Origin of the sequence: Streptosporangium sp. NPDC049248 (genome assembly GCF_040678965.1) — a bacterium.
Classification (GTDB): Bacteria; Actinomycetota; Actinomycetes; order Streptosporangiales; family Streptosporangiaceae; genus Streptosporangium; species Streptosporangium fukuiense.
The window spans coordinates 1-57,671 of sequence record NZ_JBFAQY010000035.1; the positions used below are offsets into that span (position 1 = coordinate 1).

At 70.2% G+C, this 57,671-nt stretch carries 49 protein-coding genes (1 of these 49 running past the window's edge); 8 read left to right on the top strand and 41 right to left on the bottom strand.

Translation table 11 applies throughout. The annotated features are described in order from the left end of the window. Positions 1-599: 599 nt before the first annotated feature. The 10 genes from tyrS to argC all read right to left on the bottom strand — a co-directional run bounded on the left by tyrS (position 600) and on the right by argC (position 11,155). Positions 600-1,868: a tyrosine--tRNA ligase gene (gene tyrS / locus AB0K21_RS39115; protein WP_343966334.1), complete on the bottom strand. Its 1,269-nt coding sequence runs from the start codon at positions 1,866-1,868 to the stop codon at positions 600-602. Positions 1,869-1,995: 127 nt separating this feature from the next. Beyond that, positions 1,996-2,646, bottom strand: coding sequence for a DNA-3-methyladenine glycosylase (locus AB0K21_RS39120; RefSeq protein ID WP_364157370.1), 651 nt, complete (start codon positions 2,644-2,646; stop codon positions 1,996-1,998). After that, positions 2,646-4,064: an argininosuccinate lyase gene (gene argH / locus AB0K21_RS39125; RefSeq protein WP_343966340.1), complete on the bottom strand. Its 1,419-nt coding sequence runs from the start codon at positions 4,062-4,064 to the stop codon at positions 2,646-2,648. Before argH ends, AB0K21_RS39120 begins: the two co-directional genes overlap by 1 nt. A gap of 41 nt (positions 4,065-4,105) precedes the next feature. After that, complete coding sequence (locus AB0K21_RS39130; RefSeq protein ID WP_343966342.1) at positions 4,106-5,305, bottom strand: argininosuccinate synthase; 1,200 nt, start codon at positions 5,303-5,305, stop codon at positions 4,106-4,108. 36 nt (positions 5,306-5,341) lie between these two features. Next, positions 5,342-5,869 carry an arginine repressor gene (locus AB0K21_RS39135; protein WP_343966430.1) on the bottom strand — a complete coding sequence of 176 codons (528 nt, stop codon included), beginning with the start codon at positions 5,867-5,869 and terminating at the stop codon, positions 5,342-5,344. Positions 5,870-5,877: 8 nt separating this feature from the next. Then, positions 5,878-6,858 (bottom strand): ornithine carbamoyltransferase, encoded by a 981-nt coding sequence (argF, locus tag AB0K21_RS39140; protein WP_343966344.1) that lies wholly within the window; start codon positions 6,856-6,858, stop codon positions 5,878-5,880. Beyond that, positions 6,848-7,999 carry an acetylornithine transaminase gene (locus AB0K21_RS39145; RefSeq protein ID WP_343966432.1) on the bottom strand — a complete coding sequence of 384 codons (1,152 nt, stop codon included), beginning with the start codon at positions 7,997-7,999 and terminating at the stop codon, positions 6,848-6,850. The genes argF and AB0K21_RS39145 overlap by 11 nt, the downstream gene beginning before the upstream one ends. Before the next feature lie 56 nt (positions 8,000-8,055). Next, complete coding sequence (gene argB / locus AB0K21_RS39150; protein ID WP_343966346.1) at positions 8,056-8,985, bottom strand: acetylglutamate kinase; 930 nt, start codon at positions 8,983-8,985, stop codon at positions 8,056-8,058. After that, on the bottom strand, positions 8,982-10,136 hold the full coding sequence (gene argJ, locus AB0K21_RS39155; RefSeq protein ID WP_364157376.1) for a bifunctional glutamate N-acetyltransferase/amino-acid acetyltransferase ArgJ: 1,155 nt from the start codon (positions 10,134-10,136) through the stop codon (positions 8,982-8,984). The genes argB and argJ overlap by 4 nt, the downstream gene beginning before the upstream one ends. Continuing rightward, the gene (argC, locus tag AB0K21_RS39160) at positions 10,133-11,155 is read right to left on the bottom strand and encodes an N-acetyl-gamma-glutamyl-phosphate reductase (protein ID WP_343966352.1); all 1,023 of its coding nucleotides are present in this window, start codon (positions 11,153-11,155) and stop codon (positions 10,133-10,135) included. Before argC ends, argJ begins: the two co-directional genes overlap by 4 nt. A 270-nt stretch (positions 11,156-11,425) precedes the next feature. Here argC and AB0K21_RS39165 point away from each other — a divergent pair, with 270 nt between their 5' ends. The 4 genes from AB0K21_RS39165 (at position 11,426) to AB0K21_RS39180 (ending at position 16,811) form a co-directional block, all read left to right on the top strand. Next, positions 11,426-13,087 (top strand): class I adenylate-forming enzyme family protein, encoded by a 1,662-nt coding sequence (locus AB0K21_RS39165; protein WP_343966354.1) that lies wholly within the window; start codon positions 11,426-11,428, stop codon positions 13,085-13,087. Between the two features lie 81 nt (positions 13,088-13,168). Further along, positions 13,169-14,479: an MFS transporter gene (locus AB0K21_RS39170; RefSeq protein WP_343966356.1), complete on the top strand. Its 1,311-nt coding sequence runs from the start codon at positions 13,169-13,171 to the stop codon at positions 14,477-14,479. Positions 14,480-14,877: 398 nt separating this feature from the next. Next, entirely contained in the window at positions 14,878-16,236 is a 1,359-nt protein-coding gene (gene iscB, locus AB0K21_RS39175) for an RNA-guided endonuclease IscB (RefSeq protein ID WP_343966359.1), read from the top strand. After that, positions 16,233-16,811: a Uma2 family endonuclease gene (locus AB0K21_RS39180; RefSeq protein ID WP_364157381.1), complete on the top strand. Its 579-nt coding sequence runs from the start codon at positions 16,233-16,235 to the stop codon at positions 16,809-16,811. Before iscB ends, AB0K21_RS39180 begins: the two co-directional genes overlap by 4 nt. A 50-nt stretch (positions 16,812-16,861) precedes the next feature. On the opposite strand, the gene AB0K21_RS39185 is transcribed toward AB0K21_RS39180, so the two are convergent. From AB0K21_RS39185 to AB0K21_RS39265, 17 genes are all read right to left on the bottom strand, one after another. Beyond that, positions 16,862-17,107, bottom strand: coding sequence for a hypothetical protein (locus AB0K21_RS39185; RefSeq protein WP_343966363.1), 246 nt, complete (start codon positions 17,105-17,107; stop codon positions 16,862-16,864). A gap of 129 nt (positions 17,108-17,236) precedes the next feature. Next, a complete protein-coding gene (gene pheT / locus AB0K21_RS39190; RefSeq protein ID WP_364157384.1) occupies positions 17,237-19,774 on the bottom strand; it encodes a phenylalanine--tRNA ligase subunit beta in 2,538 nt (845 codons plus the stop codon). Beyond that, entirely contained in the window at positions 19,774-20,823 is a 1,050-nt protein-coding gene (pheS, locus tag AB0K21_RS39195) for a phenylalanine--tRNA ligase subunit alpha (protein ID WP_343966434.1), read from the bottom strand. Before pheS ends, pheT begins: the two co-directional genes overlap by 1 nt. Before the next feature lie 121 nt (positions 20,824-20,944). Continuing rightward, positions 20,945-22,027 carry an ATP-binding protein gene (locus AB0K21_RS39200; protein ID WP_343966367.1) on the bottom strand — a complete coding sequence of 361 codons (1,083 nt, stop codon included), beginning with the start codon at positions 22,025-22,027 and terminating at the stop codon, positions 20,945-20,947. 77 nt (positions 22,028-22,104) lie between these two features. Further along, positions 22,105-22,920, bottom strand: a complete 816-nt coding sequence (locus tag AB0K21_RS39205) for an RNA methyltransferase (RefSeq protein ID WP_343966369.1) — start codon at positions 22,918-22,920, stop codon at positions 22,105-22,107. A gap of 72 nt (positions 22,921-22,992) precedes the next feature. Then, positions 22,993-23,376 carry a 50S ribosomal protein L20 gene (rplT, locus tag AB0K21_RS39210; RefSeq protein WP_012892552.1) on the bottom strand — a complete coding sequence of 128 codons (384 nt, stop codon included), beginning with the start codon at positions 23,374-23,376 and terminating at the stop codon, positions 22,993-22,995. A 24-nt stretch (positions 23,377-23,400) separates the two neighbouring features. Then, positions 23,401-23,595 (bottom strand): 50S ribosomal protein L35, encoded by a 195-nt coding sequence (rpmI, locus tag AB0K21_RS39215; RefSeq protein WP_030920046.1) that lies wholly within the window; start codon positions 23,593-23,595, stop codon positions 23,401-23,403. Between the two features lie 130 nt (positions 23,596-23,725). Continuing rightward, positions 23,726-24,430, bottom strand: a complete 705-nt coding sequence (gene infC / locus AB0K21_RS39220; protein ID WP_343966380.1) for a translation initiation factor IF-3 — start codon at positions 24,428-24,430, stop codon at positions 23,726-23,728. 260 nt (positions 24,431-24,690) lie between these two features. Further along, positions 24,691-25,518, bottom strand: a complete 828-nt coding sequence (locus tag AB0K21_RS39225; protein WP_343966382.1) for a shikimate dehydrogenase — start codon at positions 25,516-25,518, stop codon at positions 24,691-24,693. Further along, entirely contained in the window at positions 25,512-26,687 is a 1,176-nt protein-coding gene (mltG, locus tag AB0K21_RS39230; protein ID WP_343966384.1) for an endolytic transglycosylase MltG, read from the bottom strand. The genes AB0K21_RS39225 and mltG (AB0K21_RS39230) overlap by 7 nt, the downstream gene beginning before the upstream one ends. A gap of 163 nt (positions 26,688-26,850) precedes the next feature. Continuing rightward, positions 26,851-27,891: an endolytic transglycosylase MltG gene (gene mltG, locus AB0K21_RS39235; RefSeq protein WP_364157391.1), complete on the bottom strand. Its 1,041-nt coding sequence runs from the start codon at positions 27,889-27,891 to the stop codon at positions 26,851-26,853. Continuing rightward, on the bottom strand, positions 27,888-28,397 hold the full coding sequence (gene ruvX, locus AB0K21_RS39240; protein ID WP_364157470.1) for a Holliday junction resolvase RuvX: 510 nt from the start codon (positions 28,395-28,397) through the stop codon (positions 27,888-27,890). Before ruvX ends, mltG (AB0K21_RS39235) begins: the two co-directional genes overlap by 4 nt. Positions 28,398-28,449: 52 nt before the next feature. Next, positions 28,450-31,122: an alanine--tRNA ligase gene (alaS, locus tag AB0K21_RS39245; RefSeq protein WP_364157394.1), complete on the bottom strand. Its 2,673-nt coding sequence runs from the start codon at positions 31,120-31,122 to the stop codon at positions 28,450-28,452. A gap of 1 nt (position 31,123) precedes the next feature. After that, positions 31,124-31,378, bottom strand: coding sequence for a hypothetical protein (locus AB0K21_RS39250; RefSeq protein ID WP_343966392.1), 255 nt, complete (start codon positions 31,376-31,378; stop codon positions 31,124-31,126). Next, positions 31,375-31,767 (bottom strand): DUF948 domain-containing protein, encoded by a 393-nt coding sequence (locus tag AB0K21_RS39255; RefSeq protein ID WP_343966394.1) that lies wholly within the window; start codon positions 31,765-31,767, stop codon positions 31,375-31,377. The genes AB0K21_RS39250 and AB0K21_RS39255 overlap by 4 nt, the downstream gene beginning before the upstream one ends. Before the next feature lie 207 nt (positions 31,768-31,974). Further along, complete coding sequence (locus AB0K21_RS39260) at positions 31,975-33,285, bottom strand: replication-associated recombination protein A (protein WP_343966396.1); 1,311 nt, start codon at positions 33,283-33,285, stop codon at positions 31,975-31,977. A gap of 31 nt (positions 33,286-33,316) precedes the next feature. Beyond that, on the bottom strand, positions 33,317-33,778 hold the full coding sequence (locus AB0K21_RS39265) for a hypothetical protein (RefSeq protein WP_343966398.1): 462 nt from the start codon (positions 33,776-33,778) through the stop codon (positions 33,317-33,319). A gap of 202 nt (positions 33,779-33,980) precedes the next feature. On the opposite strand from AB0K21_RS39265, the gene AB0K21_RS39270 reads away from it, so the two are divergent. Further along, complete coding sequence (locus AB0K21_RS39270; RefSeq protein ID WP_343966400.1) at positions 33,981-34,871, top strand: peptidylprolyl isomerase; 891 nt, start codon at positions 33,981-33,983, stop codon at positions 34,869-34,871. Positions 34,872-34,966: 95 nt separating this feature from the next. On the opposite strand, the gene AB0K21_RS39275 is transcribed toward AB0K21_RS39270, so the two are convergent. From AB0K21_RS39275 to AB0K21_RS39335, 13 genes are all read right to left on the bottom strand, one after another. Beyond that, on the bottom strand, positions 34,967-36,928 hold the full coding sequence (locus AB0K21_RS39275) for a hypothetical protein (protein WP_364157401.1): 1,962 nt from the start codon (positions 36,926-36,928) through the stop codon (positions 34,967-34,969). Then, positions 36,928-38,151 carry a glycosyltransferase gene (locus AB0K21_RS39280; protein WP_364157404.1) on the bottom strand — a complete coding sequence of 408 codons (1,224 nt, stop codon included), beginning with the start codon at positions 38,149-38,151 and terminating at the stop codon, positions 36,928-36,930. The genes AB0K21_RS39275 and AB0K21_RS39280 overlap by 1 nt, the downstream gene beginning before the upstream one ends. Further along, on the bottom strand, positions 38,144-39,172 hold the full coding sequence (locus tag AB0K21_RS39285; RefSeq protein WP_343966407.1) for an ABC transporter substrate-binding protein: 1,029 nt from the start codon (positions 39,170-39,172) through the stop codon (positions 38,144-38,146). The genes AB0K21_RS39280 and AB0K21_RS39285 overlap by 8 nt, the downstream gene beginning before the upstream one ends. Positions 39,173-39,225: 53 nt before the next feature. After that, complete coding sequence (locus AB0K21_RS39290; protein WP_343966409.1) at positions 39,226-39,990, bottom strand: ABC transporter permease subunit; 765 nt, start codon at positions 39,988-39,990, stop codon at positions 39,226-39,228. After that, positions 39,987-40,754 carry an ABC transporter permease subunit gene (locus AB0K21_RS39295; RefSeq protein ID WP_364157408.1) on the bottom strand — a complete coding sequence of 256 codons (768 nt, stop codon included), beginning with the start codon at positions 40,752-40,754 and terminating at the stop codon, positions 39,987-39,989. The genes AB0K21_RS39290 and AB0K21_RS39295 overlap by 4 nt, the downstream gene beginning before the upstream one ends. Beyond that, positions 40,747-41,532, bottom strand: coding sequence for an ABC transporter ATP-binding protein (locus AB0K21_RS39300; RefSeq protein ID WP_343966413.1), 786 nt, complete (start codon positions 41,530-41,532; stop codon positions 40,747-40,749). Before AB0K21_RS39300 ends, AB0K21_RS39295 begins: the two co-directional genes overlap by 8 nt. Further along, complete coding sequence (locus AB0K21_RS39305; RefSeq protein WP_343966415.1) at positions 41,519-42,628, bottom strand: Rieske (2Fe-2S) protein; 1,110 nt, start codon at positions 42,626-42,628, stop codon at positions 41,519-41,521. Before AB0K21_RS39305 ends, AB0K21_RS39300 begins: the two co-directional genes overlap by 14 nt. Next, positions 42,625-43,626: a Gfo/Idh/MocA family oxidoreductase gene (locus tag AB0K21_RS39310; protein ID WP_364157412.1), complete on the bottom strand. Its 1,002-nt coding sequence runs from the start codon at positions 43,624-43,626 to the stop codon at positions 42,625-42,627. Before AB0K21_RS39310 ends, AB0K21_RS39305 begins: the two co-directional genes overlap by 4 nt. A 1-nt stretch (position 43,627) precedes the next feature. After that, a complete protein-coding gene (locus AB0K21_RS39315) occupies positions 43,628-44,527 on the bottom strand; it encodes a TauD/TfdA family dioxygenase (RefSeq protein WP_343966420.1) in 900 nt (299 codons plus the stop codon). Further along, positions 44,520-45,635, bottom strand: a complete 1,116-nt coding sequence (locus tag AB0K21_RS39320) for a hypothetical protein (protein ID WP_343966422.1) — start codon at positions 45,633-45,635, stop codon at positions 44,520-44,522. The genes AB0K21_RS39315 and AB0K21_RS39320 overlap by 8 nt, the downstream gene beginning before the upstream one ends. Positions 45,636-45,677: 42 nt before the next feature. After that, a complete protein-coding gene (locus AB0K21_RS39325; protein WP_364157416.1) occupies positions 45,678-46,820 on the bottom strand; it encodes an amidohydrolase family protein in 1,143 nt (380 codons plus the stop codon). Between the two features lie 38 nt (positions 46,821-46,858). Further along, positions 46,859-47,899 carry a TauD/TfdA family dioxygenase gene (locus tag AB0K21_RS39330; RefSeq protein WP_364157419.1) on the bottom strand — a complete coding sequence of 347 codons (1,041 nt, stop codon included), beginning with the start codon at positions 47,897-47,899 and terminating at the stop codon, positions 46,859-46,861. Positions 47,900-48,167: 268 nt separating this feature from the next. Next, the gene (locus tag AB0K21_RS39335; RefSeq protein WP_364157422.1) at positions 48,168-50,906 is read right to left on the bottom strand and encodes a LuxR family transcriptional regulator; all 2,739 of its coding nucleotides are present in this window, start codon (positions 50,904-50,906) and stop codon (positions 48,168-48,170) included. A gap of 311 nt (positions 50,907-51,217) precedes the next feature. On the opposite strand from AB0K21_RS39335, the gene AB0K21_RS39340 reads away from it, so the two are divergent. After that, positions 51,218-53,020 (top strand): ABC transporter ATP-binding protein/permease, encoded by a 1,803-nt coding sequence (locus AB0K21_RS39340; RefSeq protein WP_343965084.1) that lies wholly within the window; start codon positions 51,218-51,220, stop codon positions 53,018-53,020. 53 nt (positions 53,021-53,073) lie between these two features. Here AB0K21_RS39340 and aspS read toward each other — a convergent pair whose 3' ends face one another. Further along, positions 53,074-54,372, bottom strand: a complete 1,299-nt coding sequence (gene aspS / locus AB0K21_RS39345; protein WP_343965086.1) for an aspartate--tRNA(Asn) ligase — start codon at positions 54,370-54,372, stop codon at positions 53,074-53,076. 333 nt (positions 54,373-54,705) lie between these two features. On the opposite strand from aspS, the gene AB0K21_RS39350 reads away from it, so the two are divergent. Together AB0K21_RS39350 and AB0K21_RS39355 are read left to right on the top strand one after the other, a co-directional pair. Next, entirely contained in the window at positions 54,706-56,565 is a 1,860-nt protein-coding gene (locus AB0K21_RS39350; RefSeq protein WP_343965088.1) for an ABC transporter ATP-binding protein, read from the top strand. Further along, positions 56,562-57,671: the 5' portion of an ABC transporter ATP-binding protein gene (locus AB0K21_RS39355; protein WP_343965090.1), read on the top strand. 669 nt of this gene lie beyond the right edge of the window; the window shows 1,110 of its 1,779 coding nt (coding positions 1-1,110); the start codon lies at positions 56,562-56,564; the stop codon falls past the right edge of the window. The genes AB0K21_RS39350 and AB0K21_RS39355 overlap by 4 nt, the downstream gene beginning before the upstream one ends.

Genomic DNA, 57,671 nt, shown 5'->3' on the forward strand with positions numbered 1-57,671 from the left:
GCAAAGGAGGCAGGTTGGACAGGGTTGTGCTTCATGCACTGGCTTTTAACACACTGTTGAGTTCTCAAGAAACGGACGCGTACACCGTCGTCCCGATCAGCACTTGATCGGAGAGCCAGGGGCGCTCTGCTTCATACTTAAATCCTACAGCTTGTCAAGACTGTGTCAAATTGCTAGCTCTCAGCCATTTGTCACAAACCCTGCAGACTTACTAGGATTCTCTTTGCCCCGCTTCCGGAGCAGCTCCCTGAACATACCGTGTCATCCGGGCCACGGCGAATCAACCGGTTTTCCGGTGATCTACGCGGAGTCCGAACTCTCAAGTTCGTTCAGTGGAGTGTCCCTGGGGCCCGTCCGCCAGCTCAGGCGTCCGGCTCGCTCCCGGGGCATTAAAAGATTATGCCCCTCCCGGAACATCGTCAAATCAGCCATGCTTGGTAAAACCGCAGGTCAGAGGGGTTGCTTAGAGAACCGAGGGAGGTTCGCTACCGGAATGTTACGCGTCGGGGCAGCGAACGCCCCGGCCTAAGCCGGGGCGTCCATCCCTCGTAATCATCGCCTTTACCTGGCGGGAGAGCAGGTCGGCAGCGCGGGAGGGGTCAGGCCTCGACGATCTCGACGCCACCGACCGAACGCTTGCCCCGGCGCAGCACCAGGAAGCGTCCGTGGAGCAGATCATCGGCCGACGGCACGTACGCCTCATCGGTGACCTTGGTGTTGTTGAGGTAGGCGCCGCCCTCCTTGACGGTGCGACGCGCCTCGGACTTCGACTTGACCAGGCCGCTCTCGGCGAGCAGGTCGACGAAGGACGCTCCCAGCGTGGGAACCTCGGCACGCGGAACCTCGGCGAGAGCCTCTCCGAGCGTGCGCGCGGGCAGTTCCTCCAGGGAACCCTGACCGAACAGGGCCGCCGAGGCGGCGATCACCGCGGCGCACTCGTCGGCACCGTGCAGCAGCGTGGTGAACTCCTCCGCGAGCGCCCGCTGGGCCTCACGCGCGGCGGGCCGCGCGGCGGCGGCCTTCTCCAGTTCCTCGATCTCCTCACGGGACCTGAAGCTGTAGATCTTGAGGAACTTCACCACGTCCCTGTCATCCGAGTTCAGCCAGAACTGGTAGAAGGCGTACGGCGAGGTCATCTCAGGGTTGAGCCAGACCGCGCCGCCGGCGGTCTTGCCGAACTTGGTCCCGTCCGCCTTGGTGATCAACGGCACGGTGAGGGCGTGTACATGTCCGCCCGTCACCCGGCGGATGAGGTCGGTGCCCGCGGTGATGTTGCCCCACTGGTCGCTGCCGCCGATCTGGAGCGTGCAGCCGTAGCGCCGGTTCAGCTCCAGGTAGTCGTTGGCCTGCAGGATCTGGTAGCTGAACTCGGTGTAGCTGAGCCCTTCTCCCCCCAACCTGGCGGAGACCGACTCGCGGGCGAGCATCCGGTTGACCGGGAAGTGCTTGCCGACGTCACGCAGGAAGTCGATCGCCGACATGCCCTCGGTCCAGTCGAGGTTGCTGACGAGGATCCCGCCCGTCTCCTCCGAGAAGTCGAGGAACTTCTCCAGCTGGACCCGGATCCGCGCCACCCATTCGGCCACGACCTCGGACGAGTTCAGCGAACGCTCGGTGCTCCGACCGCTGGGGTCGCCGATCAGGCCGGTCGCGCCGCCCACCAGGCCGACGACCCGGTGACCCGCCCGCTGCAGGCGGGTGAGGGTCAGCAACGGGACCAGGTTGCCGACGTGCAGCGAGGGTGCGGTCGGGTCGAAGCCGCAATAGACCGTGATCGGACCCTCGGCCATCGCCCCGCGCAGGGCATCGATGTCGGTGGACTGCGCGATCAGGCCGCGCCAGGCGAGGTCATCCAGAATGTCGGTCACGATCCTTGCTTTCCAATGCTCGAAGGGACATTTAGCGCTCTCGTACACCCTGCCCGATCGCGGCACCGTCGCGCCACTCGAAAGCGCGAGTGGACCAGCGGGGAAGCCAGGAGGAGCGCAGGGTGGCCTACCGGCGGCGCGGCACGTGCGGGCGATGGGGCGAGACGGTGGGGTCGCCGTCGATCCAGAAACGCCAGGGCGTCTCCTTCCCCGACGAGACCCCGGTACGTGGCCCCGACCGGACGGACGCGGCCACGACGGGGTCACCCTCGGTCACGAAGAGCGACCCCGGGACGCAGACATCGAGTCCGTTGTGCTCCAGGGTGAAGCCGAGCGCCACGGCCAGACGTGCCGGCCCCCTGGCCAGATCGACTTCCCGGACGGCACGGGCGCTTCCCGCTCTCCGGCGGGCCATGGCGGTCCCGGCACCGGAGATCACCTCTCCGGCCCTGAGCAGTATCCCGGATCCTGTCCCCTCGGGAAGGCAGGTGAGATTGACGCAAAAATGCATGCCGTAGGTGAAATAGACGTACAGGTGGCCCGGTGGGCCGAACATCACCGCGTTGCGCGGCGTCCGGCCCCGATAGGTGTGCGACGCGGGATCCTCACCCGGCACGCCGTACGCCTCGACCTCGGTGAGACGCAGCGCGACCGGCCCGTGCACGAGCACTCGCCCCAGCAGATCCGGAGCGATCTCGTGGGCGGGCCGGTCGAAGAAGTCGCGCGCCAGCGGCGCGGGCGCGGCGAGCGAGTGCCCGTCGTGCTCTTCGACGGGCATCAGTTCCCGATCGCCCAGGCCGCCTGGGCGTCGACGACCTCGCGGAGCGCGACGAGCTGGTCGCGGACCCGGTCCGGCGCCGTACCGCCGTGCGCCTTGCGGGCGGCCAGCGCGCCCGGCACCGAGAGGACCTCGCGGGAGTCAGGCGTGAAGTGCGGCGAGACCTTGGCCAGTTCGTCGTCGGTGAGCTCGCCGAAATCCTTGTCGTTGACCTGGCACCAGACGACCAGGTGCCCGACCGCCTCGTGGGCCTCGCGGAAGGCGACGCCCCTGCGGACCAGCAGTTCGGCCAGGTCGGTGGCCAGCGCGAACCCGTCGGGGGCCGAGGCCTCCAGCTTGGCGGTGTTGACGCGCATGGTCGCGACGAGCCCGGCCATGGCGGGAAGGACGAGCAGCAGGCTGTCGACGGAGTCGAACACCGGCTCCTTGTCCTCCTGCAGGTCCCGGTTGTAGGTCAGCGGCAGGCCCTTGAGGGTGGTCAGCAGCGACATCAGGTTGCCGATGAGGCGGCCGCTCTTGCCCCGGGCGAGCTCGGCCACGTCGGGGTTCTTCTTCTGCGGCATGATCGACGAGCCGGTGGAGTAGGCGTCGTCCATCTCGATCCAGCGGAACTCCTGCGAGGCCCACAGGACGATCTCCTCGCCCAGCCGGGACAGATGCACGCCGATCATCGCCGCGTCGAACAGGAACTCGGCGGCGAAGTCACGGTCGGCGACCGCGTCCATCGAGTTGGGCGCTGCAGAGTCGAAGCCCAGTTCCCTGGCCACGGCCTGCGGGTCGAGCGGCAGGGAGGACCCGGCCAGCGCCCCGGAGCCGAGCGGGGAGACGGCCGCGCGCCGGTCCCAGTCGCGCAGCCGCTCGATGTCGCGAGCGAAGGCGTGTACGTGCGCCAGGAGCTGGTGGCCGAATGAGACCGGCTGGGCGTGCTGCAGGTGGGTCATGCCGGGGGCCGCCGTCTCGGCGTGCTCCTCGGCCTGACTCATCAGCGCGGTCTCCAGCTCCACCAGCCGGGACACGATGTGCCTGACGTGATCGCGGAGGTAGAGCCGCAGATCAGTGGCAACCTGGTCGTTGCGGCTGCGACCTGCTCTGAGCTTGCCGCCGAGCGTGCCGAGGCGTTCCAGCAGGCCGCGCTCCAGCGCGGTGTGGACGTCCTCGTCGGCGACGGTCGGTCGGAACTCACCCTCCTTGCAGGCTCGCTCCAGGTCGTCCAGGGCACCGAGCATGCGTGCCAGTTCGTCGTCGGTCAGCAGGTTCGCGCGGTGCAGCACCCGGGCGTGCGCGCGCGAGGCCAGCAGATCGTACGGCACCAGCCGCCAGTCGAAGTGCACGCTCACAGAGAGCCTGGTCAGCGCGTCGGCCGGACCTCCTTCGAACCGGCCGCCCCACAGCCGCATCGGCTTGCCACCATCAGTCACCGTTGTTCTCCCTCCCCATTCAATCCGCGACCTTAGCCCACTCAGCCCAGCCGGGCGTCCCGGGCCGAGGCAATCTTGGAGGGAAGGCTCCACAGCTCGACGAAGCCCTTGGCGAGAGACTGGTCGAAGGTGTCGCCGGTGTCGTAGGTGGCGAGGTTGAAATCGTACAACGACGCCTCCGAGCGCCGGCCGGTGACCGTGGCCCGGCCGCCGTGCAGGGTCATCCGGATCTCGCCGGTGACGTGCTCCTGGGCCTCGGCGATGAAGACGTCCAGGGCCTTCTTGAGGGGGGAGAACCAGAGACCGTCGTAGACGAGCTCGCCCCAGCGCTGGTCCACGGACCGCTTGAACCTGGCCAGGTCGCGCTCGACCGTGACGTTCTCCAGCTCCATGTGCGCGGTGATCAGGGCGATGGCGCCCGGCGCCTCGTAGACCTCGCGGGACTTGATGCCGACGAGCCGGTCCTCGACCATGTCGAGACGGCCGACCCCCTGGGCGCCCGCGCGCCGGTTCAGCTCGGCGATGATCTGGAACGGGGTCAGGTGCCGCCCGTCCAACGCCACCGGGACGCCCTTGACGAAGCTGATGATGACCTCGTCCGCCTCGCGCGGCTGGGCGGGGTCGGCGGTGTAGGAGTAGACGTCCTCGACGGGGCCGTTCCAGATGTCCTCAAGGAAGCCCGTCTCGACGGCCCGGCCCCAGATGTTCTGGTCGATCGAGTAGGGGTTCTTCTTGGTGGTCTCGATCGGCAGGCTCTTCTCCTCGGCGTAGGCGATCGCCTTGTCCCGGGTCCACGCGTAGTCGCGGGCCGGAGCGATGACCTTGAGCTCGGGGAAGAGCGCGGCCAGGCCGGCCTCGAACCGGACCTGGTCGTTGCCCTTGCCGGTGCAGCCATGCGAGACGTGGGTGCCGCCGAACTCCTTGGCCGCGGCGGCCAGGTGCTTGACGATCAGTGGCCGCGACAGGGCGGAGACCAGCGGGTAGCGGTCCATGTAGAGGGCGTTGGCCTGCAGGGCGGGCACGCAGAAGTCGGTGGCGAACTCCTCGCGGGCGTCCACGACGACGGACTCCACGGCGCCGCAGTCGATGGCCCGCTTGCGGATGATCTCCATGTCCTCGCCGCCCTGGCCGACGTCGACGGCGACCGCGATCACCTCGGCGCCGGTCTTCTCGGCGAGGAAGGGGATGGCCACGGAGGTGTCGAGGCCGCCGGAGAAGGCGAGCACGACCCGGTCAGTCATAATTGATCACTCCAAGTAATTCATTCGTCACAGGTCTCAGATGGTGCCAGGGTCGCCCGCCTGAGCGGGCTGAACACGTCGGTCCGCGTGCCTGAGCAACCCCTCGGCGACCGCTGCCCCGCCCACCGGGTCACGGCTGATGACGAGAATCGTGTCGTCTCCGGCGACCGTGCCGAGGATGGACTCCCAGTCGGCGTGGTCGATGGCGGAGGCGAGGAACTGTGCGGCGCCCGGTGGCGTGCGGACGATGACCAGGTTGGCGGAGGCCTCGGCCGAGACGAGGAGTTCCTCTGCGAGCCTGCTGAGCCGGGCGGCCGGGGATTCGCCGGTGCCGAGCCTGGCCAGCCTTATCCGGCCGCCGCCCTCACCGGGCAGAGCGTAGACCAGGGAGCCGTCCTCGGCGCGCAGCTTGAGCGCACCGAGCTCGTCCAGGTCCCGGGAGAGGGTGGCCTGGGTGACCTCGACCCCGCTCTCCAGCAGGAGCTTGGCCAGCTCCGGCTGGGATCTGACGGGCTGCCGCTGCAGCAGGTCGGCGATCCTGGCCTGACGGGCGACCTTGGTCATCGGGATCGTCACGCGACCACCCCGCCCCCCGGCGCGTCCGGACCGCTCACCGAGATCAGCCAGTGCAACAGGGCCTTCTGGGCGTGCAGCCGGTTCTCGGCCTGGTCCCACACCAGGCTCCGCGGGCCGTCGAGGACCTCGGCGGAGATCTCCAGCTCGCGGTAGGCGGGCAGGCAGTGCAGGACGATGGCGCCGGGCGCCGCCCGGTCCACCAGCGTGGCGTTGACCTGGTAGGGCATGAGGTCGGCGACCCGTTGCTCCTTGCCGTCCTGGCCCATGGAGACCCAGGTGTCGGTGGCGAGGACATCCGCGCCCGCGGCTGCCTCGGCCGGGTCGGCGAGCACGGTGACCGACCCGCCGGTCTCCTCAGCGACCTTGACGGCCCGCCGGAGGATCTTCGGGTCCGGCAGGTACCCGGCGGGGGCGGCGACCCGCACATGCATGCCGGCGACGGCGCCGCCGAGCAGGTAGGAGTGGGCCATGTTGTTGGCGCCGTCCCCGAAGTAGGCCAGGGTGAGTCCGGCGGTCCTGCCGAAGTGCTCCTTGACGGTCTGCAGGTCCGCGAGGATCTGGCAGGGGTGGAACTCGTCGGTGAGGGCGTTGACCACCGGCACCGAGGAGGTCGAGGCCATGGCCTCGATCCGGTCCTGGCCCGAGGTGCGCCACACGATGGCGCTCACCTGACGCCCCAGGACCCGGGCGGTGTCCTCGATCGACTCGCCCCGGCCCATCTGGGAGGAGCCTGCGTCGACGACCAGGGGAAGGCCGCCCAGCTCGCCGATGCCGACGGCGAAGGAGACCCGGGTGCGGGTGGACGGCTTGTCGAAGAGGACGGCGACGGTCTGCGGGCCCTCGAAGGGACGGTAGCCGTAACGGTCCTTCTTCATGGCCTCGGCCAGATCGAGCACCTGGGCCTGCTCGGCGGGCGAGAGGTCGTCGTCCTTCAGGAAGTGCCTGACGGGCGCCTGCGCGGAGAGGTTACTGGGCATCGGCGGCCTCGTCGAGGATGGCTGGGAGCGCGGCCACGAAGGTGGCGACCTGAGCGGAAGTGATCACCAGTGGGGGTGCGAGCCGCACCGCGTGGGGCTGGAGGGCGTTGACCAGGAAACCGGCTCGCCGCGCGGCGGTCTGGAAGTGGGCGGAGCGGTCGCCGGTCAGCAGGATGGCCAGCCACAGGCCCCTGCCCCGGACACCGGCGAGCAACGGGTGGTCGACCGCGGCGATGCCGTCGGCGAGTTCGGCTCCGACGGTACGCACGTGCTCCAGCAGACCGTCGGTGTCGATCGTGTCGAGCACGGCGAGCGCCGCGGCGGTCGAGACGGGGTTGCCGCCGAAGGTGGACCCGTGGTCGCCCTGGGCGAAAACCGTGGCCGCCGCGCCGAAGCCGACGCAGGCGCCGATCGGCATGCCTCCGCCAAGGCCCTTGGCCAAGGTGAGCACGTCGGGCAGGATGCCTTCGTGCTGGTGGGCGAACCAGTGCCCGGTGCGGCCGATCGCCGACTGGATCTCGTCCGCGACCAGCAGCGCGCCTGCGGCGTCGCAGATCTCCCTGGCCGCCGTGAAGTAGCCCTCGGGCGGGGGCACGACCCCCGCCTCCCCCTGGGTGGGTTCGAGGAAGACCGCGGCGCACTCGCCGGTCACCGCGCTCTTGAGCGCGTCGGCGTCACCGTACGGCACGAAGCGCACGTCGATCGGGAACGGCCCGAACTGGTCACGGATGGAGGGTTTGCCGGTCAGGGCGAGCGCGCCGAGGGTCCGGCCGTGGAAGGCGTTCTCGGCGGCCACGAAGTAGGTGCGGCCGTTCGACTTGCCGTACTTGATGGCGAGCTTCAGCGCGGCCTCGTTGGCCTCGGTGCCGGAGTTGGTGAAGAACACCTTGGCGGGGGCGCCGAGCAGGCCGAGCAGGCGCTCGGCGAGCCGCACCTCGGGCTCGTGCAGGAAGAGGTTGCTGGTGTGGGCGAGGGTGGCGACCTGCCTGGAGACGGCCTCCACCAGCGCCGGGTGGGCGTGGCCGAGCGAGCTGACCGCGATGCCGCCGATCAGGTCGAGATACTCGCGGTCGTCGACGTCCCAGACCCTCGTGCCCTCGCCTCGGGCCAGCGCCACCGGGGGCACCCCGTAGTTGGCCATGAAGGCGGCCTCGAAGCGCGTGGTGAGCGCCTCCGTGGCGGGACTTTCCTGCGGGCTCACGTGTCGTTCCCCTTCAGCTGGGCGGTGGCCGTCGCCGCGGGGGCGTCCGGCAGCACCATGGTTCCGATGCCCCTGTCCGTGAAGATCTCCAGCAGTACCGAGTGGGGCACCCTGCCGTCGAGTACGTGGGCCTGCGGCACGCCCCCCTGGACGGCGGTCAGGCACGCCTCCATCTTGGGGATCATGCCGCTGGACAGTGTCGGCAGGAGCTTCTCAAGCTCGGTGGCGGAGAGCTCGTCGATGACCTCGTTGTCGACGGCGCCGGGGTTCCAGTCACGGTACAGGCCCTCGACATCGGTCAGGACGATCAGCTTGGACGCCTGGAGCGCCACGGCGAGCGCGGCGGCGGCGGTGTCGGCGTTGACGTTGTAGACGGTGCCGTCCTCACTGCGCGCGACCGATGAGATCACCGGGATCCGCCCGTCCCCCAGCAGCGCCCGCACGGCTCCGGCCTCGACGTTGACGATGTCGCCGACCTGGCCGATGTCGACGCTGGCGCCGTCGACGACGGCGTGCTTGCGCACGGCGGTGAACAGGTGGGCGTCCTCACCGGACATGCCGATGGCGAACGGCCCGTGCCTGTTGATCAGGCCGACCACGTCGCGGTTGACCTGGCCGACGAGGACCATCCTGACGACCCGCATGGCCTCGGGGGTGGTGACCCTGAGCCCGGCGGTGAAGGTGGACTCGATGCCGAGCAGGTCGAGGTGGGCGTTGATCTGCGGGCCTCCTCCGTGCACGATCACCGGCCTGAGCCCGGCGTAGCGCAGGAAGACGACATCGGCGGCGAACTTCTCGCGCAGGTGCTCCTCGGTCATCGCGTTGCCGCCGTACTTGATGACGACGGTCGCACCGTGGAAGCTGGCGAGCCAGGGCAGCGCCTCGATCAGCGTGGTGGCCTTCGCCAGGGCCTCGGTCCGCCTCATGAGGAGTACGCCGAGTTCTCGTGGACGTACTCGGCGGTGAGGTCGGTGGTGTGGATCGTCGCCGAGTGCGGGCCCGCCGACAGGTCGATGGTGATCGTCACATCGCGCGGGGTGAGGTCGACCTTGGAGCGGTCGTCGCCCGCGGCGCCGCCCCGGCAGATCCAGATGCCGTTGATGGCCACGTTGAGCCGGTCGGCCTCGAAGACGGCGTCGGTGGTGCCGACGGCCGACAGCACCCGGCCCCAGTTGGGGTCCTCTCCGTGGATGGCGCACTTGAGGAGATTCGACCGGGAGACGGTACGGCCGACGGTGACCGCGTCCTCCTCGGAGACGGCGCCGACGACCTCGATGGCGATCGCCTTGGAGGCGCCCTCGGCGTCCAGCAGCAGCTGGCGGGCGAGGTCGGCGCAGACCGCGAGGAGGACCTGCTCGAACTCGGCGAGGTCGGGAGTGATACCGGAGGCGCCGCTGGCCAGCAGCAGCACCGTGTCGTTGGTGGACATGCAACCGTCGGCGTCGAGCCGGTCGAAGGTGACCCGGGTCACCTTGCGGAGCACCTCGTCGAGCCGCTCGGCGGGCAGGTCGGCGTCGGTGGTGATCACCGAGAGCATGGTGGCGAGGCCCGGGGCGAGCATGCCCGCGCCCTTGGCCATGCCGCCGACCATGTAGCCGCCGGCGCCCTTCCTGAAGGAGATCTTCGAGACGGTGTCGGTGGTGCGGATGGCGTCGGCGGCGGCCAGCCCGCCGTCCCTGGCGAGCTGGGAGACCGCGAGATCGACCCCCGCCAGCAGCGGTTCCATCGGCAGGCGCTCACCGATCAGGCCGGTGGAGCAGACCGCGATCTCGCCGGCCGAGTCTCCCAGCGCCTCGGCGACCTTCTCCGCGGTGGCATGGGTGTCCTGGAAACCCAGCGGCCCGGTGCAGGCGTTGGCACCGCCGGAGTTGAGGACCACCGCGTGGACCCGCCCCCCGGACAGCACCTGCGCGGACCACAGGACGGGCGCGGCCTTCACCCGGTTGGCCGTGAAGACTCCCGCCGCGGCGCGAGAGGGGCCGTCGTTGACGATCAGTGCCAGGTCGCGGGCGGCACCGGACTTGATTCCGGCGGCGACACCCGCCGCCCGGAAGCCGAGGGGGGCGGTCACGCTCATGGGGCGACTCCATTGAGAGGAAGGCCTAGCTCTTCCGGCAGGCCGAGGGCGAGGTTGGCGCTCTGGATGGCTCCGCCCGCCGTTCCCTTGGTCAGGTTGTCGATGGCGACGACGGCGACGACGCGACCCGCACGCTCGTCCAGGACGACCTGGAGGGCGGCGGTGTTGGCTCCGAGGGTCATCGAGGTCGCGGGCCACTGGCCCTCGGGGAGCAGCCGCAGGAACGGCTCGTCCTTGGTGGCGACCTCGTATGCCTCGCGCAGGACCGCCGGGGTGAGGCCCGCTCTGGCGGGCGCGCTGCAGGTGGCGAGGATGCCGCGGCTCATCGGTGCCAGCACGGGGGTGAAGGAGACGGTGACCGGCTCGCCCGCCAGCGGGGAGAGGTTCTGCTCCATCTCCGGGGTGTGCCGGTGGACGCCGCCGACGCCGTACGCGCTGGCCGAACCCATCACCTCGCTGCCCAGGAGGTTCGGCTTGGGGGCACGGCCCGCTCCGCTGGTGCCGCTGGCGGCTACCACCACCACGTCGGGATCGACGAGGCCGGCGGCGAAGGCGGGGAACATCGCCAGGGTGACCGCCGTCGGGTAGCACCCGGGCACGGCGATCCTGGAGGCCGCGCGCAGTTCCTCGCGCCGGCCCGGCAGCTCGGGCAGCCCGTACGGCCAGGTGCCGGCGTGGGTTCCGCCGTAGAAGTGCTCCCAGGCGGCCGGGTCGGTGAGCCGGAAGTCGGCGCCGCAGTCGACGACGAGGGTGCCGTCACCGAGCTGCTCTGCGACGGCGGCCGACTGGCCGTGCGGCAGGGCGAGGAAGACGAGGTCGTGGCCGCCGAGGGTCTCGGGGGTGGTCTCCAGCAGGATCCGGCCGGCCAGCGGGGTCAGGTGTGGCTGGTGGGCGCCGAGCGCCGTGCCGGCGCTTGAGGCCGCGGTCAGCGCGCCGATCTCGATGCCGGGGTGGGACAGCAGCAGGCGCAGGAGCTCACCTCCGGCGTAGCCGCTGGCACCCGCGATCGCCGCTCTCATCGGCCCCCCGTTCTCTGCATGTTCATACACACTCGCTCATGGTCTTGCTAGAGAGATTATGCATCTCCAGGGATTGTCATGCAAGCCGGTTACGCGGAGGTTACCGGCCCGCAGGGCGCCTCAGCGCAGCGAAAAAGTCGCAAAAATCATGCTTTTTAGCTCGCCATTTCAGGGACGAGGCAATCAGTCGCGTTTCGGCATTGTTACGCATACCTACCGGTCAGTATCGTGGCGATCTCCGGCCCTTCCACCCTTCGGGAGTGCGAACGTATGACTGTCACCCATGACCAGGTCCAGGCCCAGCTCACCGGCCCCGGACAGCTTTTCGAGATGGACGAGGTCCCCGGCCACGGCGGGACCGTCAAAACCTGGAAGCACGCCCCCCGTGACTTCCGGGCGCTCCTCGAGACGAGCCGGTTTCACGGCGACAAGATCTTCCTGACGTACGAGGACGAGCACATCACCTACGAGGAGCACTTCAGGCGGGCGGCCACGCTCGCGCGGCGCCTGGCGGACGAGTACGGCGTGGTCAAGGGCGACCGGGTCGCCATCGCCATGCGCAACTACCCCGAGTGGGTGATCGCCTTCTCGGCCACGCTGGCCATCGGGGCGATAGCGGTTCCGCTCAACGCCTGGTGGACCCCGCAGGAACTGGAGTACGGCCTGTCGGACTCCGGCGCCACGGTGCTGATCGCCGACGGCGAGCGGGCGGCCAGGCTCACCGGCCTGTCTCCGGCCCTGATCGTGACCCGCGGCGAGGTGCCCGAGGGCGCCCGCGCGTTCGAGGACGTGATGGGCGAGGTGGAGGCGGACGTGACGCTGCCGCCGGTCGACCTCTCCCCCGAGGATCCGGCGACGATCTTCTACACCTCCGGCACCACGGGCCGCCCCAAGGGCGCGCTCGGCAGCCATCGCAACGTCGGGCAGTCGCCCATGACCGTCGCCTACGGCATGTACCGCGGCGCGGCCAGGGCGGGCAGGGACCCGGGCGAGACGGCGGGGCAGCGCCGAGTCACCTTGCTCACCGTTCCGCTCTTCCACGTCACCGGCTGCTTCGCGGTGATGACCACCACCATGTTCAGCGGAAGCGGCCTGGTGCTGATGTACAAGTGGGACGCGGGCCGCGCGCTGGAGCTGATCGAGCGCGAGAAGATCACGGGGCTCACCGGCGTGCCCACCAACGTGTGGCAGCTCCTGTCCCACCCCGACCTGGACAAGCACGACATCTCCAGCCTCAACGCCCTCGGGTACGGCGGTGCCCCCGCCCCGCCGAAACTGCTGGAGCGCATCACCGAGCAGCTGCCCAGCCGCGCCCCCTCCAACGGGTACGGCATGACCGAGACCACCGCGCTCGCCATCAACAACGCCGGCATCGACTACCTGGCCAAACCCGACAGCATCGGCCTGCCGATGGCGGTGGTCGAGGTGAAGATCGCCGATCCGCTCGGCGACGAGCTACCGGTCGGCGCGGTCGGCGAACTCTGCCTGCGCGGACCGAACGTGATCCTGGGCTACTGGAACCGTCCCGAGGCCACCGCCGAGACCTTCGTCGGCGGCTGGCTGCACACCGGCGACCTGGCCAGGGTGGACTCCGAGGGGTTCGTGTTCATCGTGGACCGGGCCAAGGACATGGTCATCCGCGGCGGTGAGAACGTCTACTGCGCCGAGGTCGAGGCCGCCCTGTTCGAGCACCCGGCGGTCGACGACGCCGCGGTGATCGGCATCCCCCATGACGAGCTGGGCGAGGAGGTCGGCGCGGTGGTGCGGCTGTCGTCCCCGGCGACCGCCGAGGAACTGCAGGCCTTCCTGCGCGAGCGGATCGCCCCCTTCAAGGTCCCGGTCAGGTTCTGGGTGCGCGACACGGAACTTCCCCGCAACCCCGGTGGCAAGATCCTCAAAACCCACCTGCGCAGGGAGGTACTGGGCTCCTGACGCCCGCCGCGTTCGCCCCGGCGGTGGCCTGCCGGAAAATGAGTTGCCCCCCGCCCAGGTCACCGCCGAAACTACCTGTTCGTGCCAGAAAAAGCGGACCGGTCCATCAGAACCCTGCTCCGTCACCTGACGATGGACCTCAGCCCGCTCCGCGACTCCCGTGACTTCCGGCTGCTCTTCGGCTCCGGCGTCGTCACGATGTTCGGCACCTTCCTGACCCTGGTCGCGGTCCCGCTGCAGATGAAGGAGCTGACCGGCTCCTACCTGGCGGTCGGCCTGGTCAGCGTGGCCGAGTTCGTCCCGATGGTGGTGTGCGGGCTCTGGGGCGGGGCGATCGCCGACGCGCTGGACCGGCGCAAGATCATCCTTTACACCGAGGTCGGGCTCTGCCTCACGGTTCTGATCCTGACCGTCAACGCGCTGTCGCCCAAGCCGCAGGTCTGGGTGCTGTACGTGGTCGGCGCGCTCTCGGCCGGGCTGGGCAGCCTGCAACGGCCCAGCCTGGAGTCGCTGCTGCCCCGCGTGGTCAGGCACGACCAGCTGACCGCGGCCGCCGCGCTCAGCGCTTTCCGGTGGAACCTGGGCGCCATCGTCGCCCCGGGCCTCAGCGGCCTGATCGCGGCCTGGTTCGGCGTCGCCGTCGCGTACGGCGTCAACGTGGTGACCTTCCTGGTCTCCCTGGTCCTGCTGCAGATGGTGCGGGCCCAGCCGCGGCGGGAGAACGCCCCCGCGGCCTCGATCAGGTCACTGGTCGACGGGGTCCGCTACGCCGTGGGCCGCCCCGACCTGATGGGCACCTACCTGGTCGACGTCGCCGCGATGATCTTCGCCTTCTCCACCGCGCTGTACCCGTTCCTGGCCGACGAGCTGGGCGTCCCCGAGGCTCTGGGGCTCTTCTTCTCCGCCTCGGCCGTCGGCTCGCTGCTCGCCTCGGTCACCTCCGGCTGGACCAGGCACGTGCACCGCCACGGCCTCGGCGTGATCGTCGCGGCGGCCGTGTGGGGCGTGGCGGTGGCGGTGGCGGCGCTGATGCCCAACATTTGGGGCATCTTCGCCTTCCTGGCCGTGGCCGGGGCCGCCGACATGATCAGCGGCGTCTTCCGCTCGACCATCTGGAACCAGACCATCCCCGACGAGTTCCGCGGCCGCCTGGCGGGCATCGAGCTGCTCTCCTACACCAGCGGCCCGATGCTGGGCAACGCCAGGGCCGGACTGATGGCCCAGCTCGGCGGGACCCGCTTCTCCCTGGGCGCGGGCGGCCTGCTGTGCGTCGGCGCGGTGGCCGCGATGGCCGCGCTGCTGCCGAGGTTCCGCGACTACGACGCCCGCACCGACGAGCACGCGCGCAGGGAACGCGCCCGCCGCGAGGAGGCCACTCCCGTCCAGGGGTAAGCTACCCGCAACCACCCTCACAGAGAGGAATCATGTTGCTACTGTGAGGTCGTCAACGACCCCCTCCTGAGGGAGAGGGCTTGAGGCGCGGCGATGCGCTTCACAAGCCCCGCGTTGACCAGCCCTAGCCGTCACGAACTGGAAGTGCGATCCAGATGGCTACGTTGAACACAAGAGCGCAGACCGACCTTGGGGTGCTTCCTCAGCTCCAAGCTCTCGAATCCGTGGGAGCAGACACGCCCGGGGGTGGGCACGAAACGGCTCACGGACACCGCCGCCAGGTGGTACCTGGTGTTCACCATGGGCGAGGGGAGACCGGTCCGGCCGCACCGCCGCACCGGCGTCACCCCGAGGGCGCCTCGGCGCCGGAGGGAGCGAACCGTGAGGTTCACCCGGCCGTGTTCGTCCTCGACCGCCACGGCCGCCCGCTCGACCCGTGTCACCCTGCTCGCGCCCGTCGCCTGCTGTCGGCCGGGCGGGCGGTGGTTCACCGCCACACCCCGTTCGTCATCCGCCTCAAAGACCGCGACGCGGCGACCTCGGCCATCGAAGGCGTACAGGTCGGCATCGACCCCGGCAGCAAGCACACCGGCCTGGCGGTGTTCACCGACCACGGCGGAAACCGGAGCGGGAGGTATACGATCCGGCTCGACCACCGAGGCGCGGCGATCCGCGACAGGCTCAGCGCGCGGGCCGCGCTGCGCCGTGCTCGCCGGTCACGCAATCTGCGTCACCGCGCCCCCCGCTTCCTCAACCGCACCAGACCCCAGGGGTGGCTTGCGCCGTCGCTGCGCCACCGCGTCGACACCACCGTGTCGTGGGTGGCGCGGCTCACCCGGTGGGCACCGATGCGGGCCGTGTACGTCGAGCGGGTGGCGTTCGACACCCACGCCCTCAGCGCGGGCAAGCCGCTGCAAGGTGTGGAATACCAGCAGGGCACCCTCGCCGGGTACGAGGCCCGCGAATACCTGCTCACCAAATGGGGGCGGGCGTGCGCGTACTGCGGCGCCAGTGGCGTGCCGCTCAACCTCGACCACCTCCACCCCCGCAGCCGGGGCGGCTCCGACCGGATCGGCAACCTCACCCTGGCCTGCATCCGGTGCAACCAGGCCAAGAACGCCACCCCGGTAGAGATGTTCCTCAAGGGCAGGCCCGCCCTCCTGGCGAAGATCCTCAAGCAGGCGCAGGCGCCGCTGCGCGACGCGGCAGCGGTCAACGCCATCCGGTGGGCGCTGTGGCGGGCTCTGGAGGCGACCGGTCTGTCCGTTCACACCGCCTCCGGTGGCCGAACGAAATGGAACCGTTCCCGTACCGGTGCCGCCAAATCGCACACGTTGGACGCGCTGCACGTCGGCCACCTGGAGAACGTCACCACCTGGCCGTCCACGGTCCTGGTGGTCAAGGCGACCGGTCGCGGCACCTACGCCCGCACCCGCACCGACCGCTACGGCTTTCCCCGGCTGCGGTTCCCCCGGACCAAGCAGGTCAAGGGGTTCGCCACCGGCGACCTGGTCCGCGCGACCGTCCCGACCGGTCAGAAGGCCGGAGTCCACCTCGGCCGCGTCGCGGTCCGCAGCACCGGCAGTTTCAACATCGCCACCCGGCACGGCACCGTACAGGGAATCGGCCACCGCCACATCCACTTGCTCCAGCGAGCCGACGGCTACGGCTACACCACCCACCCGGAAACGCGGCACCGTACCACGTTTCCTCCCCAGCCCGAAGGCGAGGGTCTCCACACTGGAGGTATCCGATGACGGAGTCCTCTCTGCCCGACTGGGCGTTCCCCCCGCCGGAGGGGTTCGTCGCGGAGGATCTCGATCGCATTCCACAGTTGCCCGCACACACAGAGTTAATCGATGGAAGTCTGGTCTTCGTGAGCTCTCAGGCTTCTTTTCACACGCGAGCGGCGGACCTCCTGGTTCCTGCCCTCCGTCGCGCCGCACCCGCCGATCTTCGAGCACGCCGGGAGATGAGCGTCGTGCTGGGCAAGCAGCAGCGGCCCGAGCCCGATGTGAGCGTCATTCGCGCCTCCGCCGAGCACAGCCCGGAACAGACCTACTATCGGGCAGAGGACGTCGTACTGGCCGTGGAGGTCATCTCGCCGGACTCCGAGCGGCGCGACCGCGACCGCAAACCGACGCTGTACGCCGAGGCGGGCATCGCGCACTTCTGGCTGGTCGAGAACCAGTCGGGAAGGCCAGCGGTCTACGTCTACGAACTCGACCCAGTCGCCCGGTCCTACGTCCTCACCGGCATCCACCACGACCGGCTCAAGATCTCGGCCCCCTTCGACATCGACATCGACCTGACCGAGATCGACAAACTCTGAGTCCTCTGGTCGGAGCCCACGCCCCTCGTGGCGCGGCACCCGGCCGACCGTCACCCGGTCTCGCGCCAGCCGTCGCAATCCTCGAGCAGGACGTCCAGGCGGGCCAGGCCCTCCGGCGTGAGGGTATCGGCGGGGTCCTCGACCACCACGAGCCACTGGGCGTCCTCGGCGTCGTCCTCACCTGCGAGGGTCTCCCTGACCACGGCAGGCACGCCGATCATCGGAAACTCCTCAGCCACGATCTCGGCGACCTCCTCGGCGGCGTCGCGCTCGGCGAACACCAGCAGATGCCTCATCATCCCTCCCGAGGGAAGATCCGCCCGTGGCCGGGCCATGGGGCGGAATGAAGGTTCCGGACCGGCGGGAATCCCAGTCCGGAGCGATGAAAGGGGCTCGGGATGTGTCCCGAGCCCCTCAGCCGCCGGTCAGGCGCCGCGCAGCCTCGCCCCGGTGCGCTCGGTGGCCAGGGCCACGGCCGCGTCACGGGCCGCGGTGGTCTCCTCCACCGTGAGCGTCCTGTCGGCCGCCCGGAAGCGCAGGGAGTAGGCGAGAGACTTTTTGCCCTCCCCCACCTGGGCACCGGCGTAGACGTCGAACAGCCGGATCGACTCCAGCAGCTCGCCCGCGCCCTCGCGCAGCGCCGCCTCCACCGGGGCCACCGGGGTCGCCGCGTCGACGATGAGTGCGACGTCCTGGCTCGCGACCGGGTAACCGGAGATCGCCGGTGCCTGCGGCCGACCGACCGGCGACTGCTCCAGCCGGGTCAGCTCCAGTTCCATCGCGCAGGTACGCGGAGGCAGACCGTACGCCTCGACCACGCGCGGGTGCAGCTCACCGGCGTGACCGACGAGCACGTCACCGGCGTACAGCGCGGCGCAGCGACCCGGGTGCCAGGGCTCGTGCCGGTCGGCGCGGACATCGAGGGTGACGCCGGCCTCGGCGGCCACCACCCGGGCCGCCTCGACCGCGTCCGCCCAGTCGGCTTCCCTGCCCTTGCCCCACCAGCCGGACGGCTCGAACTCCCCGGCCAGCACGACCCCGACCCGCAGCGGCTGAGCCGGCAGCGCGGACTCGATCGAGGCCAGCTCCTCCGGGCTCGGCCTGCGGTCGACGCCCAGCACGGGGGCGACGGCGGGCGCGTCCGGCGAGGGCCGGTAGACCAGACCCGCCTCGAACAGCGCCACATCGCCGAACCCCCGGCCCACGTTGCGGACCAGCGTCTTGAGCAGGCCCGGCAGCAGGGTGGTCCGCATCAGCGGCTCGTCCTCGCTGAGCGGATTGGCCAGCCGTACGGCCAGGCGGCGCGCGTCGTCGGCGGGCAGCTGCAGGTTGTCGAAGTCGCGCTCCCCGCTGAACGGGTAGGAGAGGGTCTCGACGTAGCCGGCGGCGGCCAGTGATCGGCCGACCCTGCGGCGCAGGCGCTGGCTCTCGGTGAGACCGGCACCCGCGGGGGCGGCGGGAAGGATCGAGGGCAGGTTCTCGTAGCCCTCCAGCCGGATGACCTCCTCGGCGAGGTCGTTCGGGTCGGTCAGGTCGGGCCGCCACGACGGTGGGGTGACCACCAGCATGTCGTCGCCGACGACCGTGAGCTTCGCGGCGATCCCGTCGGCGGCGGTGCCGCCGGTGCCGCCGGTCTCGTCGGCGGCGCCCTCGACCGCGCAGCCCACCTGCTCCAGGCGGTGGATCACCGTCTCCCGGTCGTAGACGGTGCCCGCGACCCTGCCGGGGTAGCCGCTCGGGATGGTGACACGGAGCGGCTCGACCTCCACCTCGGCGTGGGTGACGCCCGGCTGGATCGTGCCGCCGCCCAGCTCGGCCAGAAGCCGGGCCGCGCGCCAGGAGGCGTACAGCGGCAGCTCCCGGTCGACGCCCCGCTCGAAGCGCTTGGATGCCTCGCTGACCAGGTTGTGCCGGCGCGACATGCGCGCGATGCCGCTGGCGGAGAAGTGGGCGGCCTCGATCACGATGTCGGTGGAGGCGTCGGAGATCTCGGTGTGCAGGCCGCCCATGGTGCCTGCCATCGAGATCACGCCCGACCCGTCGGTGATCAGGATGTCGTCCGGATGGAGCTTGCGGACCACGTGGTCGAGCGTCTCCAGCGTCTCGCCGGGCTCGGCCCTGCGCACCACGATCTCACCGGTCAGCCTGGCGGCGTCGAAGGCGTGCAGCGGCTGACCGAGCTCCAGCATGACGTAGTTGGTGACGTCGACGGCCAGCGAGACCGGGCGCATACCGGCGCGGCTGAGCCGCGCGCGCATCCACAGCGGGCTGCTCGCCGACGGGTCGAACCCGCGGATCTCACGGAGCACGAAGCGGTCGCAGGCCGACGGGTCGGCGATCGAGGCCGGGTAGGCGGGACCGGACGTGACGGGCGGGGAGACGTCCGCCGGGTCGATGAACGCCGAGTCGAAGGCGGCGGCGGCCTCGCGGGCCACGCCCCGGATGGAGAGCGCGTAGCCGATGTCCGGGGTGATCTCAAGCTCGATCACGTCGTCGCGCAGGCCGAGCAGCTCGACCACGTCGGCGCCGATCGGGGTGTCTCCGGGCAGCACGAGGATGCCGGGTGAGGACTCGGCCACCCCGAGCTCCGCCTCCGAACAGATCATGCCGTCCGACAGGCGTCCGTAGGTCTTGCGGGAGGCGATCTCGAACCCGCCGGGCAGCACGGCGCCGGGCAACGCGACCGGAACACGGTCGCCGGCCTCGAAGTTGGTCGCACCGCAGACGATCTCGCGAGGCGCGGCCTCCCCCACCTCGACCTGGCAGTGGCGGATGGGCTTCTTGAAACCCTCCAGGGTCTCGATGGAGAGCACCTCGCCCACCACGACGTTCTTGATGTCGTGGCCGTAGGAGATGACGGACTCGAGCTTGAGCCCGGCCGCGGTGAGCTTCTCGGCGATCTCGTGCGCCGTGACGGCGGGGAGATCGACGTACTCCCGCAGCCATGAAAGCGAGACCTTCATCAGACCTCCATTCCGAAGGGGAGTGTGAAGCGGACGTCTCCCTCGACCATGTCGCGCATGTCCTCGGCGTTGTGGCGGAACATCAGGGTGCGTTCGACGCCCATGCCGAAGGCGAAGCCGCTGTAGCGGGCGGGGTCGACGCCGCAGGCGATGAGCACCCGCGGGTTGACCATGCCGCAGCCGCCCCACTCGATCCAGCCCTCCGATTTGCAGGTGCGGCAGGACGGGTTTCCCGGCACCGCGGAGGCCCCGCGGCAGACGAAGCACTTCAGGTCCATCTCGGCTGAGGGCTCGGTGAACGGGAAGTAGTTGGGCCGGAACCGGGTGGTGATGCCCTCACCGAACATGACCTCGGCGAACCGGTCGAGGGTGCCCTTGAGATGGGCCATGGTCAGGCCCTCGTCGATCGCCAGCCCCTCGACCTGGTGGAAGACCGGGGTGTGGGTGGCGTCAAGCTCGTCGGTGCGGAACACCTTGCCCGGCGAGATCACGTAGATCGGAAGCTCCCTGCTGAGCAGCGCCCGGATCTGGACGGGAGAGGTCTGGGTGCGCAGCACCTTGCCCGATTCGACGGACTCCACGAAGAAGGTGTCGTGCTCCGAGCGCGCCGGGTGGTCGGCGGAGATGTTCAACGCGTCGAAGTTGAACCACTCCCCCTCCAGCTCGGGGCCCTCCGCCACCTCGTAGCCCATCGCGACGAAGGCGTCGGCTATGCGCTCCTGGAGGGTGGTCAGCGGATGCCTGGCGCCTCGGGAGGCGCGGCCGGAGGGCAGCGTGACGTCGACGGTCTCCTCGACGAGGACTCGCTCGTCGCGCTCGGCCTCCAGCTGTGCCTGCCGTTCGGCGAGAGCCTCGGCGACGGCTTTGCGGGCACCGCCGATACGCTTGCCCGCCTCGGCGCGGGCCGCCGGGGGCAGGGCGCCGATCTCGCGGTTGGCCAGGGCGATCGGCGAGCGATCACCGGCGTGCGCGAGACGCACCTGCTTGAGTTCTTCGAGGTCGCGCGCCGCCTTGACGGCGTCGATCGCGTCGGCCTGCATGCGCGCCATCTCGTCGGCGTGCAGCGGGGTCACCTCGACCGGGTCGTAGTTTGACAAGAGAGAGCTCCGAATCCAGGGCTTGAGCGGCCACGAGTCTAGTCGGGTAAGCCCACCGGGCTGGCATTCGCGCTCAGGCGAAGTCAGGGGTGCCGGTGGGCACCATAAATCGAAACTCGGCGCCGCCCTCGGGTCCGCGCTGCACGGAGATGGTGCCACCGTGAGCCTCGATCAGCCCCTTGACGATGAACAGGCCTAGTCCGGTGCCGCCGCGGCGGCGGGCGTTGCCCCGCCAGAACTGCCGGAAGACGCGCGTGACCAGCTCGGGCGGGATGCCCTCTCCCTGGTCACGGACGGACACGGTCACTCCCCATTCGCTCGGTTCGACGACTATTGTCACCGTACCGCGCCCGTGCCGCACCGCGTTTTCCACCAGGTTGGCAAGCACTTGATCGATCTTGTCCTGGTCGAGCCAGGTCTCGGGCAGCTCACCGCGTACCTGGAGCAGGAAGCGGTCGTCCGGCTCACCCGCCGCCACCCGCCCCGCGATGACCTTGGAGATCCTGGCCGGGATGTCGACCACCTGGCGATGGATCTCCAGCCGCCCCGACTCGATACGCGAGACGTCGAGCAGCTCGGTGATCAGCCTGGTCACCCGGTCGGCGTCGGCGTTGACCGTCTCCAGCATGACCAGCTTCTGGTCGTCGGTGAAACGGGTCCACTTGGCCAGCAGGGTCGCGGTGAACCCCTTGACGCTGGTCAGCGGGGAGCGCAGCTCGTGGGCGACCGTGGAGACCAGGTCGGCGCGGCTGCGCTCCAGGCGGGCACGGGCTCCGGTGTCACGCAGCGTGATGACCACCCGGACCACCTCGCCGCCCCTCCTGGGCTCTCGCACCAGCCGGGCGGCCACCAGCATCTCCTGGCCGCCGAGGGTGCGCAGCGGCAGCTCGGGCTGGCGGGTGCGGGTGCGCAAACCGCCGTAGGTGTCGAGCCACTTCCACCAGTCGCGCCCGTCGTGGTCGTGGAAGGAGAACACATCGCGCAGGTGCCGCCCTGCTGCCTGCTCGCGGGTGACCCCGGTCAACCGGGCCGCGGCCCGGTTGACGGTCAGCACGTGGCCGTCTCCGTCGGTCACCACGAGACCGTCGGGAAGCTCGTCGACGTCGATCACAGAAGCGGGATCGGTGCTCCGCTCGCCGGTGTGTTCGCCGTGCACGACCCCGCCTCCTCGACGCTACATGGCCGACAATAGCGGGTTTCCCGCGCCGTACGGCAGCCTCGGGGCGGGGGGCGTCACCTGGCGCCGGGACCGGTGCGCTGAGACCGGGCAGATGCGTACAGACAGACCGCGGCGGCGGTCGCGAGGTTCAGGCTCTCGGCCCGCCCGTAGATCGGAACCCGGACGACGTCGTCGGCCAGTTCCAGGATCTCCTCGGGAAGCCCCCAGGCCTCGTTGCCGAAGATCCAGGCCGTCGGGCCGGACAGGTCCATGTCGTCCAGGGTCTGCTTGCCCGCGCCGTCCGCGGCGAGCACCCGTAGCCCGGAACCCTTCAGATGCTCCACCACCCGGGTCACATGGACACCCGTGGTGACCGGGAGATGGAACAGGCTGCCCGCGCTGGCCCGCACGCACTTGCCGTTGTAGGGATCGACCGAGGCGTCGGTGAAGACCACCGAGTCGGCACCCGCTGCGTCGGCGGTGCGCAGCACCGTACCCGCGTTGCCCGGGTCGCGGACGTGGGCGAGCACGGCCACCAGCCTGGCGTCGGAGGTGACGGAGTCGTTCAGGGGAACGTGCACGAAACGGCACACGGCCAGCAGTCCCTGGGGGGTGACCGTCTGGGCCAGCTCGGCCATGACCTCGCCGCTGGCCCGGAAGAGCGGCACCCCCGCGGCGGTGGCGGCGGTGACGACGTCGGCATGGCGCAGCTCGGCCTCGGCGGTGGCGAACAGCTCCACCACGACGCCGTCCAGCGCCAGCGCCTCACGGACCGCCTGTGGCCCCTCTGCCAGGAAGGAGCGGTCGCGGTCCCTGAAGGCCCGCTTGGTCAGCCTCCGCGCGGCCTTGACCCGCGGTGACTTGATGTTGGTCAGCTCAGACCCGGCCATGCCCGTCCCCCAAGAATGCGAATGCGGCCCGCAGCGTCACCGCTGCGGACCGCATGTTCGTCAGTGTCTCGCTCAGCCGGCGACCGGCGCGTTCACGTCGGCCGGGAGCGCCTTCTTGGCGGCCTCGACCAGCGTCGCGAACGTGGCGGCGTCGTTGACCGCGAGATCAGCGAGGATCTTGCGGTCGACCTCGATGGAGGCGAGCCGCAGGCCCTGGATGAGCCTGTTGTAGGTGATGCCGTTCTGGCGGGCAGCGGCGTTGATGCGCTGGATCCAGAGACGGCGGAAGGTGCCCTTGCGGTCCTTGCGGTCGCGGTAGGCGTACGTCATCGAGTGGAGCATCTGCTCCTTGGCCTTGCGGTACAGCCTGGAACGCTGACCCCGATAGCCCTTCGCCCGCTCGAGAACGACCTTGCGCTTCTTCTTGGCGTTGATCGCCCGCTTCACGCGTGCCATGTGTATCTATCTCCCCGGGGGCGGTTACTTAGCGAGCAGCTTCTTGATCTTCTTGGAGTCGGCGTCGGAGAGCACGACCTCGGGCTTGAGACGACGCGTCAAGGTGGACGGCTTGTGCTCGTTGTAGTGCGCACGGTTGGCGCGGCGGCGCACAAGCTTGCCGGAACCCGTGAGCCTGAACCGCTTCTTCGCACCGCTGTGCGTCTTCATCTTCGGCATCTCAGCCGTCTCTCCCTCGATCGTGCCGATGTCCCGGGCCGGTAACCCAAGTCAAGGGCATGCCTGACTACGAGACCGGACCCGGTCTCGACGTGATATCGCGACTACCTGACGATCCAGGCTATGCGAGTTACTCCTGCGGAGCCGCCACCGCTCCGTTGACGGACACCTCGTCGTTGACGTGCGTCTCGTCGGCGGCCGGTGACCTGTCCCCCGAGGGGTTCTCGTCATGCCGCGCCTTGGCCGCCGCCTTCTCGGCCTTGGCCTCGGCCTTCTTCTTGTGCGGGCCGATCACCATGATCATGTTTCGGCCGTCCTGCTTGGGCTGGGACTCGACGAAGCCGAGCTCCGTCACGTCCTCCGCCAGCCGCTGCAGGAGCCGGAAGCCCAGCTCGGGCCGGGACTGCTCCCGACCACGGAACATGATGGTGACCTTGACCTTGTCGCCGGCCTTGAGGAACCGCACCACGTGACCCTTCTTGGTCTCGTAGTCGTGCGGGTCGATCTTCGGCCGGAGCTTGATCTCCTTGATGATGGTGTACGCCTGGTTACGACGCGCCTCGCGTGCCTTCATCGCGGACTCGTACTTGAACTTGCCGTAGTCCATGAGCTTGCACACTGGCGGGCGAGCCGTTGCCGCTACCTCGACCAGGTCGAGGTCGGCTTCTTGAGCCAGCTTCAAAGCATCGCCGATGGAGACGATGCCCACCTGTTCGCCGTTCGGGCCCACGAGGCGGACCTCGGGCACGCGAATGCGGTCATTGATGCGGGGCTCGGCGCTGATGGGGCCTCCTAGGTTGCGATCCGCGGCCTTCCTTACGAAAGGCCGCAACATGCTCGATCGTGCCGGGAAGTCGCAGAACACGCACCCTGTGAAGGCGCGTCGAACGCAAGATGCCCCGCACGTCACGCATGCGGGGCCACATGAACTCGAAGGCTTTATGCCGTTAAGCTCGCCGGAAACCTACCCGGTGTGATCCTGACCTGTCAGCCTTGCGGCCGACGAGGTGGGAGGATGACCTCCGCTTGCGCGTCCAGCAGGAACGCCGGACCGATCGATTAGTCACTCTATCACAACGACACGCTCACCCAGAATCATTCCGCTGGGGCGGCGCGCCTGACGATCTCGCTCTTCCCCGCCTCGCGCATCGCCTCCACCGGCACGTCCGCGCGGCCGGTCATCATCTCGACCTGCCGGACCGCCTGGTGCAGGAGCATCGGGAACCCTCCGACGACGATCCCGCCCCGCTCGGCCACCGCCGCCGCCGGCCGGGTGGGCCAGGGGGCGTAGACCACGTCGAAGAGCGCCGGCACGTCCGCCAGCGACTCGGTGAAGGCGTCGGCCGCACCGGAGGGCAGGGTCGAGACGACCAGGTCGACCCCCAGCACGGTGTCGAGCTTGTCGAAGGTCTGCACCGTTAGGCTCATGCCCAGCCGTCCGGCCGTCTCGACGGTCTCCGTCGCCCTGGACGGGTCACGGACCACGAGGGTCGCCTCGCCCAGACCCAGCTCGCGCAGGGCCGCCAGCGCGGAGGAGGCCGTCGCACCCCCGCCGAGGACGGTCGCGGAGGCGGGCGTGGCCACGCCCGCCTCCGCGAGCGCCCGGACGATGCCGTACACGTCGGTGTTGTCCCCGTGCCGGGCGCCGTCACGCAGGATCACCGTGTTGACCCCGCCCACCTGGAGTGCGAGTTCCGAGACGGTGTCGAGCAGCGGCAGCACGGCCCGCTTGAGCGGCATGGTGAGCGAGAGCCCCGCCCAGCCGGCGTCCAGCCCGTCGAGGAGGCCGGGGAGCCCGGCCTCGTCGCACTCGATCGCCTCGTACCGCCAGTCGTGCAGGCCCATGCCCTCGTAGGCGGCGCGGTGCAGGTACGGGGAGAGCGAGTGGGCGATCGGTGACCCCAGGACCGCCGCTCTCAGCATCCGTTCCCCTTGTTTCTCTCGTACTCGGCCTTGAGCGCGAAGAAATCCGCCTCCGTCGAGGCGAACTTGGTGAGCTGCTTCGCCGGGCAGGTGGTCACGAACCAGCCCCAGTCGCCCTTGGTGGGGTTGAGCGCCGCCTGGATGGCGTCGTCGCCCGGGTTGGCGATCGGCCCGGGAGGCAGGCCCGCGAACTTGTAGGTGTTGTAGGGCGAGGTGCTCTCAAGGTCCTTGTGGGAGGACTCGATGCCGTACTTGTTCAGCCCGTACATCACGGTGCTGTCCATCGACAGATTGAGGCGGGGGTTGCCGGCGAGCCGGTTGTAGATGACGCGGGCCACCTTGCCCATGTCCTCCTTGGTGCCGGACTCGGCCTGGACGATGCTGGCGATCGTCATGATCTCGTGCGGAGTGCGCCCGAGCTCCTTGGCCTTGCCCTGCAGGTCGTCCTTCTCCGCCGTCTGCTTGAAGCGCTCGACCAGTGCGCCCAGGATCTCGGAGGGCGTCATCTTGGGCCTGATCTCGTAGGTGGCCGGGAAGGCGTAGCCCTCCAGCCTGCCCCTGGCGTAGGACGGCAGGCCGAGCTTCCGGCTGTTCTTGGCCGCCTGCTGGAACTCCCTGAGCGGCTTTCCGGTCTTCTCGGCGAGCTGCTTGAGGGTGTCGATCAGGCGCAGCCCCTCCTTGAGAGTGATCCTCTCCAGCAGCCGCTTCTCCGGATCGAGAAGCTTGACGGCCTCCGCGGCCGCCATCTGCTTGCGCATGGCGTATTCGCCAGGCTGCAGGGAGGAACTCTTGCCGGCCTGGGCGACGGCGTTGACGAAGGCTTTGACGCTCTTCACCACGCCCTGCTCCTCCAGGGTCTGGGCGACGTCGGAGGCGTTCTGGCCGTCCTTGATCTCCACGACGACCTCGCCGGACCCGGGGCCGGTGTAGTCGTCCGGGGTCATCACGTCACGGACCCAGGTGTAGCCGTAGAAGCCGGCGGCGCCGATGCCGCCGAGCAGCACGATGACCGCGAGCATGGGGGCGAGGAAGCCGCCCCGGTTGCGGCGGCGCTTCCTACGCCGGCCACGCCGGCCGCCGGAGTCGCGTCCTGAGGACGCGCGAGATTTTCGGCCCGGCCGACCTTCGTCGTCGGAGCCGACCAGGAAGTCCATATCGAGATCGTTCATAGAGACGCTGGCCAATCTCCCGCTAGGGACGGCCTGGCGTCAAGCGGGTGTGCCAAACCGAAGGAAAGCCCCCGGCCAGACCTCCCGGTTTTCCGGGAGTGGTCGTCTGGTTCGCGGGTACGGGGCGCCGCATGCGACGGAACGAGGGGTGTTCCGCCGGGCATCAACGCTTCCCGAGGTATCTGTTCAGCTCTTCCCGGTATCTCACAAACTCACTCTCTTTGTCAGTGAATTTCGTGATTCTATGCTCCGGATCTGTGGTTACAAACCAGAACCAATCACCTTGATCTGGCCGAAGTGCCGCGATCAACGCCTTCTCCCCGGGGTTCGCGATGGGTCCGGGGGGCAGGCCAGGTCTGCGATAGGTGTTGTACGGAGACCTCACCTCGGTGTCCTTCTCGGACACCTCCAGGGTCCTGCGCCTCTGCGCGTACAGCACCGTGGTGTCCAGTTGAAGTGGGGTTCCTGCCCTGATCCGGTTGTAGATCACTCTAGCGATCTTCGGATAGTCCGGGTCCCGCCCGCCCTCCGCCTGGACGATGCTCGCCAGTGTGACAGCCTCCAGGGGGGTCAGCCGCTTCCTGGCGGCCCGCTCCTTGAGGTCGAGTTGCTCGGCGGCCTGTTTGTAACGTTCCACCATCGCGACCAGCACGTCCTGAGCGGTCGTGTCGGGCTCGATCTCGTAGGTGGCGGGGAACAGGAAGCCCTCGGCGTTCCTGGCGTACCGTGGCAGGCCCAGCGCCCGCACGTCGTCCGCGGCTCTGGCCAGGTCGGCCCGGCGAATGCCGGTGCCCTCGGCGAGCCGGTCGAGCAGTTCGGGCAGGCGGAGCCCCTCGGGGACGGTGACCCTGCGCACCATCCGCGACTCGGGCGCCACCAGCATGCCGAGTGCCGAGCGGGCGTCCATACCCCTGCGGAGCCTGAAGTGGCCGGGATGCAGGCTGCCCGTCCTGGCCTGCTCCTGCGCCGCGTGGACGAACGCCCTGGCACTCGCCACCACTCCGGCGTCGGCCAGCGCCAGCCCGATCGCGCCGGCGCTCGCCCCCTCGGGGATCTCGACGACGACCGTGCCGGAACCCGGCCCCTCGAAGTCGGCGGGCATCAGATAGGGGCGGACCGCAAAAAGCCCGGCCGCCGTCCCGGCGGCGACGGCGAGCGCCGACGCCCCGGCCACCAGCGGCCATATCCGCCGCGGGCGGCTCACCGAACGATCCCGCCGCCCGGCCTCTCGGCGGGCCTGTCACCGGGCCTTCCGCCCGGAGGCTCGACGGGGCTGCCGGGAGGCCTGCCGGTGGCGCGTTCGGTGTCCAGTGCCGCCTGGAGCAGCACGACGGCGGCGGCCTGGTCCACCACGCCGCGCTGGTTCTTCGCCTTCACCCCGCTGGCCCGCAGCCCCTGCTGGGCGGTGACGGTGGTCAACCGCTCGTCGAACAGCCGCACCGGGACGGGCGCCAGCCGGAGTGCGATCCGGTTCGCGAAGTCACGGGCGACGACCGCCGCCTGCCCCTCGCGCCCGGAGAGCGAGGTCGGCAGGCCGACCACCACCTCGACGACCTCGTACTCGGCCGTGATCTCCGCGAGCCGGTCGAGGTCGCCCTTGCCGCGCCGGACGGTCTCCACCGGCGTGGCCAGCAACCCCGAGGGGTCGCTTCTGGCCACGCCGATACGGACCGAGCCGACGTCGACACCCAGCCGAATGCCGTTTCTCATCATCTCTGTCTCCACCCTCGTACCGGCCGCGGCGCGAGAGTGTCGTTCCCCATCAGGTGAGCGTCTGCGTGATCGCCTGCTCGACGGCCGCGAGTGCCTCGTCGATCGCCTCGGGACGCACACCGCCTCCCTGAGCGACGTCATCCTTGCCGCCACCGCCACCTCCGAGTGCCTTCGCGGCGACGCCGACCAGGCGGCCCGCCTTCAGACCCCGGTCGCGTCCCACCTCGTTGACCGCGGCCACGACGACCGGCCGGTCGTTGGGGACACCGGCGACGACGACGACCGCGGCGCGGTCGCTCGGGAACCGGCCGCGCACGTCAAGGGCGAGTTTACGCAGATCATCAGGGGATGTTCCATCAGGCGCACGGTGCGTCACAACGGAGACTCCATGCAGATCACGGGCGTTTCCCGCCATCTCCCCCGCACCGGCGAGCGCCTGGGCCGAACGCAACGTGGCCAGTTCCTTCTCCGCGGAGCGCAACCGGGAGACGATGCCCTCGACGCGTTCGGGGAGCTCCTCCCTGCGGGCCTTGAGCTGCTCCGACAACTGGGCGACGAGGACGCTCTCCCTGGCCAGGAAGCGGAACGCGTCGAGGCCGACCAGGGCCTCCACGCGGCGCACACCCGCACCGATCGAGGCCTCACCCAGCACCTTGACCAGGCCCAGCTGCCCGGAGCTGGCGACGTGGGTGCCACCGCAGAGCTCGCGGGAGTACTCACCGACCTCGACGATGCGGACGGTGTCGCCGTACTTCTCACCGAACAGGGCCAGCGCGCCCATCGCGCGGGCCTCGGCCTGGGAGGTGTGGAAGGCGTTGACCCGCAGGTCGTTGATCAGGACCGCGTTGACCTCGTCCTCGACGTCGCGCAACACGCTGGGCGGCACGGCGCCCGCGGCGGTGAAGTCGAAGCGGAAGCGGCCCGGCGAGTTCTCGGAACCGGCCTGCGCCGCGGTCTCGCCCAGCGCGTTGCGGAAGCCCCGGTGCACCAGGTGGGTGGCGGTGTGGCTGCGGGAGATGGCCCGGCGCCGCTCGACGTCGATCTCGGCCTGGGCCGTCTCGCCCACCCGGACCTCCCCGGTGCGGACCTTGCCCCGGTGCACGACGAGGCCGGCGACCGGGGACTGCACGTCCACGATCTCCACCTCGGCCCCGCCGGTGCGGATGAGGCCCTGGTCGGAGAGCTGGCCGCCCCCCTCGGCGTAGAACGGGGTGCGGCTCAGCACGACCTCGACCGTCGTACCCGCGCCCGCCGCGGCGACGGAGGCGCCGTCGACGAGGAGGCCGACGACCTCGGCCTCGGCCGTCACGTGGTCGTAGCCGAGGAACTCGACCTTGCCGGCCTTCTCCAGGATCTGGCCGAAGACCGAGATGTCGGCGTTGCCGGTCTTCTTGGAGGCGGCGTCGGCCTTGGCCCGGTCGCGCTGCTCCTTCATCAGCCGGCGGAAGCCCTCCTCGTCGACCTGCAGCCCCTGCTCGGAGGCCATCTCCAGGGTCAGGTCGATCGGGAACCCGTAGGTGTCGTGGAGCTGGAAGGCCTGGTCGGCCGCGAGCGTGCCCTGCCCCTTGCGCTTGGTCTCCTCCGCCGCCACATCGAAGATCGCGGTGCCGGTGCGGAGGGTGCCGAGGAAGGACCCCTCCTCCGCGTCGATGACGCCGTGGATCTGCGGGGCGTCGGCCTTGAGTTCCGCGTACTGCTGGCCCATGACATCGACGGTCACCGCGGTGAGCTCGTGCATGTAGCGCTCCTCGCCCGCGCCGAGCAGGCGAAGGTTGCGGATGGCACGGCGCAGGATGCGGCGGAGCACGTATCCCCGGCCCTCGTTGGAGGGCAGCACCCCGTCGGCCACGAGCATCACGCCGGTCCTGACGTGGTCGGCGACGACCCGCAGCGAGACGTCGGCGCGCTCGTCGCGGCCGTAGCGCGTCCTGGTGAGCTCCGCGGCCCGGTCAAGGATCTTGTACGTGGTGTCGATCTCGTAGATGTTGTCGACGCCCTGCAGGATCGCCGCCATGCGCTCCAGGCCCATGCCCGTGTCGACGCTCTTGGCCGGCAGCTCACCGGCGATGTCGAAGTCGGTCTTGCTGCGGACCGCACCGAGCTGGAACTGCATGAAGACGTTGTTCCACACCTCGAGGTAGCGGTTCTCGTCGACGATCGGACCGCCCTCGCGCCCGTACTCGGCACCGCGGTCGTAGTAGATCTCGCTGCACGGCCCGCCGGGGCCCGGAACGCCCATGTGCCAGTAGTTGTCCGCCAGGTCACGGCGCTGGATGCGCTCCAGCGGCACTCCGGCCTTCCGGTGCCAGATGTCGGCGGCCTCGTCGTCGTCGAGGTAGACGGTGACCCAGAGACGGTCCTCGGGGAAGCCGAACCCGCCCTCGGACTCGGGCTTGGTCAGCAGCTCCCAGGCGAACGGGATCGCCTGCTCCTTGAAGTAGTCGCCGAAGGAGAAGTTCCCGAGCATCTGGAAGAAGCTGGCGTGCCTGGTCGTCTTGCCGACCTCGTCGATGTCGAGGGTCCTGACGACCTTCTGCACGCTGGTGGCCCGCTTGTAGGGCGGCTTCTGCTGGCCCAGGAAGTAGGGCTTGAAGGGCACCATGCCCGCGTTGACCAGAAGCAGCGTCGGGTCCTCGGCGATGAGGCTGGCCGAGGGCACAACGGTGTGCCCACGCTCCTCGAAGAAGCGCAGGAAGCGGCGGGCGATCTCTGCCGACTCCATGTCAGCGGCCATCCTTTACGTTGGAGTGATAGGGGTCTTCCACAGTGTCGAGCCCGAACCTGGATCGCAACTCGGTTTCCCGCTCGGCCGCACCTCGCAGGGCGTCCTCCGCGAGATCCCGCGCCTGCTCCAGGACCCCGCCCGCGTTCCGAACGGCCCGGCGGGCCAGGTGGTTCGGGTGCAGTGCCTGAAGCTTACGCATGACCCACAGCGCGCCGAACGCGCCCAGGCCCATGTAGAACAGCCTGCGGATCATCTCCGCCGCCTTTCCAGCGCCTGCGCGGCGGGCCTGGCGCGCCTGCGGGCGCCCACGGCCCGGCGGACGCCGTGGCCGAGGGCCGCGACCTTGATCAGCGGCCCGGTGACCAGGTTCTGGGTGATGTCGCTGACCTTGGCCACGTGCCCGCTGACCTGCTTGACGTCCCTGGTGATCGCCTCGATGGCGACCAGTTGACGGTTGGTCTCGCCGACGGCGGCCGACACGTCCTCCAGCAGCGGCACGACGCGGTCGCCCAGCTGGGAGACCATCTTGGTGGTCTCGGTGAGCAGGCGAGCCAGCCTGACCATGACGACGGCCATGAAACAGACCAGGATCGCCCAGGCCATCGCGACGATCAGCCCCGCGACCTCTCCTGCGGTAAGCATGTGCGGACCCGTCCCCTCATAGGTGACCCCGGCCGTGGTCGGGTGGATTGGCAAAACCCTATCGTGCTCGATATCACTCATCCTCACTTACCGCGCACCGCCGGCTCATGCCTCCGGGCCGGGTCCGGTCCTCCCTGGGACCCGCGTCCCGAGAACCGGGCGGTGTGAGCGGGACGAGCCACGAGACCGGGCGCGCGGCACGGCAGGTCACTCTCCGCGCAGGAAGGCGCGGATCCTGGACCAGCGGTCGGCGAAGCCCGCCTCGGCGCCGTGCCGGGTGGGCCGGTAGTAGCGCCGGTCCCTGAGCTCCTCGGGCGCGTACTCCTGACGGACCAGGCCGTGCTCGAAGTCGTGGGGGTACCTGTAGCCCTTGCCGTGGCCGAGCTTCTTGGCTCCCGGATAGTGGGCGTCACGCAGATGGTCGGGGACATGGCCGATGTTGCCGCGCCGCACGTCCTCGGAGGCGGCGCCGATGGCATTGATCACCGCGTTGGACTTGGGGGCCAGCGCGCAGTGGATGACCGCCTGGGCCAGGTTGAGCCGTCCCTCCGGCAGGCCGATGAACTCCACCGCCTGGGCCGCGGCCACCGCGACCTGCAGGCAGGTGGGATCGGCCATGCCGACGTCCTCGGAGGCGAAGATGACGATCCTGCGGGCGATGAACCGGGGGTCCTCGCCCGCCTCGACCATCCGGGCGAGGTAGTGCAGCGCGGCGTCGGCGTCGGAGCCCCGCATGCTCTTGATGAAACCGCTGATCACGTCGTAGTGCTGGTCGCCTTGACGGTCGTAGCGCACGGCGGCCTTGTCCACCGCCCGCTCCACCACCTCGACGGTGATCTCGCCGTCGGCGATCAGCGCGGCGGCCTCCAGATAGGTGAGCGACCTGCGGGCGTCGCCACCGGCGAGCCGCACCAGGTGCTCGGCGGCCTCGGGTGCGAGGTTCACCCTTGCGTCCAGGCCGCGCGGGTCGGTGACAGCACGCTCCAGCACCACCCGGATGTCGTCCTCCGACAGTGACTCCAGGGTGAGCAGCAGCGAGCGCGACAGCAGGGGCGAGATGACGGAGAAGAAGGGGTTCTCCGTGGTGGCGCCGATGAAGGTGACCCAGCGGTTCTCCACGGCGGGCAGCAGGGCGTCCTGCTGCGCCTTGTTGAAGCGGTGCACCTCGTCGACGAACAGGACGGTCTGGCGGCCGGACATACCCAGCTCGCGCCGGGCCTGCTCGATGGCCGCGCGGACCTCCTTGACACCCGCCGAGACCGCGGAGACCTCCACGAAGCGACGCTTGGTGACACCCGCCACCACGTAGGCGAGGGTGGTCTTGCCGGTGCCCGGAGGGCCCCAGAGGAACAGCGACATGGGCGCCTCGGCCTCGACGAGGCGGCGCAGCGGCGTGCCGGGGCCCAGCAGGTGCCGCTGGCCGATCACCTCGTCCAGGCTCCTGGGGCGCATCCGCACCGCCAGGGGCTCCTGGCCACGATGGGCCTCCTCCGCCGCCGAATCGAACAGGCTGTCCACTCCTGAGACAGTACCGTTGCCCGGTCGCGCCTCAGTTCCCCCAGACGGCGACGGCCCCGCTGTGCCCGGCCCGCAACACGTAGTAGAGCGCGACGGCGGCCAGGACCACGGTCAGCGCCGAGACGGCCAGCCCCGCCGAACGGCCGAACCGGTCCCCGCGCGAGACGTGGACGAGAGCCAGCGACATCACTCCGAGGGCGAGGGTGACGAGCAGCAGGGGGATGCTGAAGCCCGCGTGCTCGGCTATGCGCTCACCGAGCTGCCCGCTCGCGGAGGCGAAACGGCCCTCCTCCAGCGACTCCCCGCTCTCCCGTGCCACGAAGACGCTCACCGGCACGATCGGGGCGAGCCCGACCACCGCCCAGGTGAGCATGGGGCGGGTACGGGGCAGCAGCGCGTACGCGACGGCGAGCACCGCCAGGAGCGGGGTCAGGACCACGGCGGCGTGGACGACCAGGGGGTGAAGGGGCAGACCGAGGATCTCGTCGAACATGGAGTGCTCCGGTGGTGCGTGGCTCGTCATCGGCAGGTACGGATCTCACCATGAACGAGTTATGGAGAGTGTGAAGAGATCCCGGTCTTTCCCCTCCATCCCCATCTAGTGAATTCCGCCACTTACATGCAGCACACGTTAGGGCCGGTACGCTTTCCGCCAGTCCGTAAGTCATGTAACAGTAATCCTGGAGGACATAGCGGTGAGCGCCGAGGACCGCCAGAGCCAGTTGGCTCGGGAGCACAAGGAGCGGCAGGCGAAGCGTGCTGAGCAGCAGAAGAGCACGTCGAAGCGGAACGCCGTCATCGGAGCGGTCATCGCGGTGGTCGTCGTCGCGGGAGGCCTGTTCGCCGGGGTGAGGCTCCTCGGAGGTGACAACAAGGACGTCCAGGCCGCCGCGACGCCCAACGCGAGCAGCACACCGTCCGAGGATCCTGTCGCGACGCCCGAGCCGAGCATCACGGCCGCCCCGGCCGACACGACCTGTTCCTACCGCAAGGACACCAGCGGCAGCCCGATGAAGAACGTGGGCAGGCCGCCGACCAAGCCCAACCTGAAGTTGAAGACCATGACGATCACCACCAACCACGGTGACGTCGTGATCGACCTGGCGACCGCGCAGGCTCCCTGCACGGTCAACTCCTTCGCCTTCCTGGCCAGGAAGCACTTCTTCGACAACACCAAGTGCCACCGCCTGGCCACCCCGGAGAACTCCGGCCTGGGCCTGCTGCAGTGCGGCGACCCGCAGGCCAAGGCCGACGGCAAGAACCCCACCGACGGTCAGGGCAGCTCGGGCTACGTCTACGACAGCGAGAACCTCGGCGGGATACCGTACACCAAGGGCACGGTCGCGGTGGCCCAGGCGTCCGACGCCGTCAACCAGAACGGCAGCCAGTTCTGGATCTCGCTGGCCGACGAGACCGACCAGGTGGAGAAGGCCTACACCCCCTTCGGCGTGGTCTCCCAGGGCATGGAGATCCTCGAAAAGATCTACAAGGGCGGCTGGATCACCAACCCCGACGACATCACCGGCGACGGCGGCTCCAACGCTCCCAAGATCCCCGTGATCATCAAGACGGTACGGCTCTCCTAGCCTGACCCGCGGCGGCTCGCCGCCATCGGAACGCGCCGGCGGGGTGACCGCCGGCGCGTTCTGTCGTCTCCGGGGCGGGGCGTGGCGGGTGCCCGTCAGCGGCGCACGAACCGCGCGGGGTCCAGCCTGCCGTTCACCCGGGGGCCCGGCGGATGGTTGCGGGTGATCTCAGTCAGCCGTCGCCGGAGGAGATCGTCGCGGAGCGCGGCGTAGTCGCCGATGGCATGCCCCGGCGGCGGCGCGGGGGCATGCGGGGTGAGCGGGTGGCTCTCCAGTTCCAGGCCGTACCGGCCCACCTTCCCGATCCAGCCGCCGGCAGCCGCCGGTGGCCGTCGGCGGAGAAGGGTGGCCGAGGGAACGACCATGACGGCCGGGGCGGTGGATGCCGACAGGCCGCCATCGAAGAGGGCGTCGGCCCATCGCTCTGCCGCGTTCACCGCCCTCAGGGCGGCCAGTGGGTCGGGCAGGTCGAGTGGGAACCCGTTGTCCAGCAGGAAGGCCGATCGGGTGACGAACTCGCCGGAGACCTCCGGCAGGCGTTCTCGCACGTGCCCCACCAGGCTCAGCGCGTGGACGGGGAGGCGCTCGCACCCGAGCATCCGCAACCGCGGCGGATCGGCCGCGCCGCTCTCCCCCGGCCTCGCCGAAGACACCACCCGCAGGGGGAAGAACCCCGTCTTCCCTAGGTGGGCGGCGGCCTGCTCGGCTCCGGCCTCGCAGACGGGGCAGACGACGACCTCGACCGTCAGGAGGCCGGGGTGGCACACCGTCCGCTGGAGTCCCTCCGCCTCCCTTGCGGCCAGCAGGCGGACGAGGCCGGCGACGGTACGGTCATCGGGTGAGGTCTCCGCCTCGGTGGCCGCGCCGTCGCCGGGCAGCGGCCCCCGTGACATCACGGGCCGTCCGCCGCCGGGGACCGGGCCGTGCGCCAGGCCGCACGCCAGGCCCTCGACCCCCATCTCGACCAGTGCCGAGCGCACCGCGGGGGTGAGCCGTGCCTTCTCGGTGCCGGAGAGCCCGGAGTCGACCCAGCTGGTGATCACGGCCCGCCGCAGACGTGCGGTGAGCGGGCCCGCCGGCGCCCCGTCGGCGGCATCGGTACCGAGGAGGAAGGCGGCCGCCCACAGCTCAGCCGCGATCTCCGGCGACGTCCCGGCGCCTTCGAGGACACCGGCGAGGTCACGGCCTGCCGAGGAGCCGAGGAACGCCTCCAGGGGGCCGAGGACGTCCGCCCGGCCGAGACCGAGCACCCCGCACCAGTCGCTCCACCGCCCGAAAGGATGCCGGACACAGTCGTCGTTCACCGGTCGCAGGAAACCGAGGAAGCAGCCGGCGAAGGCGAAGGTCACCGAGAAGTCCCAGTCACGGGCGCCCGCGGCGCGCATCACCGCCCCCTTGTCGAAGCGCGGCGGTGCCGACCAGTGCTCGGGGGGAAGATCCGCTCCAGGGAGGAGCACGGTGGCGCGCCGCACGCCGTGACCGGCGTTCCCCGCGACGCTGGCGACCTCGTCATGGTCGAGCAGATGGGGCACGGCCGCCAGCGCGCACCGGTCCCGTTCGCGCAGGAAGCGATCGATCAACGTGTCGTCGTCGCGGACATGGTCGGGAACATCCGCCAGGTACTCGCCGAGTTCCGCGGCCAGCGCGACCGGCAAGACGAGTCCCTGCGCCGGAGTCCACTCTCCGGGAACCAGGCGCGCCCACGGCGCGCCGCCCGCCGCCGCCTGGCGAATCGCGTAGGAGTTGTAGGGGGAGTTCCAGTGCGCGTAGAGGGCGAGCACGTCGTCAGGCCTGGCGGCGACCGCGGCGAGCAGGTGAGTGGAGAACCCGTCCACCGGCAGCACGTCGTCCTGAAGAACAAGGTGGTGGGTGGCGTCCGCGCCGTACGCCGCCCAGGCCCGTTTCGCCGTCCGCAGCGGGCTGGGGAAGGAGCCGGGATCGGGGTCGGCGACAGGGACGATCCGCAGCGGCAGGCATGCGCGGGCGAGCCGGGCAAGCCTTTCCTGCCTGGCCGGGTGATACATGACGGCCACACTGATGCGCGGGGCGCAGGCCATCATCGTTCCTCGTGCCGGCCGGTGGCCCGTGCGGGCAACCAGCTGACCCGTCGGCCGATCCTGGCCGCCTCGGCCTCCAGAAGTTCCAGCGCCCAGCGAGGATAGGCCCGCAGCGAGGGGGCGAGCAGGCAGTGGTCGAAGGCGTCGGATTCGAGCAGCGTGCGGAACCCGTACAGCGGCAGGATCTCGATGCCCGGGACACGGCGGCGGGCCTCCTCCACCAGCCTGGGATCGGCTTCGAGGCAGAGGTCACCGCCCGCCACCGCGGCCAGGCAGTCGGCTCCGAACAGGACGGTCGAGCGGCCCGGACCCGTGGTCCCGGTCTCCGGCCAGGATCGCGCCAGATCGAACCGGGTCACGGTGGCGGCGCGCAGTTCGGCGAGGCGGGGGTGCAGTTCGTGCGCCCAGCAGACGGTGGAGACCTCGACGACCGGATCGACGTGTTTTCTCAGCGTGAGCAGCGCGTGCCTGTCGTAGCTGGGACGTAGCGCGTCCAGGTCACGCTCGTGGGGGATCTCGACGCTCGCCGCCTCTCGGGCCAGGACGAAGGTCAGCCCCTTCTCGTACAGGCGCCGGCCGAGTTCGACGTCCTCCCCGCTCCAGCCCACGAAGTCGGGGTCGAAACCGCCGAGCGCCCGGAAGTCGTCCGCCGCGACGGACACGTTGGCGGTCCAGAAGAAGATCCATGGAGCGGCGTACTCCTCCAGCGCGTCGCCGAGACTCCGGTAACTCGGCTCGCGCATGTCCAGGTGCCGGCCGGCCCGGACAAACCGCTCGATCAGCTCGTCGGGGGTGTCGCCGAGGTCGTCACGCCGGACTCGGCCGCTGACGTCGTGGTCGTAGCCGAAGACGTAGCCGATCACCGCTCGGCCACCGCCCTCGTGCGCGCTCAGGTGCCCGGTCAGCAGCCGGCGGGAGGCGAGAGTGCCGCTGTCCAGGAAGACCAGGAGCCGGCCGCGAGCCTGTGCCGCGCCGAGGTTGCGGGCCTGCCCGGCCCGGAACCCAAGGTCCTCCTGGTACACGTAGCCCAGGTGAAGAGCGCCGGCGTGGCTCTCGACCACGGTTCGCGTGTCGTCGGACGAGCCGTCGTCGGCGACGATCACCTCGTATCGGTCCCGGGGCAGGTCCTGGCGAGCCAGGGTGTGCAGGGTGCGGTCCAGCTCCCTCGATCGGTTGTAGGTGGGGATGACGACCGAGATGTCCGGAATCTGATGGTCAGTCAACGACTGCCTCCCGCAACAGGGCGGTGTCGAGTAGCTCGGAGACGGGCGGGAGCGTGCCGATGCCCCTGGCTCTGAGCCCGGCGTAGACGGGACCCGCCAGCCGGACGGGATCGATGTGGCCCAGTCCCCCCACGTCGGCACCGCCGCGGATGAGATCGTTCTGCACCTCGTTCTCGCGCCGGACCGCCTCGGCGTCGAGCCCGAGATCCTTGCCGTACCTCTCCAGGGTGAGTCTGACCCCCAGTTCGGGGTCCTTGACGTTGTGCCGGTAGCCGCGGATCACGGCGCGCAGGTAGGCGGCGAAGCGCGCCCGGTCGGCCTGGAGGTCGGCACGCCGGACGGCCATCACCAGCGCGTAGTCGGGCAGACCGAGCTCTCCCTGGGTCACGCTGACCACGTCGACACCCTGCTGTTCCAGCGCGAGGGGTTGGGCGGTGACGTAGCAGGCCATCACGTCGCACTCTTTCTTGGTGAGGGGACCGGTTCCGGCGCCCACCGGAACCCGCTCGTAGCGGACGGGCAGGTTGTTGACCTTCAGGATCGCCTCCACCAGCACCTCGGCGCCGGGTGACAGGCCGATCCTGCGGCCGACGAGTTCCTGTGCCGTGCGTACCGGGTTGGCTGCGAGGCTGACGAAACCTCCGGGAGTCTCCTGGAAGACGGCGCCGACGGCCACCAGGTCGGCCTCGCTCTCGCGGGCCTTGACCAGCGCGGCGAAGTCGACCAGCGCGACGTCCGCACCCCCCGCGGCGACGACGCTGACGGTGTCGGGGATGTTCGGCCCGCCCGCGAGGAGCGGCGCGGACAGTCCCTCGTCCCTGAAGTAGCCCTGCTGCTCGGCGATGTAGAAGCCCGCGAAGGTGACGGTCTTCAGCCAGGACAGCTGGGTGCGTACCGCCTTCCCGCCCCCCTCGGTCGCGTTGCCGGTGGCCGAGGAACACGCGGTGAGCATTCCGGCGGCGCCGAGCCCGCCCAAAACCGTGGTGGTGCGGAGGAAACCGCGCCGAGAGAGCTGATCCACCCTGAGTCCATCCATTTCTCGTGCCGTTCTGTTCCGGTGCGGTGCGAGGCGAGTCAGTTCTTGTGCAGTGAGAGGCGAGCGCGAGTCTTCCTCTCGGCCAGGTCCATGACCTCGTAGGCCAGCAGCGAACCGGCCAGCGACGTCAGCAGGATCGCCCACACCGTGGGCGTGTCCAGGAGCCCCTGGGAGCGGGCCAGCAGGGCGCCGAGCCCGTCGTTGGCGGTGAGGAACTCCGCGGTGAGCGCGGCGAGCACCCCGACGCAGGAGGTCAGCTTGGCCGCCAACACGAGTTCGGGCAGGGCTATCGGGAGCGAGACGCGGCGCAGGATCGTGCCGCGACCGCCACCGGTCACCCGGATGACGTCAAGGAGGGCCGGTGGGATCCGCCACAGGGCGGCACCCACCAGGGCGAAGGAGGGAAAGAAGCTCATCACTGTCGCGGTGGCCACCGCCGCGGGGCCGCCGTAGCCGAAGAAGGTGGCGATCAGCGGGCTGAGGGCCAGCACCGGCACACATCTCATGATCATTCCGCTGACGCGGGTGAGCGGCTCCAGTATCGGGACCAGGTGCGAGACGATGGCGAGCACCGTACCCAAGGCGAGCCCGAGCACGGTTCCGGCGAGGGCTCGCGCGAACGTGAGCGGCAGCGCCGCCGGATCCGCGACGACCTTGGTGATCAGGCTCTCGGCCACCCGCGCCGGGTCGGGCACCAGCAGCGCCGGCACGGCGGTACCGGCGCGGGCCAGGGTCCACCCCGCCGCGAGAAGTCCCAGCAGGAAGCCGTATCCCAGTAGCCTGCGGGCACCCGTGCGCCTCACGTGACACTCCCGGTGATGCCGCGGCGGCGCTGCACCGTCCGGGCCCAGCGGGCGAAGAGCGCGTAGACGGCGGAGGAGGTCACCACGACGAGCACGCTCACCGCCGTGACCAGGTCGCTCTGGCCCTCCCGCAGGCCGGAGACGAGCAGGACCCCCAGCCCTCGCTCGACGCCGAACCACTCTCCGATGAGCGCCCCGAGCAGGGCTCCCGGTACGGCGAACTTGATCCCGTCGATCGCGTACGGGAGTGCGCCGGGCACCTCCAGCAGGACCAGCCGGCGCCACCTACCTGCGCCGTGCACCGTGAGGAGGTCACGCAGCCCTTCCCGTACCGCGCCGAACCCGGCCTCGGCCGAGGAGAAGACCGGCAGCGCCGCGCTGATCGCCGCGGCGATCACCGGTATGGCTCCGCGGTCCACGGACGCGGTCAGCAGCGGTCCGAGCGCGACCAGCGGGACCGCGTAGCAGATCAGCATCAGGTGCTGGAGCGGCCCGCGCGCTCCGGCGGCGACATGAGCCGCCCAGGCCGCCACGACCGCGAACGCGGTCCCGGTCAGCAACCCGAGCGCCGCCTCGCCGAGAGTGACGGCGGCCGCCGCGACGAGTAGTTCGTGACGGTCCACCAGGAGGCGGCCGACCGCGTCCAGGGAGGCGACGTCCCCGCGCCCGGCGCCCGAGGCGAACCTGTCCCACACCAGCAGGGCGGCCGCCAGCGACGCCAGCCCCAGCAGCGACGTGCCGGCCCGCCGCCGAAGGCTAGGCATCGAGCGCCTCCATACACTCCCGGACCGTGTCCCGGAACGTCTCGTCCAGGACGGTGGGCCTGGGGCGTGCCAGGGGCACGGTGACCTCCCTGAGGATCGTGGCGGGCCGGTCCGACATGACCACGACACGATCGGCGAGCATGACCGCCTCCTCCACCGAATGGGTGATCAGGACGGTGGTCGGCCGAACGGCGGTCCAGACGCGTTCGAGTTCGCCGTTGAGGCGGCGCCGGGTGATGGCGTCGAGCGCTCCGAACGGCTCGTCCAGCAGCAGCAGCGACGGTTCCATGACCAGCGCCCGCGCCAGGGCGGTGCGCTGGCGCATCCCTCCCGACGCCTCGTGAGGCCGCAGGTGGGCGAGACTGGTGAGGCCGACCAGATCCAGCGCCTCGTGAACGCGTTCGTGGTCCGGGCGGCGTCCGGCGGCGCGGTAGACGAACTCCACGTTACGCCGCAGGGAGGCCCACGGCAGGAGCGCGGGGTCCTGGAAGACCATGCCGATGCGATGTTCGCGCGCGAGCTCCGCCGGCGAGCGGCCCCAGCAGCTGATCGTGCCCGAGGTGGGCGTCTCCAGCCCGGCCACCATCCGCAGCAGGGTGGTCTTGCCGCAGCCGGAGGGGCCGATGATCGCCAGGAACTCCGAGGAGCGGACCTTCAGGCTGACGTCGCGTACGGCATGGACCGCCCGCCGTGCGGAACCATAGCTCTTCGACAGCGCCTGGCCGTGGATCCCGGCCTCGCCCTCCCCCGAAGGGGCGGATGCCTTACGCGCCGTCATCGGGCCGTCCCGCGCCGAGTGGGGAGGCGGAGTGTCTCGCTGGACCGCCCAGCCGGACGGCCGGCCACTGGCCGGGCCGGGGGTCGGCCTCCTCCACGTAGGCCTGCCATCGGGAGCGCAGCAGCCGTTCCGCCGCCGCCGAGACAGGGTTGAGCTCGCAACGGGGTTCGTCTGGCCGGCTCTCCCAGGCGATCTGCTCGCGGACCCCGATCCAGGCGTCCTGTTCCTGGATCCGGGCGAGCACCAGGCGACGGAAGAAGGGCTCGGCGAACTGACGTAGGTGTCTGGTGCCGCGCCGGGCCCTGATGTACAGGGTGATGTAGACGGTGACCCGGTCGCGCTCTTCGGGCCGGAAGAAGACCCACACCACCATGCCGTCACCGAGGTGGGCGTGGTGATGGGGGTAGTCGTAGTAAACCTCCAGCGGGTGGGTCACGGTGTCGGCCCCCGCGTCGGAGCCGAGCAGCAGCCTGAGCACACGCTCGGCCCTGCCACGCCCGCTGGTCACCTCGTACGCCCCGAAGACGCGTTCGTCTCCGGCGGTGAGGTCACGCAGGGTCAGCCGGGACCAGGGCTGGTACCTGCGATGCAGATGGAAGTGGGTGTAGTCCATCCCGTTCAGCAGGCCGATCCCGTAGTGGTTGGGAAAGATCCGGTCCTGCCGGAAGGAGAACCACTCTCCGCCGTCCCAGGGGGAGGTGTCGGGCGGCTGCGGGGGAAGCGGGTCGACCGGCTCGGGGACGAACCAGACGAGTCCGCTGCGCTCGACGACGGGAAAACTCCGCACCCGCAGCCGCGGCAGCGCCTTCTCCGGCTCCCAGTAGGGGATCCTGGACAGCGCGCCGTCCGGGCCGAACTCCCAGCCGTGGTACGGGCAGACGATGCGGCAGTCGCGCACCTCGCCCTCGTGCAGCGCGACCCGCCGGTGGACGCAGGCGTTGTCGAGGCAGTGAACCGCACCGTGCCCGTCGCGAAAGACGACGAAGGACCGCCCGAGGAAGCGCACCTCCCTTGTCCGCCCCGGACCCAGTTCGTCCGTGCGGCACGCCGGATACCAGCGACGGGGATCCACGCCAACGTCGCAGAGGTTGCTCATCTCTCTCCTGTCATCCGTTCCCGAACCCGGCCCAGCAGGTGTGCCCGGCCGACGATGCCCTCCTCCGCACCCCACGCGCCCGCGGCCACGTCGCGGGCGAAGGCGTCGAGCTGATACTTGTAGGAGGTGAACGGCGCGGCGCGCGGGGCGGTCACCTCCACCGGCGAGCTCCATGACGCTCCGAACAGGGGTCTCGCCACCGCGCCCGGCATCACCGGCAGAAAGGGTGAGCGCAGCCTGAGTCCTCCCTTCGTGCCGGTGACGCGCGCCTCGCAGACGGGCCGGGCCGCGCGCAGGCCCGCCCATACCCTGGCCCGCACCGGTCCCGACCGCAGCCTCACCTCGCAGGTCAGGTCCACCCCGGTCGGACCGGTCAGCGTCCGGGTGCCGGTGATCTCGGGAAGGCCCCGGGTGAGCTGGCCCACGAGGTCGAGTCCGTAGCAGCCGACGTCCATCAGCGCGCCGCCGTCCAGCGAGGGCGACAGCCGTACGTCGTCCGTCCGATCCAGCCACCAGCCGTAGCGGACGTCGATCCGGCGGATCGTCCCGAGCACGCCGGCCCTCAACACGGCCAGTACCCCGGCCGGCGCGGGATGGGCCCGGTAGTGGTAGGCCTCGCGCACCAGGACGTGCCGCCGGTGAGCCTCGGCGGCCAGCTCGGCGACGGCGTGAGGGTCACGGCCCAGGGGCTTCTCGCACAGTACGTGCTTGCCCGCCAGGACCGCGTCGAGGGCGAGCCGGGCGTGGTCGGCGTTGGGCGTGGCGACGTAGACGGCGTCGACGTCGCGTCGCTCCAGCAGTTCCCACCAGCCGCCCGACGCGGGGACGGACCACCGGCGCGCGTACTCGCGGGCCCGCCCGGGGTCGCGGGAGGCGACGAACACCACGTCGGCCGGAGAGCCGTCCCGGATCGGCTGATGGACGGCCCAGTCGGCGATCCAGCCGGTACAGGCGAGCCCCAGCCGGAGCCTGCGGGCCGGCGGCCTCCCGCCGGCCATCTCACCCCCGCTCCGCGGCGGCACGGATCAGGCAGCGTTGCAGCCAGCGGTCGGTGCCGTCATAGCGCGGACCGTAACCGCTGCGGCCGTGGACGAGGTGGAGGTTGTCGAGGAACAGCAGATCCCCGGCCCGCAGGGTGATCTCGACGGTCCTGGCCAGGATCCCTTCCCGCAGTGTCCGCAGTGGCAGCCGGTGCCTCTCGTCGACCGCGCACAGCGCGTCGGCGTAGTTGAAACGGAGCCGCCCCCCTCTTGGCGTGGCCACCGGCTTGGGCTCGGTACTCGTGCCGTCGGGCAGGTGGAAGGCGAAGGCCGGCTCGGCCAGCGCCCCTCTGGTAGCGGGGTCGAGGCCGTCCCACACCTCGTGCAGATCGCAGACCAGGGTGCGGGCACCGGGGTCAGGGCGCAGACAGAGCAGGATCAGGGCGTCCGGCGTGTTGGGGCGGAACGCCGTCTCGGTGTGCATCTCCAGGTACACCGCGTTGCTGGCGTTCTGCCGGGCCGCCTCGGCTCGCAGCGGATACAGGTTCTGTACCCGGTCGCCTCCGTGCCAGTCCGCGAAGGAGATCACCTCGCCGACCAGGCCGCCGAGGGCCAGCATCAGCGGTTCGGTCCCGATCGGGTGCCGCAGCTCGACGTAGGGGCGGCCGGGGGTCGGCGGCAGCGTGGGGGGAGGCAGGACTCCGGTGACGTGCAGCAGGCCTGCCTCCCCCAGGTCGCGGCCGAACCGGGCCGCCGCGCGTGCCAGCTGGGACGCTGCGGCGGGCAGCGGCTCCGCCGTCGCCCGGTGAGCGTCGCCGTAGGCGTCCACCGGCAGGGGGACGCACCACTCGGCGAGTTCCTCGGCCGTCTCCCACGAGAGGTCCAGTCTCTCCCTGCGGCGCGTGTCCGGTTCAGGCAAGGCTGAACACCCCCGAGAAGACGGGGAGCCCGTGCTGGTCGATGATCTCGTTGAACCGCACGTGCACGTCGATGAGTTCGTCGAGGTCGTATACGAAGGGAATGCTCTGCTGCTTGACCACGAACGCGGTGAAGACCGTGGGCGAGGGGACCACCCCGAGTTCGGCGATCTTGCGCAGCCCTCGCAGGGTCTCCTCGGCGGGCTCGATCCCGGCCAGCAGGCAGCTGCCGACGTTGTGCGGGCCGAATACCTGCACCGCGTCGGTGAAGATCTCCACATAGTCGTCGAAGGTGATGTCGCCCTTGTATCCGTGGATGAGCCGGCGGCGGTAGTCGGCGCTGACCACCTCGATGCCGCTGTTGAAGCGGGAGACGCCCGCCTCCCGCAGGGTGGTGAGGTAGTCGAGCCGGCGTTCCCGGTCGCCGATGAGGCTGGGCGGGATGACCTGCGAGACGTATATCCCCTCGGTGTAACCGACCTTTCGCAGTGCCCTGGCCATCCGGCAGTGACGGTCCAGCTCCACGGCCTCGTTGGTGATGCTGCCGGTGCACAGCCAGACGATGTCGTACTTCGTGTGAAAGTCCAGCGCGTGCGCCTCGACGTAGGCCAGGCATTTGTCGAAGTTGGCCTGGTAGTTACCCGTCTTCGCCTGCTGGACGGAGAGCACCTCCCACTCGCTCTCCTTGAAACAGAAGTCGCAGGAGTAGGCGCAGTAAGTGTGGTAGTCGAAGACGAAACTGCGGGTGCCGTTCTCCCTGAGCAGCCCGAAGTTGTACATGCCGGTGGGGGCTCGGTCGTCGTCGACGAACTGCTCGCAGGCGACCTCGCGCTCCTCATCGTTGATCAGGGCGCGCAGCCGGGAGCCGTCGAAGACGAAGGGTGACGACTGGTTGATCCGTACGGTGATCTTCTTTTGGAAGTCCGGGCCGTTGATCACGAGTTCGACGCGCGGCAGCACCTGCCCCAGCAAGGGCAGCCGGATGTCCGTGGTGGCGAGGCGCACCCCGTCTCGCAGGGCGCCGAGCCGGAAGACCTCTTCGATGCGCACGCGGTGGAGATTGCTCAGGCGTACCTGGAGGTCGGAACCATGAGGGCTCTCACGTTTCATGGGAATCCTTGGTCGGGGGCGTGGTCGTGGTGCGGCGGCGGATCACTTGTCCAGCAGGCGCACGGCGTTCTCACCGAGCAGGGCAGGACACAGGCCGGCTGGAAGTCCCTTCAGCACCGGCGCCCACTCCTCCTGCGGACGGAAAGGCGTGCCGGGATGAGGAAAGTCGGTGGCCAGCAGAACGCGGGAGTGGAGTTCCTCCGGAAGCCGGTCGAGTCGTTCACCGAGGCCGGTTGAGAAGAAGAAGGTGTCACGATCGTGCAGATAGTGCCTGGGCGGGTGGTCGGGGGTGCCGCGCCCGGTCTCGCGCAGCGTCTCGAAGGATTCCTGCGCGCGTTCCAGCCATGCGGGCAGCCAGCCGATGTTGCACTCGTGAAAGGCGAGGCGCAGTTCGGGAAAGCGGTCGGGGACGCGGGCGTCGAGCAGCCCCGCCAGGAAGAGCTGTCCGGGCAGGATCTCGTTGACGTGGTTGAAGAAGGCGCCGGGGCCCGGGGCGTGGACGCTGGTCGGCAGCGGCAGGGGCAGCAGGTGCGGCACGGCGACCTTGTGCAGGTGGACCACCAGGCCGTGATGCTGGGCCGATGCCCAGAACGGGTCGAGGCGGGCGTCGAGTTCGCCGGCGACTCCGTGCGGAAGCATCACGTGCCCGAAACCCGCGGCGGCGAGCGCCGCCACCTCCTCCTCCAGCCGTACCAGCGGAGAGAGCGCGAGCTGCCCGACGGGGACGAGCCTGCCTGGGGCCGCCGAGGCGTAGTCGGCCAGCCAGCGGTTGTAGGCCCGTAGGTGGGCGACGGCGTACGGGGAGGCGGGATCCACCTCGCGCGGCCAGATGAGCCCCAGCGAGGGAAAGAGCAGGGTCGCCTCGATCCCGTGCTCGTCCAGCCAGCGCAGCCTGGAGGCACCGTCGTGGGAGGCCGGCGGGCACGACTCGGCGAAGGAGGCGTACTCCGCGCGACGCAGCGTGTTCCAGTCGGTGATCGGCGTCTCGGGATCGTAAGGAACGCCGCCGAGGCGGCGGATCAGCCGGGAGGGCCTGCCCTCGATGATGAGGCGGTCACCGTCGAGGCGGTCGCGCTCCACCCGCAGGCAGTTCTCGCGGAAGGCGGGCTCGACATACTCCTCCCACAGGGTGCCGGGTTCGATGACGTGGCCGTCTGCGTCGACGACCTGATAGCCGTTCCACATGGTCAGATTCCTCCGCGTCGTGACGGTGCCCGGCCCGCCTACGACCGTGCGGCCGGTTGGCGGAGCGCCTTGCGGTAGTCGGTGGGGTAGTTCGCGTAGCGCCGGTCGGAGACCAGCCGCCCGGTGGCCCGGTGCTCGCCGTCCAGTAGCCGCGTGGTCACCAGCATGCGCTGCAGCCAGCGGTCGCGCCCGTCGTAGCCCGGGACGATGGCATTGCGCCCGTGCACCACGCGCGAGTTGTCCAGAACGAGCAGGTCCCCTCCGGCCAGCGGGATATCGACGGCGATCGCCAGGACCCGGCGGCCGAGGATCTCCAGTACCCGCTGTGACTCCTCGTCGGTCGCGATCAGGTCCCCGACGTACTCGACGACCCTCGTGCCGTCCCGGTAGCTGACGATCGGCTGCGGTTCGGTGAGCCCGCGCCCGTCGACGACGACAACCGGGTTGTCGGTCTCGAACGCGTAGCGCGCCTTGGCGAGCACCGCCAGGTCGGCCTCGTCCAGAGCGTCGACCACCCTGGTGATGTCGGCGACCTTGGTCTTCGCCTGGCCGGTCGGGTCGGCGCGCAGGCAGAGCAGCGCGAGGTAGTCGGGAGAGACGTCACGGAAGGGTGTCTCGGTGTGCAGCAGGAACTCCACCGCGTTGGAACCGAACTGCAGGTCGCGGTGGGCATGGATCGGATACTTGTTGTGGACCAGGTGGCCGGCGTCCCACTCCAGATAGCTGAACGGCTCGCCGAGCACGTTCACCGCACTCGCCAGCACCGCCTCGGTGCCCACCGCGGCGAGGTCGGACAGTGCGGAGAAGGAACGATCGGGTGTCGGCGGCAGATCGGTGACGATCGGCAGGTTGCGCACGAGCAGCGCGCCGGGCGCGCGACCGTTCCTGAGGTCGTCGAGCGCGTCGTGGACCCGTCGCGGCAGTGCCTTCCGGCTTTCACGGACCTGTGCCAGGAACGGTTCGAACGCGTCGTAGGGGTTGGCGTCGACAGAGCCGATTCCCGCGCGAAAGCTCTCCCTTTCCTCATCGGAAAGCTCGACGACGGAGATCTCTGTCAGCGGCTCGCTCGATCTGGGCATGGCGGATATCCGTTCCGTTGCGGAGGTGTTCGCTTGCCGTGGCTCTCATGCCCGTCCGGGTGACGCGGCAGATCGACGGGAAAGGCCAGGAAGAACGCGATTCCCGGAGTATGGGCGGGTTCCTGCTCCTCCTTTTCCGCTCGCCTGGACCGCCTGAACGTTGATCGGGTCGATCGGTTCGTCGGAGTCGATTAAACAGGCCGGTCCTTGCCTCGTCATTGGGGAAAACCCGGAAAGGCCATTTCGAAAAGGGGCACCTGCCCGCCGGTCATATTCCCGGCGTACCCGAATCCCGCCGGCCGGCGCTCATCCGGACCGCGAGTTCGGTGCGGCTGCGCACCCCGAGCTTGCGGTAGGCGCTGGACAGGTGGCTCTCCACCGTCTTCACCTCGATCGCCAGCTCCGCGGCGATCTCCTGATTCGTCCGGCCCTCGGCCGCCAGCGCGACGACGCGGGCCTCAGAGATCGTCAGGCGGTTGGGCGCGGAGAGACGGGAACGGAGCACGGTCCGCGCGGCCCATCTCTCGGCACCGAGCTCGCTGAAGATCCTGCCCGCCCGCTCGGCGGTGCGCCGGGCCTCCTCCCTGCGCCGCAGGCGGCTCTGCACCCTGCTCAGCGCCAGCAGGGTACGGCCGAGTTCGAAGGGCACACCCGCCACGGAGAACTCCTCCACCGCGGCTTCCAGCTCACCGGCTCCTCTCTTGGGGGAGCCGGTGGCCGTCAGCAGCACGCCGCCGGCCCTGGCAGCCAGACCGCGTACCAGGGGGCGGTCGATGAGGCGGCCGGCCCAGCGGATCCTGCCCGCGCGCTCGGCGGCCTGCTCGTAGCGTCCGACCTGGACCAGCGCCTCGACGTGGTCGGCTCCCGCGGTGGGACAGAGCACCTCTGGGATCGCTCCGAGCTCACCGCATATCCGGTCGGCGGCGTCGAGGTGCAGCACGGCCGCCATCGGGTCGTCGCCGGACAGCTCGACGAAGCCCAGCAGCGCCCGGATCATCAACACCGCCATCCGATGGCCCGAGGCGTCGGCCGCGGCCAACGCCTCCTCCGCCAGTTGCCGGGCCCGCTCCAGCTCACCGCGTACGCCGAGTACGAGCCCTTCGGCCAGCAGGGCCGCGGTCGGCGGGGCTCCCGTCTCCTGGGCGGTGCGGGCGACCAGGTCCGCGTACCGTGCCGCCGCCTGGAGGTCACCGGCGAGGCACTCCACCTCGGTGGCCCAGACCATCCCCCAGTCGGCGGCGGTCCCGGTCTCGGCGGCGGTGTCGAGGGTTCCGAACGCGGCCTGAGCCGCCGGGAGGTCACCCATGCAACGGCACAGATATCCGTACATGTGCAGCGCCACCAGCGGCGGACGCCCCAGGGCGGCCTCGCCGTGGGGCACCGGCACCACGGCGGGGGCCGGGGCACCGCACATGAGCTCAAGCGTGCACAGCACGACGGCGGCCTCGTCGCACATCGCGCGGTCACCGGCTCTCTCGGCCAGGCCGAGCAGTTCCCTGGCGTGTCCCAGTGCGGCGGTGAGATCACCCCCGTGCATGCAGAAGTAGGTGAGGCTGGCCATGATCGGAATCAGCAGCTCGGGCTGGTCGGCGATCTCCGCGCGGCCCCATTGCAGGGGTATCAGCGAACCCGCGACGTCACCGGACGCGAAGACGGCGTGCCCCAGCAGGAAGAACACGTTCGCCCGGTCGGGCCCGGAGGAGCAGTGCGGCAGCGCCTCCTCCAGGATGGCGCGGGCCCGTGCTCCGTCTCCCCCGGAGATCAGGTGGCCGGCGGCGGCGAGCCGGCGGCGCAACGCGACCTCGGCCTGGTCGGCAGGGGTCAGGCGGACGGCGTGAACCGCCAGGTCCGCCGCGCTGAGCGGCGCGGCCCGGGCGGCGGCGAGCCCGGCCGCCGTGTCGAGGGTCTCGGCCAGCGCGGCGTTGGGCTCGCCGGCGGTCAGCGCCAGGTGCCTGGCGCGCTCCTCCGGGTCCCGTACCGCCCGGGCGAGCCGCACGTGCATCTGATGCCGCCGCAGCGGCCCCGCGACCTCCAGCACCGTGCTGCGCAGCAGCGAGTTGCGAAAGCGCGGCGATTCCCCTTCGACGACGACCAGCCGGCCGGTGGTCGCCTCCACCAGTCCCTTCAGCCCGCCGGTCACCCGCTCGACCAGGCCGACCGTGGACCGGGCGGCGCAGGCGACCACCAACGCCGCCTCGACGGCGGCCGGCGAGAGGTTCGAAACGTGCTCGCGCAGCAGGTGCCGCAGGCTCCCCGGCAGGGAGACGTCGTCGGCCAGGTTCGGCCGCCAGGCCCGGTCTCGGGCCAGCTCCAGGCCGAACAGCGGGTTGCCGCCGCACGCCTCGTGCAGGCGCCGCAGCACGTGGCGGGTGAGGGCGATGCCATGGCGGTTCTCCAGCACCGCGGCCAGGGCGTCGGGGCACAACGGGCCGACCTCCCAGCAGACCACCCGCTCCGCGGGCAGCACCCGGGCGAGTGGGGGCCACGCCCCGTTGTCCGCCCCGGTCCTGAGGGTGGCCAGCAGTTTCACGGGCTCGGTGCTCAGGCGCCGGAACACGAAGGCGAGCACGACCTCCGTCTCGGGGTCCATCCACTGGATTCCGTCGAGGGCTATCAGCAAGGCTCCCTCGGCGGACAGACGCCTGACCAGGTCGAGGACGGCGAGCGCCACCGCACGCCGGTCCGGCGGCGTCTGCCGGGGATGCTCCCACCACAGGGCGGCGGCCAAGGCCCGGCGCAACGGCTCACGCAGGCCGCGTACGGCCGTGGAGCCCTCGACGGCGCCGATCAGGTCTCCCAGCCCGGCGTAGGCCAGAGTGGCCTCGCTCTCGTCGAACCGGCAGGAGAGAACGCGCCCCGGCCCCGCCGTCTTCAGGGCACCGGACCAGATGGCCGACTTGCCGATGCCCGCCTCCCCGCTCAGCACGGCCATCGAGGGGCCGGGGGCACGGTCGCCGATCCATGTCCCGATCATGTCGAGCTCACGGTCCCTGCCGACAACGCCCATTCTTCCCCTCGGTAGGAGGTCCCGCACGGCCGTCACCCGTGCCGGCGTCGACCGCAGCGGAAGGCGCCTCAACTGCGGAAATCATCCAAGCGTAATGATTGCCTGCAAAGCTTCAGGGATTCCCCTGATGAAACCGCCAGAGTTATCCCGTTTACTTCACTGACGGAGCCAACCGTAACAAAGTCTGCATATATGCGGCTATGGCCTGTCGACTGGACCAACCGTGACGCTTACCGATGGAGCACTCGCGCTCTCCATGCGAACACCCGGGGAATCATCGGATCATCTCTGCCGAAAAGGTATTTCTCATCTTGAGCGCTTTAGATTCGGTCGATCCCAAAAAGGTCGGCACCGCTGTCGCCGATTCGCCCTCCCTTGCGGTGGAGGGCCACGACCTGTACCGCTGGCATGACTCCCATCTCGCCCTCGCGGGAATCTCCCTCTCGATCCCGGCAGGCGGGCGTCACGCCCTGGTCGGGCCCAATGGGGCCGGCAAGACGACCCTGATGCGTATGCTCAGCGCCACTCTGGCACCCGACCGAGGGTCGCTTCGGGTCCTCGGTCACGACGTGGCGCTCCACCCCAGACAGGTCAAGGCGCGGATCGGGGTGGTGCCGCAGGGGATGACCTACGACAACGAGATCCTCGTCCGGGAGAACCTCACCACCTTCGGCCGCTACCACGGGCTCTCCGGCCGGAGCGCGGCCGCCCGCGCCGACGAACTGCTGGAGACGGTGGATCTCACCGCGCACGCCCGCTCCATGCCCCAGACGCTCTCCGGCGGCATGCAGCGGCGCCTGCTGATCGCCCGCGCCCTGGTGAACGATCCGGACCTGATCCTGCTGGACGAACCGAGCACCGGGCTCGACCCCGAGGGGCGTCTGCTGCTGTGGGATCTGCTCGACGCGCTCTGTGAGTCGGGCAAGACCCTGATCCTCACCACGCACCATATGGATGAGGTCGAACGCCTCTGCGACGGCGTCACCGTGCTCGGCTCCGGACGCGTGCTGCGCTCCTCCAGCCCGCGGCGGTTGATCACCGCGACCGTGCCGAGGTACGTGGTCGAGCTCGGCGTCCCGCACTCCGGGGCCACGGAACCCGCCTGGACGCGGACGCGTACCCGGCTGCGGGTGGGCAACCGGCTCCTGGTGTTCGGGGATTCCGTCACCGGCCTGGCCGGCGAGCTCCAGGTGGCCGGAGCCGAGGAGCTCATGGTCCGGCCGAGCTCGCTGCAGGACGCGCTGCACGCCCTGGAACGCGAGCGCCCCGTTCCCCCTGCTGATCTCCCCACGCCCCTCCCCGCGCCCCCCAGGCCACGCGGTCGGCACAGGCCGCGCCGGGCGGTGCCGCCCCCCTCCCTCAGCCTGGCCGGCCGGATCTGGTGGCGCGACCTCACCCTGTTCAGGAAGTCCTACAAGACCACCATCGTCCCCAACTTCTTCGAACCGGTCTTCTCCCTGGCGGCTCTGGGGATCGGCCTGGGCTTCTACGTGGACGGACAGGCCCTGGGTTCCTCCTACGCGAGCTTCGTCGCCCCGGGACTGCTCGCCGTCACCGCGATGAACGGCGCCGTCTTCGAGGTCACCTACAACGTCTTCGTACGGCTGCGCCACGCCCGCAGCTACGACGCGGCCGTGACCAGTCCCGTCGAGCCGGTGGACATCGCGCTGGGCGAGCTGATCTGGGCACTGACCCGATGCCTGGTCTACACCGGCGTCTACCTCGCGATCCTCGCCGCGCTGGGATACGCGCCCGCGAGCACCGCCCTGCTGGCCGTACCGGCCCTGCTCCCGCTCGGCCTGGTCTTCGCCTGTGCGGGCCTGCTGTTCACCGGCGCGGTCCGGGCGATAAACGCCTACTCCTACTTCTACACACTGGTGCTGACCCCGCTCACCCTGATCAGCGGGGTCTTCTTTCCGACGGAGAGGCTGCCCGCGGCGCTACGCGCGGTCGCCGAGGTCTCCCCACTGCACCACGGTGTGGAGCTGTCCAGGTCCCTGGTGATCGAGGGCGACCTCACCTCGGCCGCCGGGCATCTCGCCTGGCTGGTCGCGCTCTCACCACTGCTGCTCGTCCCGGCCCTGCACAGCCTCAAGCGGCATCTATGCGGGTGAGCCCCGCCCTGCCAGGAACGGGCCCCTCGCCCTGGCGGCGAGGGGCCCGCCGCTCACGGGGTCAGGCGGTGCAGGTCACGCGGGAAGAGGGTGGTCCAGCGGACATTGTCCATCCCGGTCAGCCTGGCGACGAAGCGCTCAAGGCCCAGGGCGAACCCACCGTGCGGCGGCATGCCGTGCGCGAAGGCCGCCAGATAGCCGGCATACGGCTCCGGACTCTCCCCGCGGGCCCGCAGGGCGGCGAGATAGTCGGAGTGGCGGTGCAGCCGCTGCCCGCCGGTGACCAGCTCCAGGCCGCGGAAGAGCAGGTCGAAGCTGTTGGAGTACTCCGGCCGCAGGGGGTCGGGGTGGGTGTAGAACGGTCGCTTCGCCATGGGGTAACCGGTGACGAACAGCAACTCCGAACCGTACTCGCGAACAGCCCACTCGCACAGCCACCTCTCGTGCGCGGGGGCCAGGTCGGGCTCACCCCGCGGGTCCTCGCCGCTCTCGCGGGCCAGCAGTTCCTGCGCGTCGGCGAAGTGGATCGACGGGATCTCCGCCGGTACGTCCGGAAGCTCGGCACCGATCAGCTCCACCGCCCCCGCGGCACGCTGGGCGACGCTGGAGACCATGTCGGCGACCGCCTCGCGGACGACCGCCATGACATCGCGGTGGTCGGTCACGAAGCCCATCTCGGCGTCGAGGCTGGTGTACTGGGCCAGATGCCGCGCGGTGTCGTGCGGCTCGGCGCGGAAGACCGGCCCGATCTCGTAGACCCGCTCGAAGACCCCCACCAGGGTCTGCTTGTAGAACTGCGGCGACTGCGCCAGGTAGGCCCGGCGGCCGAACCAGTCCAGCGCGAAGACGTTGGCCCCGGACTCGGTGGCGGAGGAGACCACCTTGGGAGTGTGCGCCCCGATGAAGTCCAGCCTCTCCATCGCCCGGCGGAAGCCCTCCACCGAGGCCGCGGAGATCTCGAACGGCGCGCGCAGCCTGGGGTGACGCAAGGCCACCGCCGCGTTGTCGAGCACGGTGGGCAGACTCGCCGAGACCACCGGCCGGTAGAGGTCGAACGGGGGCGCGACGGCCGGGTCGGAGAGTTCGCGAAACGTCGGCGAGGTGATCTCCACCCCACCCGGTGCCTGAGGGTTGGCGGTGGCGGTGCCCACCACCTCGACCACGGTCTCCTCGGGCAGTTCGGCGAGGCGCCTCACCAGCTCCGGGTCGGCTGCGACGACCTGGACGAGACCGTCCCGATCGCGAAGCACGGCGAAGGTCACCGACTTCAGCGCGCGAACGCGATGCAGCCAACCGGCGAGACACACCTCTTCGCCGACATGCTTGGACACCTGGGAGGAAAGAATTCGCATGGCAACTCCGCACAGAGAACTTACGGGAGTCCCTATCAGGTGCGGGCGAGCAGGGACATTTCGCTCGCGGTGCCACCACACCTTTGCCCCGCCGGAGGCGGGACCTCATTATGACCCGATGACGAGGGCCGACCGGCGGGGCATTGGACGGTCACCGCGGTGGCCCCGCCGTTCCTCCCCGCAGCTCGGAAGGGTCTTCGGCCCGGGGGCGAGGCCGCCTTTCCAGCTCCGGCGGCTCTCTCGTTGCTCGCATGGTCCCGGCCTACTTGGCTTCGTCACAGCTTTGCCGCCGATCATAGTCCAAACGCCTCCCCTCCGGGACGGGGAAACCCGATGACCGCAGGAACACCCGTTTCGGCGTCCCCCGCGGAACGCCGGCGCGCGTTCGCCCGGCTGCTCCTCCTCGCGGGTCCGGCCGCGCTGGGCACCTCGCTCGCGATCAACCTCCTGGTGGGCCTGCTTCCCGTCGGCTTCATCGTCTGGACGAGCGTCATGCTCGCCGAGGTCTCCACCACGGCGAGCGGAACCGGCCCGGTCACCGTCGGCGCGGCGCTGGCCCTCGCGGTCGGCGCCTACATCCTGCAGCAGTCGCTGGTGCCCTACCAGGCCGCGCTGGGAGAGGTGATCGCGCGCCGGGTGGACGGCGGTTGCGTCCGGCGGTTGATGGGCTCCGCCCTGGCCGAGGCGCCACTGTCCCTGCTCGAACGTGAGAACGTCGCGGGCAGGCTCGGAGACGCGCGCGACGGCCTGGGCCGGTTCCCGCCCACTCCCGGGGAGGCGGTGGCGGGCACCCTCGCGCTGGTCGCCAGGTACACACAGCTCGCCGGCGCGGTGGTCCTCATCGGAATCGTGATCTCCCCGGTCGCGGGCACCGTCGCGGCGGTCACCGCCCTGGTGATCCGGCACGGAAGGCGCGGATCCATGGGGCGCCTCGGCTCGCTCTGGCACGAGCTGTCCGGCCCGCGCCGGCGGGTCACCTATCTGCGCGACATCGGCACGGCGATCACCGCCGCCAAGGAGTTCAGGACGCTGGGTCTGATCGACTGGTACGAGCGGCGCCACCGCGTGGACGCGCGGGAGTACCTGACGGCCCTGTGGAGTGGCCGGCGGCGCATCCTGTTCTGGCCGTTCGTGGCCTACACCCTGGTCGGCCTGGTGGGGGGCACCGTACTCCTGGTCTGGCTCGCCCGTTCCGCCGCACTGGGCGACCTCGGCCTACTCGAACTCTCCATCGCCCTCCAGTCGGCGCTGCTCGCCATTCGGTTCGGGACCTTCTTTCCGGAGAGTGATGTGCAGACCCAGTACGGGCTGAACGCCTATGAGGCACTGGTGGAGTTCGAGAACCTGGTCTCCGCCGGCCGGCGGGAGATTCCCCGGGGCGATCTCCCGGCGAGCGGGCTGCCCCGGCGCGGCATCCGCTTCGAAGGGGTCGGTTTCGCCTACGGCACCGGCCGGAAGGTGCTGGACGGCCTCGACCTGGAGCTGCCCGCCGGGGGTTCGACCGCGATCGTCGGGCTGAACGGCGCCGGCAAGACCACCCTGGTCAAGCTGCTGGCGCGCCTCTACGACCCCTCGGAGGGAAGAATTCTCGTCGACGGTGAGGACCTACGGCGGCTGGACCCCCGGGACTGGCAGCGCCGGCTGGCCGTGATCTTCCAGGACTACGTCCGCTACGAGTTGCCCGCCGGTGCCAACATCGGCCTCGGTGCCCCCGCCGCGCTCGGGGACAGATCGGCCCTGCTCGCCGCCGCCCGGCGCGCGGGCGCGCTGGAGGTGGTGGACTCCCTGCCCGCCGGCCTCGACACCCCGCTGTCCGGGCAGTACGCGGGCGGGCGCGACCTGTCCGGCGGGCAGTGGCAGCGGATCGCCTTGGCCCGCGCCTTTCTCGCCGTCGAACGGGGCGCCTCCGTCCTGGTCCTGGACGAGCCCACCGCCCAGCTGGACGTCCGGGCGGAGGTGGAGTTCTTCGACCGTTTCCTCGCCATCACCGGCGGGCTGACCACGGTGATCATCTCACATCGCTTCTCCACCGTACGGCGGGCCGACCGGATCGTGGTCGTCGAGCACGGCCGCGTGGTCGAGCAGGGTGACCACGCGGGACTGCTGAGGTCCGGTGGACGCTACGCCGACCTCTTCGACCTGCAGGCCCGGCGCTTCGCCACCGGCCCGCCGGGGACGGAGGCCGGCCGATGAGATGGATCGTGCTCAGCGCGCTGTTCGTGCTGCGCCTCGCCGCGAGGGTCGACCGAGTACGCCTGCTCAAGGCGGTCGGGCTGATGGCGGTGGGCTACCTGGCCACCCCGCTCGTGGCCGTGGGGCTGCGGGAGTTCACCAACGCCGCCGTCGCGGGGAGGGTCGACGTCGCGACGGCGGTCGTCTGCGCCGTCGCCGTGCTCCTCGTCCTGGAGCTGATGCTCGGGCACTTCGCCCACCTGTCCTACTTCGAGGTCGGCGAACTCGCCGAGACCGTGCTGCACGAGGAACTGGTCCGCCACGTCAACGGCTCGCCGCGGCTTGAGCGCCTGGACGACCCGGCCTTCGCCGACAGCGTGAACCTCGTCCGCCAGGAGCTGGGCAAGACCCGCACCGCGGTGGAGTCGGTGCTCCAGCTGGGCGGGCTCGTCCTGCAGACCGGGTTCACCGCGGTCCTGCTGGTGATGCTCGATCCCTGGCTGGCCCTGCTGCCTTTGGCGGCGCTGCCGTCGGTGCTGATCGGCAGACGGGCGCAGAACCTGCTGGAGCTGGCGAAGGAGGCGACCGCCGAGAGCACCCGCCGCACCCGCCACCTGCTCGAACTCGCGACCACCCCGGCCTCGATCAAGGAGATCCGGCTCTTTCACGCCGAGCCTCCTCTCCTGCGGGAGCAGGACACCTGCTGGTCGAAGACCAGCGCGGCACTGCGAGGCGCGCACCTGAGGGCCGCCGGGCTACGGGCGCTGGGCCAGCTGGCCTTCTCCCTCGCCTACGGAGGCGCGATCACGCTGGTGATCTGGCAGGCCGCCCGGGGAAGGGCCGACGCGGGCGACGTGGTGCTGGTCATCACCCTGGCGGTCCAGGTGAGCGTGCAGGTGGCCGGAGCCTCCACGTTGCTCACCGCCCTACAGGGCGTCGGCAGGACGCTGGACCGGCTGGCCTCGCTCCGGGAGCCGGGTGAGAGCCCTTCCCCCGTGGAAGGCGGCGTCCCCGGGAGGCTACGAGAGGGCATCAGGCTGGAGCACGTGAGTTTCGCCTACCCCGGGACCGACAGGATGATCCTGCGCGACGTCTGCCTGACGATACCCGCAGGCGGATCGGTGGCG

Bases quoted from the DNA above. Each gene is read 5' to 3' on its own strand.
- AB0K21_RS39120 (WP_364157370.1), bottom strand. From the start codon at position 2,646: ATGCCCGTCGAAGAGCACGACGGGCACTCGCTCGCCGCGCCCGCGCCG.
- AB0K21_RS39130 (WP_343966342.1), bottom strand. From the start codon at position 5,305: ATGACTGACCGGGTCGTGCTCGCCTTCTCCGGCGGCCTCGACACCTCC.
- AB0K21_RS39135 (WP_343966430.1), bottom strand. From the start codon at position 5,869: ATGACCAAGGTCGCCCGTCAGGCCAGGATCGCCGACCTGCTGCAGCGG.
- argF (WP_343966344.1), bottom strand. From the start codon at position 6,858: ATGCCCAGTAACCTCTCCGCGCAGGCGCCCGTCAGGCACTTCCTGAAG.
- AB0K21_RS39145 (WP_343966432.1), bottom strand. From the start codon at position 7,999: ATGGCCAACTACGGGGTGCCCCCGGTGGCGCTGGCCCGAGGCGAGGGC.
- argB (WP_343966346.1), bottom strand. From the start codon at position 8,985: ATGAGGCGGACCGAGGCCCTGGCGAAGGCCACCACGCTGATCGAGGCG.
- argJ (WP_364157376.1), bottom strand. From the start codon at position 10,136: ATGAGCGTGACCGCCCCCCTCGGCTTCCGGGCGGCGGGTGTCGCCGCC.
- argC (WP_343966352.1), bottom strand. From the start codon at position 11,155: ATGAGAGCGGCGATCGCGGGTGCCAGCGGCTACGCCGGAGGTGAGCTC.
- AB0K21_RS39165 (WP_343966354.1), top strand. From the start codon at position 11,426: ATGACTGTCACCCATGACCAGGTCCAGGCCCAGCTCACCGGCCCCGGA.
- AB0K21_RS39180 (WP_364157381.1), top strand. From the start codon at position 16,233: ATGACGGAGTCCTCTCTGCCCGACTGGGCGTTCCCCCCGCCGGAGGGG.
- AB0K21_RS39185 (WP_343966363.1), bottom strand. From the start codon at position 17,107: ATGAGGCATCTGCTGGTGTTCGCCGAGCGCGACGCCGCCGAGGAGGTC.
- pheT (WP_364157384.1), bottom strand. From the start codon at position 19,774: ATGAAGGTCTCGCTTTCATGGCTGCGGGAGTACGTCGATCTCCCCGCC.
- pheS (WP_343966434.1), bottom strand. From the start codon at position 20,823: ATGGCGCGCATGCAGGCCGACGCGATCGACGCCGTCAAGGCGGCGCGC.
- AB0K21_RS39205 (WP_343966369.1), bottom strand. From the start codon at position 22,920: ATGGCCGGGTCTGAGCTGACCAACATCAAGTCACCGCGGGTCAAGGCC.
- rplT (WP_012892552.1), bottom strand. From the start codon at position 23,376: ATGGCACGCGTGAAGCGGGCGATCAACGCCAAGAAGAAGCGCAAGGTC.
- rpmI (WP_030920046.1), bottom strand. From the start codon at position 23,595: ATGCCGAAGATGAAGACGCACAGCGGTGCGAAGAAGCGGTTCAGGCTC.
- infC (WP_343966380.1), bottom strand. From the start codon at position 24,430: ATGTTGCGGCCTTTCGTAAGGAAGGCCGCGGATCGCAACCTAGGAGGC.
- AB0K21_RS39225 (WP_343966382.1), bottom strand. From the start codon at position 25,518: ATGCTGAGAGCGGCGGTCCTGGGGTCACCGATCGCCCACTCGCTCTCC.
- mltG (WP_343966384.1), bottom strand. From the start codon at position 26,687: ATGAACGATCTCGATATGGACTTCCTGGTCGGCTCCGACGACGAAGGT.
- ruvX (WP_364157470.1), bottom strand. From the start codon at position 28,397: ATGAGAAACGGCATTCGGCTGGGTGTCGACGTCGGCTCGGTCCGTATC.
- alaS (WP_364157394.1), bottom strand. From the start codon at position 31,122: ATGGAGTCGGCAGAGATCGCCCGCCGCTTCCTGCGCTTCTTCGAGGAG.
- AB0K21_RS39250 (WP_343966392.1), bottom strand. From the start codon at position 31,378: ATGATCCGCAGGCTGTTCTACATGGGCCTGGGCGCGTTCGGCGCGCTG.
- AB0K21_RS39255 (WP_343966394.1), bottom strand. From the start codon at position 31,767: ATGCTTACCGCAGGAGAGGTCGCGGGGCTGATCGTCGCGATGGCCTGG.
- AB0K21_RS39265 (WP_343966398.1), bottom strand. From the start codon at position 33,778: ATGTTCGACGAGATCCTCGGTCTGCCCCTTCACCCCCTGGTCGTCCAC.
- AB0K21_RS39275 (WP_364157401.1), bottom strand. From the start codon at position 36,928: ATGGCCTGCGCCCCGCGCATCAGTGTGGCCGTCATGTATCACCCGGCC.
- AB0K21_RS39295 (WP_364157408.1), bottom strand. From the start codon at position 40,754: ATGCCTAGCCTTCGGCGGCGGGCCGGCACGTCGCTGCTGGGGCTGGCG.
- AB0K21_RS39300 (WP_343966413.1), bottom strand. From the start codon at position 41,532: ATGACGGCGCGTAAGGCATCCGCCCCTTCGGGGGAGGGCGAGGCCGGG.
- AB0K21_RS39305 (WP_343966415.1), bottom strand. From the start codon at position 42,628: ATGAGCAACCTCTGCGACGTTGGCGTGGATCCCCGTCGCTGGTATCCG.
- AB0K21_RS39310 (WP_364157412.1), bottom strand. From the start codon at position 43,626: ATGGCCGGCGGGAGGCCGCCGGCCCGCAGGCTCCGGCTGGGGCTCGCC.
- AB0K21_RS39320 (WP_343966422.1), bottom strand. From the start codon at position 45,635: ATGAAACGTGAGAGCCCTCATGGTTCCGACCTCCAGGTACGCCTGAGC.
- AB0K21_RS39325 (WP_364157416.1), bottom strand. From the start codon at position 46,820: ATGTGGAACGGCTATCAGGTCGTCGACGCAGACGGCCACGTCATCGAA.
- AB0K21_RS39330 (WP_364157419.1), bottom strand. From the start codon at position 47,899: ATGCCCAGATCGAGCGAGCCGCTGACAGAGATCTCCGTCGTCGAGCTT.
- AB0K21_RS39335 (WP_364157422.1), bottom strand. From the start codon at position 50,906: ATGGGCGTTGTCGGCAGGGACCGTGAGCTCGACATGATCGGGACATGG.
- aspS (WP_343965086.1), bottom strand. From the start codon at position 54,372: ATGCGAATTCTTTCCTCCCAGGTGTCCAAGCATGTCGGCGAAGAGGTG.
- AB0K21_RS39350 (WP_343965088.1), top strand. From the start codon at position 54,706: ATGACCGCAGGAACACCCGTTTCGGCGTCCCCCGCGGAACGCCGGCGC.